Below are 57,671 nucleotides of genomic sequence, written 5' to 3' on the forward strand. Positions count from 1 at the left end.
CTTGCGGCCTCCGGTTTTCTTGCCGCGTGCAGCCGGTGCGGCTTTGCTGCTCTCAGCAGCCTCTGCGGCGGTGTCTGTCTCGGTCGAAGCAGCCCGTGCAGCATCGGCGCCGTCAGCGCCGTCAGCGTGGTCCGCCTTGACGTCGGCTCCCGCGGCGGCAGCCTTGGCGGACCCCTGGAACTTGTCGGAGCCGGTGCCTGTGCGCGCAGATGAAACGTCCGCAGGCGTGTTGGTGCCGGTATCTTCGGCTGCCTCGCTGCGGCGGCGGAAAGGCCGGGCCAGAATACTGATTTCACGCGTCTCGGAGGAAACACCGTTGGGCAGGCGAACCGAATCGGGGCGGTCCGCTGAATCCATTCCTGCAACATCCGGTGCCAGCGTCAGACGGCCGGTGCGGGGACCGCTGGAGGCGGCGTCCTCCGTTTCGGTGCGGCCCTCCCGGGGATGTGCCGCAGGGATGCTGCCCTTTGCCAGCAGCGCCGCCAGCGCGTCGTCGCCGTCTTCGTCGGCACCGAGACGCTGCCCGCGGCGGGAGCGCAGGACCTCCAGCAGGTTTGCGGTCTCCTCATCTCCGGCTCCATCGACACCGTCAGCCTCGGGCACCGGGACGGCCTCAAAATCGAAGACGCGGTCCGCGACGGCTGTCAGTCGGCGCGACGGTACGGGGGAGTCCAGCGGCTCCAGCTCACTGAGCAGCTGCGCCCAGCGGTTGGCATTGGACACGCTCTTGCGCAGCGGGCTGAAAGTCCAGCGCGCCGGCGGTTCTTCGCCCACGGAAACCCGGGACTTTTCATCGAGATCAAAACGGGCAACGACATCCCACGTGGAATCCGGGCGACGCCAGGCATCCCATTCGACGCTGTCGGGGTCCACACCAAAGGCCTTGAGCCGGTGATTGACCATGTCGCCGAGATTGACCGGACTGTCGCCGAACGTACTGCGGTACCCGTCGTGCGTAGCCGAGAGAGGGGCAGCCACTTCCACGGCCTGTGCCTGGCGGGCAACGTAGTCGCGTTCCGCGCGGACCGGGCCCTCATAGCGGCGGATGTGGGCGAGGTCCAGACCGGAAACCTCAGCGACGTCTTCGGCGCTGGCGCCGGAACGGATTCGTGCCTGAATGTCACGCGGAGTCATGGCTGGGCCTTCAGGCCGCTCGGCGGGAGCTGTGGAGCGGTGCACCGAGCGGGAAACCGCCACCCGCAGCGCTTCATCCATGCGAAGCCGGAATGTTTCCCCACCCTTGCCGCTGAGCAGCAGATGCTCGCCACCCTCATGGACACCCACGAGACGCAGATCCTGCATGAACCAATCCTCCACCCGATAGCAATTCCTTCTGGAAACAATGCCACCCGCAGCGCCGAAAGCCTACTGTTTGCAGGGGCGTGGCGCGGATCGCCGCCTCCTGCTGCCGCTTTTTTTGAGCATCCGGAGGCGCCGGGACGGCCCGATGGTGGTTTTTCGCTTTCGACTAGACAAAAATCTCCGGTTTACGGGCACAAAACGCAACCCCGTTGCGTTGATACCTCAGAACCTGCAAGCGGCCGGTTCCGAACCGGCAGGACGGGCTCAACACAATCTTCTCCAACAACTCGACCGGATGGTGAGAGTACATATTATGGCGACAGACTATGATGCGCCGCGCAAGACAGAAGAGGACGTCAGCGAGGAATCAATTGAAGAGCTGAAGACGCGCCGCACTGCGACCACGCAGTCCGCGGTGGTGGATGAAGACGAGGCGGAAGCGGCGGACAGCTTCGAGCTGCCGGGCGCGGACCTCTCCGGGGAAGAGCTCCTGGTGCGTGTACTGCCTCCGCAGGCGGACGAATTCACCTGCGCGTCCTGTTTCCTGGTGCGGCACAGGTCGCAGATAGCCCTGGAAAAGGACGGTTTGGCCTACTGCACGGACTGTGAGGGCTGAGCGGTCTCTGAGTGGTTAGCTGTTTAGTGCGCGGACCAGATCCTCGGGATGGCGGGTGGACGTGAGCCAGTACGGCGTGCGGTCTGCGGGGTCGGTGATCTCGATCTTGACCACCGGCGAAATCCAGCCGCGAATGCACATGTACGAGGTGGCGTTCAGGCCCCGGCCGCGCTGATACGTGGCATCATCTCCACGGAAGCCCTCCACCGATCCGATATGGACCCGCTCAATTTCCGCCTTGCCTACCTGCAGGGTGTCCGGCGTGACCCGGATGGTCGGGGTGCTGAGAAGCAGCAAAACCGTCAGAATCACGGCGACCACAACGGCGGCAATTATCCCGGTTTCCATGCTGATGGGTACGAACACGAGGATGCTTGAGGCTGACACGCCCAGGACCATCACCCAGATCCAGAATGAGGGAAGAAGCCGCTCCGAGTAGAGAACGGTGCTGGCGGGAGTCTGGGCAGAGGGGGATGACATACCTCCAGCTTGGCATCTTTGTTCCGTCATTTCATCTTGGTGCCCGGCGGGGGGAATTGCCGTTCCGCCACGTTCGGAGAAGCGTCAGGAAAACACGCTAAAGTGAGGTGCGGTATTCCCCGGGAGCCTCCCGGGCAGAACTGTAAGACGCAGCCACGCGGACCTGATCGGGACGCGGGCCACACATCAATGAAGTCGGAGACACACCGGTGCTTGAAGCAGGCCCCACAATGACCGTGCAGCTGAAGATGCTCGACGACGGACTGGAACCGCCGTCGTACGCCCATCCGGGCGACGCAGGCGCGGACCTTCGCACCCGGATCGACTTTGTCCTGGAGCCGGGGGAGCGGAGGCTTGTTCCCACCGGCGTGGCTTTGGCCCTTCCTTTCGGCTATGCAGCGTTCATTCATCCCCGTTCGGGGCTGGCCACCAAACACGGCCTCACCGTTGTGAATGCTCCCGGCACTGTCGACGCCGGCTACCGGGGCGAGATCAGTGTCACGCTCCTCAACACCGACACCACCACCCCAATTACCCTGAAGCGCGGTGACAGGATCGCCCAGATGGTGATTCAGCGGGTGGAGACTGCGTCTTTTGAACTGGTCGATGAACTGTCCGAATCCGTTCGCGGCACCGGCGGATTCGGTTCCACCGGCGGCTTTGCTGCACTGCCTGCCTAGAGCGGCTGTCCCGGGGGCCGGCAGCGTGAGGCCTCCTACAAGAGAGAGGAACCCGGTCATGGCATTTGGGCGACTGAAGAAGAACAAGCAGGATCAAGCCAAGCAGGATCAGGAAGAACAAGGGCAGGACGGCGCCGACGAAGTTGTCGACGCTGCAGCCGGCTCCGAAACGGGCGCGGCCACGGGCCCGTGGGACGTCAGCGACAAGCCGTCCGAGGACGGCTATGTGGATCTGGGTGCGCTGCGCATTGCGGCAGCCCAGGGCCTCCAGCTGCGCCTGGAAGTTGAAGAGAAGACCCAGCGGGTGGTTGCGGTGACCCTCGACCTGAACGGCTCAAGCCTGCAGCTGCAGGCTTTTGCGGCACCCCGCTCAGAGACTCTCTGGGATGACATCCGCGGACAGATCGGCAAATCCGTAGGTTCGCAGGGCGGCACCGTGGATGAGCTCGACGGCGTTTTCGGCACCGAACTCCTGGCGAAGGTTCCGGCCCAGGCCCAGGACGGGTCCAAGGGGTACCGCGTGGCCCGGTTCGTCGGTGTGGATGGCCCGCGCTGGTTCCTGCGCGGCGTCTTCGGCGGCCCTGCCGCTCTTGATCCGCAGGAGGCCGGTCCGCTGGAAGACGTCTTCCGCAACGTCGTCGTGGTCCGCGGTGAACAGCCGCTTCCGCCGCGGGACCTGCTGCAGCTGCGTTTGCCGCGTGATGCTTCGCCCCTGCCCCGGCCTGCCGCGCCGGTCAAACCGGGTCCGCCGGAGCGCGGCCCTGAAATCACGACCATCGGCTGAGCTGATGCCCACCGAGCAATCCGCGCTCCCCGGCAAGCAGGGCCCGGTTCCCGTCAGTTCCCTGCCCGAACGGGGCCGGGTCTACAGCGGCGGGTACGTGGAGTCCATCACCGTGGTTCCGGCGACGGAGCCTCCGCGCTTCACCGCCATGGTGGAGGACCGCGAAGCCGCGTACCGCGATCCGGCGTCCCGCAAGCCGCGTGCCCGGGTCCGTCTCATCTGGATTGGACAACGCCGTGTGCCCGGAGTGGAAGCCGGCACCCAGCTGGCGTTTGAGGGCATGGTCAGTACCGTGGGAAGCTATCCCACCATCTACAACCCCCGTTATGAAATCATCGGACGTCCGGAGAACGAAACATGACTGAGCGACCCGGCAGCGACCTGCCCGAATACCGTCGGACGGCTGAGCCTTCCGGCGGGAACCCTCAGGCCGAGGAGCAACAGGCGACACTCGGCGACGTCGCCGGTGCCTACGCGGCCAAGGCGGGAGTGGAACGCGGAGACGACGGGCAGATCGATGTGCTCAAGTCAGTCGGCGGGGTGCGCGGGCTCGCGGAGGCCATTGTTCCCGGCCTGCTCTTTACCTTGCTTTTCACGCTGACGTCGGAGCTGTACTTGTCGCTCGGCGCAGCAGTGGCTTCGGCGGCGGCCTTCTCAGCGGCCAATCTGGTGCAGAAACGTCCCCTGATGCAGTCCCTGACAGGGGTAATCGGCGTCATCATCTGCGCCGTCTTCGCCCTGCGCAGCGGCAGCGGGACAGAGTTCTTCCTGCCGGGCTTTTTCGTCAATGCCGCGTACATCCTGGCGTTTGCCGTTTCGATTGCCGTCCGCTGGCCGGTGGCCGGACTCCTGTTCGGATTCATCCGCGGTGAGAACCTGGAATGGCGGGCAAGCCGGAAGCGGATCCGCGCCTATGCACTGGCCACCTGGATCATCATCGCGGTGTTCGCCCTGCGCCTCGGCGTTCAGCTTCCGCTGTATCTGGCGGACAACGTGGGGGCGCTGGGCACCATGCGCCTGGCCATGGGCGTTCCCCTGTATGCCCTGGGGCTGTGGCTGGCCTGGATGGTGTCCCGGCCGTTGACCCAGCAGGAGTCCGGGAAGCACCCGGGCTAGGACGTTTCAGGCTCGGAACCGGGCCGGGACCGCTCAGGCAGCAGGACGGCCCGCAGCTGGTCTTCGGCTGCGATGGTGCAGATAAAGAACAGTTCGTCGCCGGGCTCAATGACGTCATCCCTGCTGGGGGTGATGGGGGCGTCGTCGCGGAGGATAGCCGTCACCGTGGTGTCCAGGGGCCAGTCAATGGACCCGAGGGTCTTGCCGGTCAACGGCGAATCGGACGGAACCGTGAACTCCACCATCGAGGCCACTCCGGTTTGCAGCGTAAGCAGCCGTACCAGGTCGCCGACCTCCACGGCTTCCTCCACGAGGGCAGTCATCAGGCGCGGTGTATTCACTGCCACGTCGACACCCCAGGAATCATCGAACATCCAGTCGTTCTTGGGATTGTTCACCCGGCCCACGGTGCGTGCCACACCGAACTCGCTCTTGGCCAGCAGTGAGACCACCAAATTGACCTTGTCGTCCCCGGTGGCGGAGACCATAACGTCGGCCTCCTCCAGCCGGGCATCCTTCAGCGTGGTCAGCTCGCACGCGTCGCCAATCAGCCAATGCGCGCCCAACAGTCCGCTGCGTCCCACCACCTCGGGCTTTTCATCAATGAGAAGTACCTCGTGGTGGTGGGAAAGAAGCTCCTTGGCGATGGAGGACCCCACACTCCCGGCGCCTGCAATCACAACTTTCACTGCTTCTCCCTGACCGGCGCAACCGAAAGGATGCGGCTGATTTCGCTGGTGCGCTCCACGTTCATCATGGCGTGCAGGACATCGCCCTGCTGGTAACTGGTGTCCGGGCGGGGGAGTATTCCCTCGCCGAACCGGGTGACGTAGGCGATACGGACCTCGGCTGCCTGTTCAATGCCGCTGAGCGTTGTGCCCAGCCAGCCCTCGTGCAGGGACAGTTCGCCCAGGATCAGCCGGCCGGATGACTCGCGGAAGTCTCCGTTAATGCTCTGCTCCGGCAGGATGCGCCGCAGCACCTGGTCGGCGCTCCAGCGCACTGCCGCGACTGTGGGGATGCCGAGCCGCTGGTAGATTTCCGCGCGTCCGGGGTCGTAGATCCGTGCCACCACATGCGGGACGTGGAACGTCTCGCGCGCCACCCGGGTAGCCAGAATGTTGGAATTGTCACCCGAAGAAACGGCTGCGAAGGCGTAAGCCTCCTCGATTCCGGCCTCTCTGAGGGTCACCCGGTCAAAGCCGACGCCGGTGACTTTCCGGCCCGTGAAGGTGTGCCGCAAACGCCTGAACGCCCGCTCATCCTGGTCAATGACGGCCACGGTATGCCCGGCATTGTCCAGTGTGTGGGCCAGCGACACGCCCACTCGCCCGCATCCCATGATGACGTAATGGGCCACCTGCCACCTCGGTTCCTGATGATCGACTGCGAAAAAACCCAACCGCCAGCATAGACCTGTGAAGGCGGGCGTGCGGTCCGGCCTGCGGGCCCGGCGAATATGCACCGGGGCGCAGGCATGATGTGATGGTCTTTTAGGCTCCATCAGGAAGTATCCGGCACTATGACGACCGACACCACTGCATCCGAGATCGAACTCACTATTGGCGCCCCCGCCCACGGCGGCCACTTTGTGGCACGGCACGAGGGGCGCGTGGTCTTTGTCCGGCATGCCCTGCCCGGCGAGCGGGTCCGCGCCCGCCTGACGGAAGCGGGCGACGGCGCCAAATTCTGGCGTGCGGACGTCGTGGAAGTGCTCGAAAGCGTTCCGGGCCGGGTGGAGCACTTCTGGCCTGAAGCCGATGCGCTGCGCGCTGCTTCCCGCGGGCGGCTGCCCGTGGGAGGTGCCGAGTTTGGGCACATTGAGCTGCCCTTGCAGCGCGAGCTTAAGGCACAGATCTTCGCGGAGCAGCTGAGCCGGCTGGCCAAGGAAGACCGGACGGTGACGGTTGAGCCTGCCGTTGAAGAGCGGGAGGACGGCCTGCACTGGCGGACGCGCGCCAGCTTTTCGGTAGCCCCCGGCGGCCGGCTGGCCATGCACGCGCACCGTTCCGAGGAGCTGATTCCTGTCCAGCGGATGCCGCTGGCCGTGGACGCCGTGAACGATCTGCAGCTGTGGGACGTGGACTTCAGCGGCGTCTCCCGGGTAGAGGTGGCCGTTCCGTCAACCGGCGCACCCCTGGTGCTGCTAATCCCCGCTGCAGGCGCGCACCCCAAGGCACTGGGCCGCATCGCCTCCGCCCTTCCCGAAGGAACCTCCATTGCGTCCTGGGACCCCGAAACCTCAACCCTGAACCGGCTCCGCGGCCGCACCTGGGTGCAGGAGAGCGTGCTGGGGCATGACTACCGGGTGACCGGTGCGGGTTTCTGGCAGATCCACCGCAGCGCGCCCCTGACTCTGGCGCAGGCTGTCCTGGACGGGCTCCAGATCCAGCCGGGTGAGCAGGTTGCCGACCTGTACGCCGGCGCCGGTCTGTTCACGGCCCCGCTGGCCGACGCCGCGGGCGAATCGGGACGCGTTCTGTCCGTTGAGGGTTCTCCCGGAGCCAGCCGCGACGCCCGCAAGAACCTGTTTGCCTCGCCCCAGGTGGAAATCCTGCAGGGACGCGTGGACAAGTCGCTGGCCGCCTACGAGGGCCGCCTCGACGTCGTGCTCCTGGACCCGCCGCGTGTCGGGGCAGGCAAGGACGTGGTGCGCCGGATTGACGCCGCCGCCCCGCGCACGGTGGGCTACGTTTCCTGTGACCCGGCGTCGTTTGCCCGCGATCTTGGCTACTTCAAGGATTTGGGCTGGCAGCTCGATTCGCTGCGGGTCTTCGACCTCTACCCGCACACCCACCATATGGAGTCCTTTGCAGTCCTAACCCGCCCGTAACCGTTTGTAACGGGGCCTTGACGGTCCGTGTCGCAGGGCGCACGGCTATCCTCCCCGTCACATGGGGGTGTAACGGATAGTATAGGGAGCAGTTGTGCAGATCCGCGCCGTGTTGGGGAGCCTTTGCCTGCTTAGGCGGGCAGAGTTTTCGTTCGGCAGTGGGGCAAAATCCGGCAGGGAAAATAGTCCACCATTTTCCCTGCCTTCCCCTGTGGTTTGCCGGTTAGGGAGTCCTAACTGGCATGCCGCGGACCGCTGGACAAAGATAAAACGGTGGCGAGAGGAGTCCTATTATGACTAATGTGGACAGCTTCGGATCCAAAGGCGTACTAAACGTCGGTGGAAACGAATATGAAATTTTCCGGTTGAATTCCGTCGAAGGTGCAAAGAGCCTTCCGTTCAGCCTCAAGGTCCTGCTGGAAAACCTGCTGCGCACCGAAGATGGTGCCAACATCACCGCAGATCACGTACGTGCACTCGCACAGTGGGATGCAAATGCAGAACCCAGCACTGAAATTCAGTTCACCCCTGCCCGGGTCATCATGCAGGACTTCACCGGCGTCCCCTGCATTGTGGACCTGGCGACCATGCGTGAAGCCGTTGCAGAGCTTGGCGGAGACCCCAAGCGGGTCAACCCGCTGGCGCCGGCCGAAATGGTCATTGACCACTCGGTCCAGATCGACGCCTTCGGCAACTCCGGCGCCCTTGAGCGCAACATGGAAATCGAATACCAGCGCAACGGCGAGCGTTACCAGTTCCTTCGCTGGGGCCAGACTGCCTTCGATGACTTCAAGGTTGTTCCCCCGGGAATGGGCATTGTCCACCAGGTCAACATCGAGTACCTGGCCCGCACCGTCATGACCCGTGAAGTTGACGGCGTCCTGCGTGCCTACCCGGACACCTGCGTCGGCACCGACTCCCACACCACCATGGTCAACGGCCTGGGCGTGCTCGGCTGGGGCGTTGGCGGCATCGAGGCCGAGGCAGCCATGCTCGGCCAGCCCGTCTCCATGCTGATCCCGCGCGTGGTCGGCTTCAAGCTCACCGGTGAAATCCCCGCCGGCGCCACCGCCACCGACGTTGTTCTGACGATCACCGAAATGCTGCGCAAGCACGGTGTTGTCGGCAAGTTCGTAGAGTTCTACGGCGAAGGTGTCGGCGCTGTGCCGCTGGCCAACCGCGCCACCATCGGCAACATGAGCCCGGAATTCGGTTCCACGGCCGCCATGTTCCCGATCGACGACGTAACCCTGGACTACCTGCGCCTCACCGGCCGTTCCGCGGAAAGCGTGGACCTCGTTGAGGCCTACGCCAAGGAGCAGGGCCTGTGGCACGACCCGTCCGTTGAGATCCAGTACTCCGAGTACCTGGAACTGGACCTCTCCACGGTTGTTTCCTCCATCGCCGGACCGAAGCGCCCGCAGGACCGCGTTGAGCTGACCAATGCCAAGGAACAGTTCCGCAAGGACCTGAAGAACTACGTCCACGAGACTGTTGAAGCCGAGAGCGGCACTGTCGACGAGACGCTGGAAGAGACCTTCCCGGCCTCGGACGCGCCGTCGTTCAACGCCAACGCCACTCAGGTGGAAGACCGCGAGCACGACCTGGTGGAGAAGGCTGACGCTCCGGCTGAACGCTCCACCAACTCGGTGCCAGTCACCATGGCAGACGGCCGCAGCTTCGAGCTGGACCACGGCGCTGTGTCGATCGCCTCGATCACCTCCTGCACCAACACGTCCAACCCGTCGGTGATGATGGCAGCAGCAGTGCTGGCCCGCAACGCCGTCGAAAAGGGCCTCGTCACGCAGCCGTGGGTCAAGACCTCGATCGCTCCGGGTTCCAAGGTAGTCACCGACTACTACGAGAAGTCCGGCCTGATCCCGTACCTGGAGAAGCTTGGCTTCTTCGTGGTCGGTTACGGTTGCGCCACCTGCATCGGCAACTCCGGTCCGCTGGAAGAAGAAATCTCCACGGCCATCCAGGAAGCCGACCTGGCGGTCACCGCAGTCCTCTCCGGTAACCGCAACTTCGAAGGCCGGATCAACCCGGACGTGAAGATGAACTACCTGGCCTCCCCGCCGCTGGTTGTCGCTTACGCCCTGGCCGGCACCATGGACTTCGACTTCGAGAATGACCCGCTGGGCCAGGACGAAGCCGGCAACGACATTTTCCTGAAGGACATCTGGCCGAACCCGGTCGAGGTTCAGGAAATCATCGACGCCTCCATCAACAAGGAGATGTTCAGCAACAGCTACGACACCATCTTCGAAGGCGACGACCGCTGGAAGTCCCTGCCCACCCCCGAAGGTGCAACCTTCGAGTGGGATACGGAGTCCACGTACGTCCGGAAGCCCCCGTACTTCGAGGGCATGAAGGCCCAGCCGGAGCCCGTCACCGACATCGAGGGCGCCCGCGTCCTGCTGAAGCTTGGCGATTCGGTCACCACCGACCACATCTCCCCGGCCGGTTCCTTCAAGTCCGACACCCCGGCAGGCCGCTACCTGCTGGAGCACGGCGTCGAGCGCAAGGACTTCAACTCCTACGGCTCCCGCCGAGGCAACCACGAGGTGATGATCCGCGGTACGTTCGCGAACATCCGCATCAAGAACCAGCTGCTCGACGGCGTTGAAGGCGGTTTCACCCGCGACTTCAGCCAGGCAGATGCACCGCAGGCCGCCGTCTACGATGCTTCGGTCAACTACCAGGCCGCCGGCATTCCGCTGGTTGTCCTGGCAGGCAAGGAATACGGTTCCGGTTCCTCGCGTGACTGGGCTGCCAAGGGTACCGCCCTGCTGGGCGTCAAGGCCGTCATCGCCGAGAGCTACGAGCGCATCCACCGCTCCAACCTCATTGGCATGGGTGTCCTTCCGCTGCAGTACCCGGCCGGCGTCAACGCCGAGTCCCTGGGCCTGACCGGAACGGAAACCTTTGCGGTTTCCGGCGTGACCGAACTCAACAACGGCACCACGCCCAAGACCGTTACGGTCACGGCTACGCCGGAGAACGGTGAAGCCATCACCTTCGACGCGGTCCTTCGCATCGATACCCCGGGTGAAGCGGATTACTACCGCAACGGCGGCATCCTGCAGTACGTCCTGCGCCAGATCACCGCTAAGTAGCAAGGCGCTCCTCACCGCAACTGAAGCGGTTTTGAGGATTTGGGAGCCCCGCCGGCCGAGTTTTTGAACTCGGCCGGCGGGGCTCTTTGCCTGTTGTGGAACAGGAGCGGCTCCTTCAAGCGTTAGAGTTAAACGTTGTGACGGTGTGCAGTGCCGTTGCCTAAAAGCAAGGGAGACGCCCGTTGGGACTTCTGGAAACCATCCGTGATCCGCGGGACCTCAGCAAGCTCACCACGGAGCAGCTGGAGCGTTTGTCTGCGGAAATCCGGTCCTTCCTGATCAGTAATGTTGCCCAAACCGGCGGCCATCTTGGCCCTAACCTGGGCGTTGTGGAGCTGACCGTGGGAATCCACCGGGTCTTTGACTCGCCCCGGGACAGCATCGTTTTTGACACCGGCCACCAGTCCTACGTGCACAAGATCCTCACCGGGCGCCAGGATTTCTCGACCCTTCGACAGCAGGGCGGGATGTCCGGCTACCCTTCAAGGGCCGAGTCTGTGCATGACATTGTGGAATCCTCCCATGCTTCCTCGTCACTGTCCTGGGCGGACGGCATCTCCCGCGCCCGGCAGCTCACCGGCGAAGGCGACCGCTACACCGTGGTGATGGTGGGCGACGGCGCCCTGACCGGCGGCATGGCCTGGGAAGCCCTGAACAATATCGCGGCGGACCAGCGCCGCCGGGTCGTGATCGTGGTCAACGACAACGGACGCTCCTACGCACCCACCATTGGCGGCCTGGCCGACTACCTCGCGTCCCTGCGCCCCACACTGGACGCCGTGCGCACCCACCGCGCGTACGAGAACACGCTCGGATGGTGGAAGCAGCGGCTCCAGCACGGCGGCCCGGTTGGCAGGTTCACGTATCACAGCCTGCATGCAGCCAAGCGCGGCATTAAGGACTGGTGGGCGCCGCAGGGTTTGTTTGAAGACCTGGGCATGAAGTACATCGGTCCGATTGACGGACACGACATGGCGGCCGTGGAACGTGCCCTCATCAAAGCCCGCAACTACAACGGTCCCGTGATTGTGCACGCGATGACGGAAAAGGGCCGCGGTTATGCTCCCGCCCGTGCCAACGTGGCAGACCAGTTCCACGCCGTGGGCATCATCGATCCGGAAACCGGTAAGCCGGTTGAGCCGGGCAGCAAGCAGTCCTGGACATCTGTCTTCGCGACGGAGATCGCCGACATTGCCGATGAGCGCGAAGACATTGTGGGCATCACCGGTGCCATGCTGATTCCGGTTGGCCTGCACCGGTTCGCTGAGAAGCATCCCGAGCGGGTGTTCGACGTCGGCATCGCCGAGCAGCACGCCCTCACCTCTGCGGCGGGCATGGCTTTCGGCGGGCTGCACCCCGTCGTCGCGCTTTACGCAACCTTCCTGAACCGGGCCTTCGACCAGCTGCTCATGGATGTGGCCCTGCATAAGGCCGGCGTAACCATTGTGCTGGACCGCGCCGGAGTCACCGGCCCCGACGGCGCCAGCCATCACGGCATGTGGGACATGTCGATGCTGCAGATCGTGCCGGGCCTGCACCTGGCGGCCCCGCGTGATGCCACCCGGCTGAAGGAAGAACTGCGCGAGGCTGTCGCCATCAATGATGCCCCCAGCGTGGTCCGGTTCTCCAAGGGAACGGTTGGCCCCGACGTGGATGCGCTGGAACGCACCACCGACGGCGTGGACGTGCTGGCCCGCCGTCCCACGGGTGAAAAGTCCAATGACGTCCTGATTGTCAGCGTCGGCGCCATGGCCGAAATGGCCCTGCAGGTGGCCGGCCGCCTCGGTGACCAGGGCATCAGCTCCACTGTGGTGGATCCGCGCTGGGTCCTGCCCGTGCCGCGGTCGATTATCCGCATGGCGGCCGAACACCGGATCGTTATTGTGATCGAGGACGGCGTGCGCGCCGGCGGTGTCGGGTCGCGGATCCGGCAGGAAATGCGGGCCGCCGGTGTGGACACCGCGCTGAACGAGGTTGGTCTTCCAGTGGAATTCCTGGACCACGGCACCCGCGGGGAGGTCTTGGAGCGCGTCGGGCTGACTGCCCGGCAGGTGGCCAACGACGTCGTCGCGCAGGTTCTGGGGACCAAGGTCCCGTTCGCCCGCCCGCTTCCCGGGCAGGAAATGCCCACCGGCCAGATTCCGAAAATCCAGTAGGCGCCGCGGATAACCGCTAGTGGCAGCTGCAACCGCAAGGGGTGGACCATGACACAGCAACAACCGGACATAGCTGTCACCGGTGCCACCGGTGCTCTGGGCGGCGCGGTCGCGCGGCTGCTGGCAGAGGCCGGCGTTCCCCAGCGGCTGCTGGCCCGCCACACTGCCCGGCTGCCGGAGCTGCCCGGAACGCCGTCGTACGCGATTACCTACTCGGACCGGGGGCACTCCACCCGTGCCCTGGAAGGCGTGCAGACGCTCTTCATGGTGTCGGCGGCGGAGAGCCGGTACCGGCGCCAGGACCACCGCACCTTCGTGGACGCCGCCGTCGACGCCGGGGTGCGCCATATCGTTTACACCTCCTTCATGGGGGCAGCACCGGATGCAGTGTTCACGCTCGCCCGTGACCACGCGGACACAGAGGAATACATCAGGGCCAGCGGCGTGCAGTACACCTTCCTGCGGAATTGCCTCTATCAGGACGTGCTGCCGTCGCTCGTTGGCCGCGACGCTGTGCTGAGGGGCCCGGCGGGGACCGGCCGGCTGGCAGCCGTGGCGCGGGCTGATGTGGCCCGGACGGCGGCCCGTATTCTCACAGAACCGCTGCCGCACGCCGGTGCGGCCTATACGCTCACCGGGCCGCAGGCCCTCACCTTCGAAGAGATCGCTGAAATCCTGACGCGGGTGACGGGCTCACATGTGAGCTACCACAATGAGACAGTGGAAGAGGCCCTGGAATCACGGCAGGTCAGCGGCGTAGAGCAGTGGCAGATCGAGGCGTGGGTGAGCACGTACACGGCCATTGCGGAGGGTGAGATGGGTGAGGTCAGCGCAGACGTACAGCAGTTGACCGGTACCGCTCCGATGGGGCTCGAAGAATACCTGATGCAGCGCTGAGCGCTCCAGCGCGGCTACTGGCCATGACTATTTGGGGCGCAGCGGGTATCGGATTCCGCTGTTCTTCTCTAGTGTCAAACCATGGCTGAGCAGAACCTTGACCACGTCCTTCTGTTTCTCGACGAGTGCACCCTGGCCGGGCTTGATGAGAGTGAATCGGTGCTGGCCGCGGACCTGTACGGCATGTACATGATTTGGTGCGAGAACGGCGGCCGGGAACCTGCCCCGGTTCACCATTTCTACGGAGCCGTCCGCGAGGCGGGTCTTGCGGAAGTGACCCGTCACTCCGAACGCGCCTATGAGGGCGTGCTGCCGACGGGGCCGATCCCCGTCCAATACATCATGGAGACGGACAAGGCCCCCGGTCCCAACACCAATCCGTTTCCCTTTAGCGGTTAAGCTTTACGGCGCTGCGGGGCATGCCGGGGCGCTGAGGTTCGGTAGCGTGGGCTCCATGACTTCTTACAACAGACTCGGAAATTCCGGCCTCACCGTCTCCACTGTGGGACTGGGCTGCAACAACCTCGGACGACCCGGAACACCCACCGAAGTTCAGGAGGGAACCGACGCCGTCGTTAACGCGGCCATTGACGCGGGAATCACCCTCTTCGACGTCGCCGACAGTTACGGCGCTGTTCCGGGGCTCAGCGAGGAAATGCTCGGCAAGGCGCTGGGGAACCGGCGCGGGGACGTAGTGCTGGCCACCAAGTTCGGCATGGACATGAAGGGCGTAAACGGCCGGGACTTTGATGCCCGCGGTTCGCGCCGGTACATCGTTAAGGCTGCGGAAGCTTCGCTGCGCCGTCTGGGCACGGACTGGATTGACCTCTACCAGTTCCATACACCGGATCCGCTCACGCCGATCGAGGAGACCCTCGCGGCTTTGGATGACCTGGTCACCAGCGGCAAGGTGCGCTACATCGGCCACTCCAACCGTGCCGGCTGGGAGATTGCCGAAGCTGAGTTCACTGCACGGATGGGCGGCTACACCCCGTTCATCTCGGCGCAGAACCACTACAACCTGCTGGACCGGCGCGCAGAGCTTGAGGTTGTTCCCGCAGCGGAAGCCTACGGGTTGGGCATTCTGCCCTACTTCCCGCTCGCCAACGGATTGCTGACGGGCAAGTACAGCAGCGGCAAGGCCCCCGAGGGCAGCCGGCTGACGCACTCCCGGCAGAACCTGCTGGACAATGCTGATTTCGACCAGCTGGCTGAATTCGGCACATTCGCCAAGGACCGCGGGCTCACCGAAGTTGAGGTGGCCTTCTCCTGGCTGGCCGCACAGCCTGCTGTCTCTTCAGTCATCGCCGGTGCCACCTCGGTTGAGCAGGTGCAGCAGAACGCCGAGGCCGTTTCCTGGGAGCCGTCGGAGAAGGATCTGGAGGAACTGGACCGGATCTTCCCGCGGATGCCGAAGGTTGCCCTGTTCTAGTTCTCGCATCCCGTCGCCTTGGGTGCGCCGGAGGATCCGGAACGGCGGCAACGAAAATCCCTGCTCGCAGAGCTCGCCGGGATTATTAAAGCCGCCTAACCCGGGCCCTCCGGCGTCATGCACAGCCCTGCTCACCCCGGGTGTCAAACACCAGGGGGCAGCAGTTGGCGGCGATACAGGTTGGCCGGGCTAGTAATCCGCGAACATCTGCCGGTCGCGTCCACACGGACTTTCAATTGTCGTCCGGGCGGGGTCAATCAAGGCCTGTTCAGGTGCCGCAAGTTCGTGCGTCGTGTGGGCTGGTTTCGTTCACGGCCCTTGCTGGCCCGGAGTCGAATGACCCGGATCGACGGTATGCCCGGGTTCTCGGGGAACGAAGATCCGAACTTTGGCGCCGTCGTCCTGTACCAGCGCACCAGAGGGCTGCCCACGTACCGCACCTATGAGTACAAAGTCCCCAGCCGAACCGGCGAAATTCAGGGTGAGCACGACATACGCGGTTAGCCGGAAATCAGCGGGAAGCAGAAACCATGCTGCGAGCAGGACAGCTCCCCACACGATGCACGGCGCCAAGGCTGCGATCACGAAACTTCGGTGGCTGAGGTACGCCCGGCTTCCTGCGGTGAGGAAGGGGAAAGCCATCCCGTAAGAGGGCCGAATACCGGTCAGAACATGTACTGCAACGCCGTGGGTCGCTTCGTGAACTGCCATATAAACGAGGACGGAAATCGCGGTCACTGCGATGGTGCCCCAAAGACTCCAGCCAGAGGTGAGAGGCAGAGCGAACACCAGAGCTGCGGTGCCGGCAGCAAGGACAATGAGAAGGAAGAGAGACTGGGTGGCGAGCTGGAACTTCCGCTCGCTTTTGATATCGATGGTCTGGTGGAGGAGATAACCAGTCGGGAGTGCTGAAATCCCGCGTGCCTTGGCCTGACCTGTCATGCCTTTCCTCCGAGTCCGCCTTCTCCGTGCTTGCAGCCGTCCCAGCGAGTGCAGCACACTGCAGCGCCCGCGGCAAGAGAGACTGGGGCGGGGTCCAAACGTGCACCGGAGGTGCCGTGGCATGGATTGACAGTCGTCCGTCGACGCATAATCCTGCTAAACGGCCGGTGATTGTCCCGGCATGACGCGATCAGCAAAGACCGTGAGGCGAAGGAGGGCAGCGTGGGAACAATCTCCCTGGACCTGTTTATGAGCATCGACGGTGTGTATCAGGGCCCTGGCAGCGCTGACGAGGACCCGTCTGATGGCTTCACCCTCGGAGGCTGGCAGGCAGCCTATTCGGACGCCGAGTCGGGTCGTGCGATTATGGCCGGCATAAACCGGATGGACGCGCTGCTGCTTGGGAGAAGAACCTACGACATCTTCGCCGGCTACTGGCCGCAGCGCGGAACTTCGAACCCCATTGCCGAGAAGTTCAACTCCATGGACAAGTACGTCGTGTCCCGGACAATGGACGACGCCGGCTGGCAGGGGACGGCGGTCCTCCCGGAAGTTGAACAGGCAGCCGGTCTCAAGGGTAAGTATGAGGACATCCACGTTGTGGGCAGCGGTGCCCTCGCCGGGTCGCTGCTGGACTCCGGCATCCTCGATCGACTCAACCTCTTCATTTATCCCTTGACGTTGGGTACCGGCAAACGGATCTTCACGGCAGGAAGAAGTGTGCCGGCGGCTTTCACGTTGGCCGGGACACCGCAGGCCTTTCCTTCCGGGGTGCTCCGCGTGGTCTACGATCGCTCAGGTGCCCCAGTGACGGGGATTACTGCGGGGGAGTAGGTCGCTTTGCTGCTTCGGCCGCGGAACCGGGAAGCCGCGGTTTGGAGCAGGTCCAGAAAAACGCTGAAGCCGCCTCCTGGGAGCCGTCGGAGAAGGACCCGGAGGAGCTGGACCGGATCTTCCCGCGGATGCCGAAGGTGGCTTTGTTCTAAGCCTTTTGGCCGAGCGGCACCTTGGGTGCGCAGGAGGTCCCGGAACGGCGGCAACGAAAATCCCTCGCTCGCAGAGCTCGCCGGGATTATTAAAGCCGCCCTAACCCGGGCCCTCCGGCGATGGTGTACCCGACAGCATCCGGGATCAGGGATCGAAGCAACCGCAAACGTCGAGACCTCCCGCTGACGGTGTCGGTCAGGAAGTCTCCGAAATGATGACTCCATGGATTTTTACTATCCTTAATAAGGAGCCATCTCGTCGCGTGGCCGAGACTGCGGCCAGGGAATAGGGTGAGCGGCGCGGGGCTGCCCTTCCATCCCCAATCCGGAGAGAGGAACCCCTGGTGCAGATTACCACCGCGAAGCTGGCGGGTATCGCCGCCGCTGTAGCCCTTGTCGCCGGGGCGGCCGGAGGAGTAGCCGGTGCCAGCCTTGCCGGTGACAGCACTCCCGACGTCATCGAGACGCCGCAGCCGACCGTGTCCGCGATGGCCCCGACGCTGCCCGCCGAAGTGCAGGATGCCCCTGAGGTGCCCGCTGAAGTCGTCCAGCAAATTGAAGCAAACGTAACCGTCAATGACGTGGATATTACCGACGCCCGCGTCTACACGGTCGCGGACATTGACGTAGTGGTAGCAGTGGTTAGCAGCGTTGATGTGGACGTTAACGCCGTCGGCATCTGGACTATGGAAAACAACGTCATTGTCGGCGCGGCGAATGCCCCTGCCGCCGAAACCACAGACTTTGAGCAGGTCGACCCGCCCTCGGAAGTGGCGGAAGTGGCCGCTGAAGCAGAAGTCCCTGTGGGCGCTGTGCCCGCGGCAGGCGGCGATCGCGTCCCCGCCGCCCAAGCGGTCCCACCGGAAGTGGTGGAGGGGATTATCCGCCTGAATTGGGAAGGTGACGACCCATCACTGTACTTCGAGGACCCCGTAACCGCCGGGATGGTGGTCGCTGAAGGGCGTTACTACGTGGCTCTTTCATTTCGGGTGCAGGACTACGAAAGCAACGAGCATAGTCACGGCGTGGGCGTATGGGTAGGCGATGCTCTGGACCGCAAGTCCCTGGTGCCGGCCAACAATGCCACGCGCCGCTTCACTCCTACTGTTCCGCAGGCTACCGACGCAGATCCGGATGCCGTTTCAGCCGCGATGCGCACCGTAGGGTGGGGGTGGGACAGAGGGCGCAATTAGTGCGGCCAATGGCGAGACCACAGAAGCATGGTTCTTATGCAATCCGCCCTGGCAGACCGTCGACGCGAACATCCGTGCTGAAGTCCAGCTCGACGCAGCTTTCCATGCCTACTCAAGTAACACGGCGTGATCCGGCCCTTCGTCGCGCATCGAACGGAGACGGTGCATTGCGCGCCTCTACGGACAGCAGCGCATCCTCGCTGCGGTTGAGAACAAAGCTGACCCAAATGCCCGGCTACATCGTGGACCGTCGCCCAGGATCATGCACAGGTCGATGTCCTCGGGACCGGCCTCCGCACCTTCGTCCAGCGTCCGGCCAATCTCATCTGCCAGCGCGCGTGTGCGGCAGCGTTTAGCGAGGGGGGGCGGGAGGGGGCAGGATCTGCACGCAACACCTCTCGGTCCGCTGGCAGCAATTACGGGGTCTCCTCCGTGCCGCGGATGAAGGACGCGGCCCCTGGACCGGCCAATTCGTGGGGGAGCACGGGACGTCCGGACACTGCAAGCAGCAACACGATGGCCGGACCACGCACCTCCGGGCCGGACCCATGACTAAACCCTTCATCCGTTGCCACCAGCCGCCAGCCTTTGGCACGTTCCTTGCCGCCTCCGGTTTTGACGCTTGTTTTCAGTTGGTACTTCAGCGCAGTGACAACATGGGCAGGGGGATACGTTCGGTGAATCCCCACGGGGCGCCGGATATCCTCGCCGTGGATAAACGCTTCAACCAGTCGAGTGGCGAGGGGAACCGGCGGTCCGGTTTTTCTGGCTTGGACTGACTTCAACCTGTCCAATGTGCGGACGGGGTCTTCCGCACATTCCCGGGCGACACCCAGGGCGTTGGCGCGGTCAAAATCGAAGCGGGCAGCGATGAGGCTGCCGACAAAGCCTAATCGGTTGGTTTTCGCCGTATCGACAAGATGAGCAAGCACGTCGTGCACACTCCAGTCCGGGCAGAGGGACGGAGTCTGCCACAGTGAGGGCTGCAACTGCTCCAGATCAGAAATCAAAGCGCGGCGTTCCTCGTGCACCACAGGCCAGATGCGGGAACCAGCCCCTGATGATGTCCTGAAGGGAAGAGCTTTCACCATGGTCAGGACTCTAACCTGAACCCACGCCGTTTGGCGGACCAGTCTTCAAACCGGATTGTGCCGGACGGTGCTCAGCTGTGCTCACCGCTGGTGTCGAAGCCCAGGGGCAGCAGCTCGCGGGCAGCGATGCACACCGGTCCCGCCGCCGTTGGCATAATCACCTCGATGCCCGGATAGTAGTCGGCGAGGATCTGCCGGTCCCGGCCGCACGGACTTTTGACTCCCCGTCCGTGATTACCCACCGCAACAATGTGGGTCAGGTCGGTGGCGCCGGCGGCCCTTGCCGCCCCGAGTGCAACGAGTTCGGCGCACGGACCACCGGTGAAATGGTAGAGGTTGACTCCAGCGAACATGCGGCCGTCGGCGGACCGGACTGCTGCGCCCATGGTGTGAATGCCGTCTTCGCCTGGGCCTGCGTCGGTAGCTTCATCAATAGTCGTGCGGGCCAGCTCAGTAAGTGCCTGTTCGATGACCGGAAGGGTGCCGGGTCTTTGGTTTGGGTTTTCATTCACGGGCCCATGCTAGCCGCTGGCTGCAGCAGCAGCGCGCCAGTAAACACGGCCAGCGTGTACGCTCAACTGATGTCTCTTGGCCGCGGATTCAGGGTTCTTTGGAGCGCCAACGCTGCATCGAACCTTGCAGACGGGCTGGCGTTTGTTTCCATGCCGCTGCTGGCGGCATCCCTGACGGATGACCCGCGGTGGGTGGCCGGTCTCGCAACGGTTTACGCCCTGGTGCGCCTGCTCGTGGCGCTGCCCATTGGTGTCTGGGTTGACCGAACGGATCGGCCCACGCTTCTCGCGTTCGCCAATATTCTGCGTGGCTGCACTGTCCTGGCGTTCGCACTGTGCCTCCAGTTCGGAGCAGGCAGCCTGCTTCTGCTGTACATAGTGTTTGCGCTCATCGGAACTCTGGAAAGCGCCGCCGACAACGCCTCAATGTCACTCGTTCCCGCCCTCGTTCGTGACCGAGACCTGGACCGGGCAAACGGCCGCATCTCAGCAACCCAGATTATTGCCGACGAATTCGCCGGCCCGCCGCTCGGGGGACTTCTCTTCGCTCTCGCGGCGGCGGTTCCGATCTTCGCCATGGGCGGGCTCTGGACAGCAGCCGGTTTCCTGGCCCTGGCGCTGCCCAAGCGGCTCACGGGTGCAGCCATCGCAGGGGTCACCGAGCCGAAGTCCGGACGCGCAACGCTGTGGGCAGAGGCAGCAGCCGGTGCCCGCTGGTTGGGCGGAAACCGGGTGGTCGGCGCCTTGGCGCTCATCGGTGCACTGGCCAGCGTGGGCTATATGCTGCCCTTCTCGATTCTGGTGCTCTTCGCGCAGCAGCAACTCGACGTCGATTCCGCCGGGTATGGCGTCATCCTCGCGGCCTCCGCCTTCGGCGGGTTGGCCGGATCCTTTGCAGCACCCCGGATCCGTTCAAAGATCGGATACCGGTGGACTATCGCCGCCAGTCTCCTAACGGGTGCTGTCTCCCTTCTCGCCCTGTCGGCCACCAACAACGGCGTGGTGGCGGCACTCCTGCTGGCGGCCTACATCCTACATCCTTCATGCCGTCATCTGGGGAATCTGCGCAACATCGCTTCGCCAGCGCCTGGTGCCGGATGAACTTCGGGGCCGGGTCAATGCGGCTTCACGCGTGTTGGCGCTCCTCGGCCTCGCTCTCGGATCCGCGCTTGGCGGCGTGCTCGCCGTCGTGCACATCGCCCTGCCGGTGTTGGCCGGCGGTCTGGTGTTCCTGGTGTGCGCCGTCGCCGCCGTCTTCCTGTTCCGGCCAACGGACCCGCGCAACCGCAAACCGACCCGTGCCAGAGCAGTAACGCGTTGACCCAGGCTCCCGTCTCGCTGTGGGCTGACGGTGCGATGACATACGTTGGGCGTCCTCCCGTCGGGACCGGGTCCCCCCACGGGCAGATGAAGACTTGTTAATCTGCGTTTCATAGTGGCCTCATAAACGGTTGGCACTATGAAGGCATGCAAACCACGCGACGAGTATGCCTGTTGGGAGCGATGCTGCTGGTGCCCGTGCTCCTGGCGGTGGCCGGAGGCTTGCTTTCAGCGCCTGCCGGGCCGCCGAAGGTGGACACGAGCCCGGTCCAGTTGGGCCCGGGACCCGACGGCACTCCGGCTCTCGGCCTGGAGCCCCGGGAAAGTCCGGCGCCCAGCCACCCGTCCGCCAACCCGGATCCGCCTACACCGGCGGTTGAGACCCCGCCGGCAGTCCCCGTCCCGGCCCCTGCGCCTCCCGCAGCTCCCATCCCGGTGCTTCCCCCGGTGGTCATTGATGACGACGACGATGATGACGGAGCGCCGGATGACGACGCCGTCGACGGAGAGCCGGACGACGAATGACCATGATCAAAGCGGATCAGGTCCGCGCTTCCATTCCGGCTCCTCCTGAACGGCGTCCCCTGGGCAGCTGTGCTGAGCCGAGGGCCGGCTCCAGGGTTCCCGCCCGCTGGCGGATCGCCGGCTGGATTCTCCTGATCACGGCCCTGACCCTGCTGGCGGTCCTGCTGACCATGAAATCGTTGCTCCTGAACGGCACCCGTGCGCAGGTTCACCAGGACATCACCCAGGAGTTGCAGGAATTCCGTGCCTTCGCCGCCGAAGGCGTCGACCCCACCACCGCCGCTCCATTCACCTCCATCGAAAAAATGCTGGAAGTCTTCCTCAGCCGACAGGCGGCAGCCCGGGGTGAAGTCATCGTGGGGAGCATCGGACAACGAGTTCTGTATACGCCGGTTGGGGCGCTTAGCTCGCCCACCGGCGGCCACAACCTCCCCGAAGATGAAAAGCTGATGGACGGCATCCGCTCCGGCAATGCTGCTTCGGGCATAGCCCAAACCAGTGCGGGGGAGATGCAGTGGGCCCGGCTCCCGGTCGTCTCCGGGAGCGAGACCGGCCACCTGATCGTCGGCGTCTACATGGCACCGCGGGAGGAAGAGGTCGCCGACACCGTCCTGACCATCTTCTTCGTTTCACTGGGCGGGTTGGTGGTGACCGCGGCCATGGCGTGGCTCGTCGCCGGACAGATCCTCTCGCCCGTCCGTGAAGTACGCCGGGTCGCTGAGGACATTTCGGAAACCGACCTCACGGCGAGAGTGCCGGTGCGCGGAAACGACGACATTTCCGCCCTGGCGGTGACCTTCAATACCATGCTGGACCGGCTGGAATCGGCCTACCTGACGCAGCGTGCGTTCGTGGATGACGCCTCGCATGAGCTCCGCACTCCCATCACCGTGATCCGTGGCCATTTGGAACTGATGGAGGACAACGAAGCGGACCGAGGCCGGACCCTGGCCCTGGTTGACAGTGAGCTGGCGAGGATGGGCCGGATCGTTTCGGACCTTTTGCTGCTGGCCAAGGTGGACCGCCCCGGTTTTGCCCAGCCGCGGGCAACTGACACTGCGGCACTGCTGCTGGATATTGAAGCCAAGGCTCAAATTCTGGGTGCAAGGGGCTGGCCGATCCTGGAGATTGCCGAGGGGCGGATCACTGTGGATGCGCAGCGCATCACCCAGGCGGTGCTGCAGCTTGCCACCAATGCCTGCCAGTATTCACCTGAGGGAAGCACCGTCAGCCTGGGTTCGCGGTTCGAGGGAGAAGGGTCCGGACGGCGGTTCACCATATGGGTATCGGACCAGGGACTCGGGGTGGACGAGCAGGAAGCATCCCGAATTTTTGGCAGGTTCCACCGCGGTCAGGCAGCGAACGGAACGGCGGGGGCACGGCCGGGGGCCGGTCTTGGCCTGGCCATCGTGCGCGGCATCGCTGAAGCCCACAACGGCACGGTCTGGGTCCGCAGCAGACCCGGGTACGGCGCAACCTTCGGCATGACAGTTCCCTCCCCGGAACCTCCCTGTGACCTGATCGAATCCAGTGCAGACAGCGCACAGCGTCACGACGGCGCTGCCGAGGGCCCGACCAACCACGCAAAGGACGAGAACCGATGAGCAGGGTTTTGATCGCTGAGGACGACCGGCGGATAGCAGATTTCATTGAAAAGGGTTTGCGGGCGGCAAACTACACCTGCATCACCGTGGACGATGGTGCCAGCGCGCTCCTGCTGGCACGGTCGGGCGGGTTCGGCATGATCATCCTGGACATCGGTCTCCCCACACTGAGCGGATTCGAAGTGCTGGAACGGCTCCGCAGCGAGGGGTCCAAAACTCCGGTCATCGTCCTGACGGCGAGCGATTCGGTGGCTGACACGGTGTACGGGCTGGAGAGCGGCGCCAACGATTACATGACCAAACCGTTCCAGTTCGCGGAGCTGCTGGCCCGGGTCCGTCTGCGCCTTCATGACGACACAGATGCCGCGCCGGTATCAACACTCACCCACGGGGACATGGTGCTCGACATGCGGAGCAGGCGGGTGCGCGTCGGGGAGTGCACCGCAGACCTGACGGCCCGCGAGTTCTCCCTGCTGGATGTCTTCCTGCGCCATCCCGGACAGGTCCTGAGTCGGGAACAGCTGATCTCGCACGCATGGGATATGGACTTCGATCCGGCGTCAAACGTGGTGGATGTCTACGTGCGCGCATTGCGGGCCAAGATCGGGACAGGCAGGCTGGAAACTGTCCGCGGCGCGGGATACCGGCTGACATGAGCGAAATCTACTACAGCACCGCAGACCATGACGCGGACCGTCGTCCGGCGGCCGCCGCCACCGGCAGGCGTTTCCCTGGCACTCTTAGGCTTGCCGGCACCGTTGTCCTCGTACTCGCACTCGGCTTGATGGCTGCCCTGGTGGTCAACGCAGTCAACGGCTGGGGGCTGGGCGGACCGGCGGCCGTCACGCTGTGCATCTTCATCGCGGCGGTATGGTTCTGGATTTTCTCGCCGGTGGAGGATACCTATGTGGCTCTGGGTGCCGCCGTCGCGCTGGTGATCAGCGGGGTGCTGCCTTCGGAGAGCCTTTTTGCCGCGCTGGGGGAGGACACGGTCTGGCTGCTCATGGCAGCCTTCGTTATCGCCAGCGCTGTGGCATCCACGGGCCTGGCCGGCAGGGGCGCGGCGTTCATAATTTCCGGCGCCCGATCAGTGCGCCAACTGGCCCATTTGTCCTGCCTGGGCCTGATCGTGACGGCCTTTGCCATTCCTGCCACATCGGGGCGGGCGGCCCTGGTCCTTCCGATCTTCCTCACGCTGCGGCGCGTGCTGCAGGACCGGCCGACCGTGGTGAAGATGCTGGCGGTGCTGTTTCCTACGGTCATCCTGCTGTCCGCCGTCAGCTCGTTCCTGGGCGCGGGCGCGCACCTGATCACCAGCCAGATTCTGCAAGCAGCCGGCTATCCCGGTTTTGGCTTCGCCTCCTGGCTGCTGCTTGGGCTGCCTCTGGCCTTGGCCGCATCGTTCCTTGCCACGGAACTGGTCCTCAGGCTCTTCACGGACCGGAGTGACCGTGCAGAACCGCTGCGCATCAATACCGCCCGGTTGCAGGAGGACAACCCGCAGCGCATCAGCGGACCTCTGGCACTTGCCGAGCAGCGTTGCCTGCTGCTGCTCTGCACCGTCGTTGCACTGTGGTGCACCGAATCGATTCACGGACTGGACCCGGCCCTGGTGGCGCTCATCGGGGCGCTGGTGGTCTGCCTGCCGGCCTACGGGGCAACCGATCTCGGAACGGCGCTCAAGACAGTGCCCTGGTCGATGCTGATCTTCATGGCGGCCACCCTGGCCCTGGGATCCAGCCTGGTGTCGACGGGCGCGGCAGACTGGCTGGCGTCCTTGATCCTCGGGCCGGTTTCCTTCTTCGGTGCGGCCAAACCTTATGTCTTCGTCGTGGTCGTTGTCGTGGCTTCAACAGCTGCCCATCTGGTCATTCAGTCTCGCTCGGCGCGCTCCGCCGTCCTCATCCCGGTCATTGTGGCGTCTGCTGGTGCGATGGGGGTGGAACCCATGGCGGCAGCCTTCGCGTCCACCGCGGCTGCAGGTTTCTGCCACACCTTGACCAGCTCGGCCAAACCCGTCGCGATCTTCGCCGAGACCGGCGGGCACGTGAACTACGTCCCTGCCGATCTGCTCCGGCTTTCCGTCTGGTTGGCACCGCTCAGTGCCGGGCTTGTGCTGCTGTTCAGCCTTGCGGTATGGCCCCTGCTGGGCCTGCCGATCATCTCCTTACCGTAACCCCAAGAAAAGGTGTCCTCATGGTCATGACCATTCCGCAGCGAATTCTGGTTGCTCCCTCAGGTTTCAAGGAAAGCCTCGACGCTGTGGAGGTCGCTGCTGCCATCTCGGCCGGCATCAGGCGTGCCATCCCGGGTGTCAGTATCACCTCGCTCCCCATGGCCGACGGCGGTGAAGGGACGGCGGCGGCGCTCGCCTGTGCGACGGCGGGCCGGATCGTCCATACGGCGGTCACGGGTCCAGTCGGGCAGCCGGTGGATTCCCACTTTGCCGTCCTTGGCGGGCCCGGGTTGCCCACCGCCGTCGTCGAGATGGCCGCGGCGGCAGGGCTGGCACTGGTGCCTTCGTCACTGCGCGATCCGGGCCGGACCACCACCAGGGGAGTCGGGGAACTCATTCTGGCTGCCCTGGACCTGGGCATGAAGAGGATTGTGGTGGGCTGCGGTGATTCCGGCACCTCCGACGGCGGGGCCGGGGCCCTCCGGGCGCTGGGGGCAAGGATTCTCGACTCGTCGGGGTCTGAGGTCCCCGAAGGTGGGGCAGCGCTGACGCATGCTGTGAGTGTCGATTTCTCCGGCCTGGATCCCCGGCTCACCGGGTGCAGTCTGGAACTGGCCCTGAATCCCTACAATGTGCTGTGCGGTCCGCAGGGGGTGGCGAGAGTGTTCGGCCCGCAGAAGGGGGCAACACCGCAGCAGGTTGAGGAGCTGTCCCACGGTTTGGAGCACTGGGCCCGGCTGTTGGCCGGCGCCTCCGGGATGACCGAAGATTCGCTGCGTTACGGTGCGGGAACAGGCGCCTCCGGCGGGCTGGGAGCCGGACTTGCGGCGATCGGAGGAAAGCTGGTGCCCCGGTTTGAGCTTCTGCTCGATTCCGGTCTGGCGGGCATCGACCTGGATGCGGCAATCGCTACGGCTGATCTGGTGGTCACGGCCGAGGGTGCCATTGATTTCCAAACGCCCCGCGGCAAGGTTCCGGCGGAAGTGGCCCGCCGTGCCCAGCGGGCCGGTGTGCCGGTGCTGGCGTTTGCGGGGTCGATCGGCAAGGATGCGGCCGTTGTCCATGCCGCCGGAATCGACGCCATTGCGGGAATCATTCCCATTCCCATGGGACTGGACCAGGCGGTGGCGGAGGGGGCCGTCCTGCTCCAGGAAGCTGCGGAACGCACGTTCCGGGTGTTGCTGCTGGGTTCGGCCATTTCATCCCGGGTGGCCGCCGCAGCGGCATAGGATGCATGCGCCGAGCACCTCACGTGGATTTTCCGTAGCGGAAAGCCTTCCCTTTCCGTTGCGGAAAGTCTAGGCTCGCAGCATGACAAACAATCAGGGCGCGCGGCCGGACTCCGCGGAAGCCAGACGGGCACTGGAAACCGTCTACGAATCGAAGCATGCCCTCGCCGCGTACGTTCGGTCGCCGCCCTGGCTGTATCCCCTGCAGGGACTGGGGATGGGACTGTTCGTTATCGGGCTCGTCTTCTCCAAGGAGGACGGGTGGGGGTCGAGCCTTCTGGCGGTGGCGGCCGTGTTCTTCTGCCTCCTGCCGATGCTTCAGGCCCGCGGGCGTGTGGTGGTGGATGTCTACACCCATAGAGGAAGCCGCAGGCTTGCCCTCGTCTACGTCACGGCGTTTGCCCTGACAGCTGTCGTTGCCCTGGTGCTGTATTCGATCTACTCGTGGACCTGGATAGCTTACGCTGCCGCCGCCATGGCGCTGGTCCTGACCCTCATCATGGGACCGGCTATGGAAGCACGCCTTGAGCGGTCGCTGCGGAACAGCCACCCATGAGCGACGGCTTCAGCGAAATCATCCACGTTCCGACCCGGCTGAGGATCTGCTCGATTCTTGCCGAGGTGGGTGAAGCTGAGTTCGGGGTGCTTCGAGACGCGCTGTCCCTGAGCGACTCAGTGTTGAGCAAACACGTTAAAGTCCTTGAGCATGCCGGCTTCACCAAGGTGCGCAAGGGCTCCGTCAATGGACGCACCCGAACCTGGGTGTCCTTGACCAAGCCGGGCCAAAGCGCCTTCAAGGCCCATGTCCTTGAACTCCGCAAGCTCGCCGCTGCCGGGGACCGGCTCGATCCATAACCCTTGCAGCAAAAGCGCCCGGGGCGGTCAGGAGGGTTTGTTGTCTTTTCCGTCCAGCCACAGGGCGTCGGATTCATCCCGGTGGGAGCCTTCCGTTCCCACGTGCTTGGCATCAATGTCGGGACCCTTTTTGATAATGTGCACCACAGCCATGCCATGACCTCGGCCGAGACCGTAGTCCGTTTTGAGCCATTCGAGGATCTCGCCGGCTTTCACTTCCGGGGCGTCAAGACCTTTGTCTTTTGCGAGCTGAAGAAGCTGGCGGGGCGTAAGGCCGGTTTTGTCTTCAACGGCGTCGAGGTAGGCCTGGAATGACATGGCGTGTCCTTCGTTCCGGTTGTCGCGGCAGGAAACGTTCAGGAGGGTCACATGCTGACGCTAGTGACGCATACAGAGGGGGTCAAGGCCGTTTGGAGTGTGGCGATGACGCGCGCTGGTGACTAGCCGCGGTGTTAGCACCAAGCGCCGGACGGACTGGGTTAGGCGGCTTTAATAATCCCTGCGAGCTCTGCGAGCTGGGGATTTTCGTTGCCGCCGTTCCGGTCCGCCCGGCGCGCACCAAGGCCCGATATCAGCGAGACAGGAGCGGACGCCCAACGTTGCCCTGTTCTAGTTCCGCATACCCGTCACCGGTGACTGTGGCGGAAGGACAGCGGGCAACGCCGAGCATCGATAGGATCCGGTGATCGGAATAACGACGACACTCTGGCGAGCGAGCACCAGACCGGGAGAGGATGCACCTAGGTTCCCGGACAAGGCGGACAAGGCTGCACTCAGGGATGCTTGGTGGGAGAAAGTATGAAGAAGCAGTTCTGCCTGGTCGCTGCGTCATGCCTAGCTGTCACGGGATGCGTGATATTTCCGGGGTCGGCCCCGAAGGCAGAAGTCCCGCAGGTACGGCCCGTGGACGGAGGAATCGACTACTACGAGCAATTCGGTAACTCGCTGCCCTCCTCGCCGGCTTACTTTCCGGTGGGAGTTTGGATGGAAAGCGTGATCGAGCCGGGCGATGTTGTTGTTGATCAGAACATTGGGCTGAACACCTACGCAGGGTTGACCTCAAATTCCGATATCAAACAAGTGATAGACGAAGGATCCTACGCCATCACAGGGTGGCCCGCTCCGGAAGCCGCAGGGTACATGCTTGCCGACGAGGTGGACATGTGGGCGGGACCAGGTTCTGCATCGTGGAGCGGACACTACCCAGGCGAGGGCGACGTCTGCGACCCTCCGGCCGCGCAGTGCGGGTTCACGGTCCAGAAGGAGCTACTCGACGCGGCGCCTCCCGGAGCCTTGCTGTACACGAACTACGGCAAAGGAGTTACCTTCTGGGAGTCGGACGCTGAGGCACGCCGATTCGTCAATGACTTTCAAGACGTGGTGTCTGCGGATAACTACTGGTTCACAGATCCCTTCATCTGTGGCCCGAGCGAGGGCGGTGCCGCTCTCAATGGTGGTGCCGAGCTTCCAGCTCAGGACTGTCGTCTAGCCAAGAACTACGGCTGGACAGTCGAACGGGTAAGAGCCCTGGTAGATCCTCGTGGTAGCAAGCCCGTCTGGGCGCTGATCGAAGTGGGCCACCCCTTCCAGGAAAGTCGTGGCGGCTTCATCGAGGGGCCCCAGATCAGGGCCGCGGTCTGGAGCAGCCTGATCCATGGGGCGCGTGGGATCGTGTATTTCAACCATAGTTTTGGTGGCGACTGTGTGTCGCAGCACGTCCTCCGAGAGAGCTGCGGGGATATGGTCCGCCCCTGGGTGGAGGCTGTGAATCGGCAGATTAAGGACCTGGCTCCGGTACTCAACGCTCCTTTCGTTGATGACTTCGTTTCAAGTAGTCAAGGCGTGGACGTGGCGGCGAAACTGCACGACGGCGGCCTGTATCTTATGGCGGGGTCGACGATCAGTGGCCCGCAGAGGGTTGAGATGAAATTGGCGTGCGGTGAGGCTCAGACTGCGGTCGTCATTGGAGAGGGCCGAAGCGTTCCCATCTCCAACAACACCTTTCATGATGATTTCGCGGACGCCAATGCCGTGCATCTCTACCAACTAGTCGGAGGGGATGCCTGCGGCCTTACTGGGGGGTCTTGACGAAGGATAAAGGGTCCTAGCCAGAGATCACCATGGAAGCTACATTTAGTCCCGTACCAGGGGTGTGACACAATCGGGCCGATTCTGGGGGTCTGTCTCTGTTCCGAGGGGCACAGAAATGCAAAAAGTGATATTGGGCGGCGTTCGAGTCGACTTGTTGGACATCGACGATGTTGTTCGACAGATCGCCTCCACAGCGGAGGGCGACGCCGTGGTGTCGAACACCGGTCCGTTGGCCGTCATCTCGGCGAACTTGGATCACATCGCGCACTTCGGCACCGACGGGCGCTGGTTTGACACTCTCGGCGACCGCCTCTGCACTGATGACTCCGGCAACGCACAGTGGCTGACATTATTGGACGGAGCCCCGCTGGTCGCCGAAGCAAACCGGCTGACTGGCCGTTCGTGGCCTCGGCTCGCGGGCAGCGATTTGATCGGGCCGCTCCTCGATGAGGCTGAAGCTCGAGGGACGGTCGTTGGGTTCCTGGGCGGGACACGTCTGATTCAGCGGCTCCTCTCCAGAAATCTCACACGAACCAGGCCTGCTTTGATTGTCGGAGGGCTGTGGTCGCCTGATCGTTCAGCTCTTACCGATCCCGAGGTGTGCCGTGATCTCGCGGAATCTATCAAAGCTGCGCAGGTGCAACTATTGGTTGTCGGTTTGGGTAAACCCCGGCAGGAATTATGGATCGCCGAGTACGGCCCGCTAACAGGTGCGAATGTTCTCCTCGCTTTCGGGGCAGTTGTGGACTTTCTCGCAGGAAGTATCGGACGTGCCCCTCACTGGGCTAGTGCCAGAGGTTTGGAGTGGGTCTGGCGGCTGGCACTGGAACCGCGCCGATTGGCCCGGAGGTACTTGATTGACGATCCTCCCAGCTACTTCCATATGCGCCGGAATAGCTCGCTTTCCTCCGCCGCGGATGGATCGATTCAACGCGAAGGTCATCGTGAAACCGTTCATTTCAGTGACGAGGGGACTCCGGATGGTTCGTTCGTTGCTATAGGAGATCCGGCAGACGTTGTGGTCTGCATTGTGACGTACAACAGCAGTGCGTTGTTGGACCCTCTTGTCGCCGGTCTGCGAGGTGAAGCCCGGAACCTTCGGCTCCGCGTCGTGGTCGCGGAGAACGATTCGTCGGATGGAACACTTGAAGCGCTTTCGAAGTACCCCGATATTATAGTTGTTCCGACAGGCGGAAATCTGGGCTATGCAGCGGGCATCAACGCTGCCCGGCGCTTTGCCGACCGTGACGAAGCGATTCTCGTGCTAAATCCAGACGTGAGAGTTGAACCCGGCGCAATCAGAAGCATGTACCGACGATTGGTTCGAAGCGGTGCGGGCATCGTCGTTCCTCAACTACTGGAAAGTGACGGATCCGTTTATCCGTCGCTCCGTCGCGAGCCGACCATTCTCAATGCTCTCGGAGATGCGATTCTTGGTCGCCGCTTACCGAATCGACCGTGGTGGTTATCCGGCACGGATTATGACCCTGAAAGCTATCGGCATCCGCACCGTTTCCAGTGGGCCACCGGGGCTGCGCTGCTTGTCCGCGCCGATCTCGCCGAACAGCTCGGTGACTGGGATGAGCAGTTCTTCCTCTACTCGGAAGAAGTTGATTATTTCCGGAGAGCACGGGCAGCAGGTGCTGGCCTCTGGTTCGAGCCAACAGCCAGGGTGACGCATTGGCGCGGCGGCTCCGGGGTCTCACCCGAGTTGAATGCACTCATGGCGGTCAACCGCATCCGGTACGCCCGGAAGTATCACTCGAAACCCTATGCGTCCGGCTACCACGCGGTGGTGGTGCTCTCTGAAGCTCTGCGTTGGGCGAAATCCGACCGCCGGGGCGTTCTGCGGACCGTCCTCGATGACTGTACCTGGGATGCGCTTCCCGGACCGACAGCTTCTGCCAATGCCGCACAGGTCCTCGAGCGCTTTCCCCGTGGCGCGGTCATCATCCCCGCTCATAATGAAGCGGCCGTCATCGGGCGGACGCTGGCACCTTTGGCGTCCCTGGCAGCTTCCGGGCGCATCGAACTCATCGTTGCCTGTAATGGATGCACGGATTCGACGGCTGATACCGCGGCAGACTTTGACGGCATCACGGTTATCGAGGTGGAGGAGGCTTCCAAGACCGCAGCTTTGAACACCGCGGATGCCCACGCATCCTTATGGCCGAGGGTGTATCTCGATGCGGACATCACAATCTCCCCTGCAGCACTGGGTATGATGCTCGACAGACTCGAACGCGGAGACGTACTAGCAGCCCGGCCTGCGTTCCGTTACAACTCCTCGGGCGCCTCATTCATGGTCCGGTCCTACTATCGTGCACGCCGCAGGCTGCCGTCGACGAAACAAGCCCTGTGGGGCGCCGGCGTTTACGGGCTGACCGAAGCTGGCCATGCCCGTTTTGGTCAATTCCCGTCAGTCACCGCTGATGACCTTCTCGTCGAAAGGGCCCTCGCCGGAGTACAGAAGGTGATTGTTAATACCCCCCCGGTGAGCGTGCAGACTCCACGAACTCCGGAATCGCTAATGAGTATCTTGACCAGGAACTACCGGGGAAACGCCGAACTGGATAGTAACGGTCCTGGTGAGGTGGTGAGAAAGGCTCACACCCGTCAGACTCTGCGTGAGCTATTAGCTTCCATTCGCGGGCCAGCCACCGCTTTTGATGCCATTGTGTATGCCTACTTCACACTCCGCGCGCGCAGCAAAGCATCACAGCGCCCTGTGCGGGGGGAGGCGGAGGCATGGGAACGGGACGAGAGCAGCAGGCACCAGTAGCAGAGGGCGCGCCTCAGCCGTCTGAAGATTCCTACCGGCCGGTTCCGCTCCTTGTACGGGTTCTAGCGTTCAGCACGTTTTTCTTTCCTTCGAGTATGGTGCTGGCGCCTCTCGGCGCGGTCGGCACCGTACCCATGATCCTCGCCGCCCTCCTGCTGTTGGTATGGTTTGCGTCGGCGCTTTTCGGGCTGCACGATCCAATTGGAGTGCGTCACCCTGCCCAGATCGGCCCAATCGTCTTTCTCCTTGCAACTTGTCTTTCCTATGTTGCGTTGTATTCGGGGTGGACGGGTCCGAGCACTGTGGCCGCGCGTGCGTCAGCTGATCGGTGGCTGATCCTCATACTGGTGAGTACAGCTATCGCCCTCGTCGTTGCCGAGACGGTCAGAACCATCGGGCACGCACTGGTTCTGGTACGTGCCCTGCTGGGGGGCGCCTACATCTGCAGCGCGGTCGCCCTCGTGCAGTTCCAATTCGGGACCAATCCGGTGGAGTGGCTGCAGCAGGTGATGCCTGGCTTCACGTACAACGGCGGCGACACGACATTCCAGCAGCGCGGCGCCCTTGTGAGGGTGGCGGGAACCACTTTCTCGCCGATCGAGTTGGCCGTGGTGTGTTCCATGCTCCTGCCGTTGTCCATCTGGCGCGGCGTCGTCGACCCGAGAGGACAGAAGTGGTTGCACTGGTTGGGGACAGCACTTCTGGTGTTCGCCCTGGCGCTGACGGTGTCACGGTCGGGCATTCTCGGGTTCGTGGTTGCGATGGTGGTTTTCCTGCCCTTCCTCCCTGGGGCTGCCCGGCAATGGGCTCTGGTCGCGGTTCCTGCTGGACTGGCAATTCTATTTCTGAGCGTTCCTGGGCTCATGGGCACCTTTGCTGGGGCACTAGCCGCTGGTGGGGAGGACCCATCCATCAGCACCCGAACCAACAACTGGCCGCGGGTGGTGGGCTTCTTTGAGGATCGCCCGTGGTTGGGGAAGGGTCCTGGGAACTACCTACCGGAAAATGCTCTGCACATCCTCGACAATCAGTACTTGAATACCCTTGTGACGATGGGAGTCGTCGGTCTGCTGGGACTGTGCTGCTATTTTCTCTTTAGCTGCATTTCCGCCGTGATGGCGGCCCAGTTAGCACGAAGTTCTTCACTGAGATCCTTGGCTGGTGCAGTGGCAGCCGGCGCTGCGGTAGCAACCGTCTGTTCCTTCACCTTCGACTCCATGTCCTTTCCTGTTTTCGCCTTGACCTTCCCTATGTTCGTGGGACTGTCTGGCGCGGTTTGGCTCATGGTCGCTGAGCAAAAAATATCCGAGACCGGAGGGCACTGATGGATTTATTGGCGGTAGCCAGGGTACTTTGGCGTTTCAAGCTGTTGGTTCTTCCGGTGATGCTGCTGACTTTCAGCGCCGCAGTCTTTGTCTACCAGTTCGGCCCGCGCTCCTTCGAGTCCACGCTGAGCTATGCCATCGTGAATCCAGCCGCGCCTGTGAGTTCCGAAATCGTAGACGCTCCGGCCGCTCAGGGCTTGAACAACGATAATCCCTACCTGCGGTCGTCAGATCCGAACCTGGTGACAAGCGTCCTGATTACCCGGATGCGGGCTGCTCCCGTCGCTCAAGCGTTGGAGGCTTCGGGGTTGAGCACCGAGTACACGGTGGCCCCGGGTATTGGTAATTTCATCGTGGATATCACTGGAGAGGGGGCCAGCGCTGAGGAGTCCGTGAGAACCACCACTACGTTGGGGAGACTGCTCGAGGATGAACTCTACGCAATGCAAACAATCAACGGAGCGGATAGTCGTTTCTTGTATACGGCACTGGCCGTGGCGCCTCCCGAGCAGGCTACTGAACGCTTCTCCAGTAGGTTGCGGGCTGTAATTGTGGTTCTACTCGGGGGTTCGGTGCTTCTACTTAGTGCTGTGTCACTTGGACGCGGATTGGAGATCGGGGGCCAACGACGCAAAGCTACTCATGGAGCCAGGCGGGCACAGTCCGGGGAGGTCAGTCGGCGGAAGTCCCGTAGTACAAAGGACCAAAGGACGCCGGCGGTGTCGGCGCAACTGATGGAATCTAGGAGTAATTACTGAATTCTGTTAGTGCCTGTCTGCGGTCCTTCAATGAGGTGCCGGACTTAGCCGATATCATGACCGCAACATCTGCTGCTCGGACGCTGGATAACAGTTGGCCCAGTGTGAACCTGTCCAACGGCACTTCGTCGTAGTGGTTCACACATAGCATGTCGGATGTTGTCTCCCGTCCTGCAAGTCCTAGTACCTCCTCCACGTAGACCCCGTACAGGACCATCTCCGAAAAATGCAACTCACCACCCACCGCGGTTGCCCACGGGCGACCCGTCGCGGCTTCTACGCGTTCCAGCATCGCTCGCACAACACTTGGTTGCCATGCGCAGGGCGAGCAGATGTAATCAGGCAAAGGCCCAGGTTCAGCAGGCGGTAATCCAAGGAGGCGTCTGGCCACTTGATGCCACAGGCGGTGGCGGGGCAACGACTCGTCGACCCCGTCTTCTTTCCGGTACAGCACAACTTCGCCTGAGGGGGCGTAGGTGCGTGTGTCGACTGGGCGGATGAAAACGATGTCTGAATCGACGAGCAGCACGATATCAACATCAAGGGAGGCCGCCGCTGAGAGCTTGACGATCTGTTGTGCAATCCAACCTCTGATCGGCGGGTACGGCTTCCGCACATTGAGCCAGATGTTCACCGGGGGGATCGATAGCATGAGCCGCGGCAGGAAGGATCCGGCTGCATGAAGTGGGGTGCGTTCGCCGGCGAGGGTATCGAAGAGGCCCAGATCATGCCGAGGAACGATGATGTGGTGGGTGACGTCGGCCTCCATGAACCTGAGGACAGACCGGTTCAGGTCCTCACATATCTCGCGATCCGGAGCGTAGCTTGGTGTTACCACCGCAAGGGTTATCGTCCCCTGTCGGTCCGGAAGGTTCGCTGCGTTCATGCTTTGATGCATCTTGTTCCTCTCTCAATTCAGGATGGCCAGTAGCTCGTCCGCCCTGTGTTCCCATGTGTGGTTGGAGGCGAACTTCCGGCGGCGCGCGTTAAGGGCCTCGTCATCTTTTTCCTCGAGCGCAGCCGTGACGAGATGTGCGAAGAGCGTGGGGTCGCTGCTGACGCGAATGAGATCCGATGCAAGCCATCGAACGGATGGTAGGTCCGTGGATACGACAGCGACACCGGCGGCAAGGTACTCGAGTGTTTTGAGAGGGAAACTGGCACGGTTAAAAGCCGTATCAGCATAGGGAGTGAGTCCAACACCAAGCCGTGCGAGTTCCGCAGGCACCTTCGAAGCCGGGATTGCGTCGAACCAGCTGACGTTGGGTGACCTGAGAAAGGCAGTCATTCTCGATTGGTAGCCGCGGGTCGCCTCGACCCGCGGTCCTATCACCCGGATATCCACTCCGGTCGAACGTACGGCCTCGAGCACGTTCAAATCGAGCCTTTCATTGAGCTGTCCGACGACGCCAACGACCGGTTCATGGCGGATCTCCGGTCGTGCTGGGGAGAGCGGTGCGGGACACCCGTTGGGTAGGACGCGCGGGGAAGGAGTCGTCAACTTCAGCTCGCTGCTGAGTCCGTCGAGTTGCATAGAGAGAAAAGGCGAGACGGTCATGACGACATCGGCGGCCTTGAGGTTGCTGACCAGCACAGTGTGGACCGCGGCTTTAGAGAACCCAAGCTGCTCCGAGCCTCCTAGCCAGTCATCAGTGACATAAAGGATTTTGGTACCGGCGAGGTCCTTCGGAAATGACGCCAATGGAAAGGACACAAGGACACCAATCGCCTCCACCTTGATTTCGCTCACCGCATCCAGCACCGCTCGCTCAAGGATCGCTGCTGTGAGAACCCGAATCCCAGGTCTGGTTACGCCCGGTGGGGCAATCACACGCACTCGTGTGACGCCGGCCGCTACCTCTGTTATTCGCGGTGTTTGGGTGCGACGTCCTGGTCGCCAGGGAATAGGAGGATCGATCCATAACACCCGACATCGTTTCGCCACGGCTGTCACGAGGCGCCTGTCCGTACCGGGCACTGCCTCGTCCCATCGCGTTCCGGCTATCCACACAAGTACCTCGGAACCCTTCATGCTGACCCTTGCCCAGCCCGTACGGCGAATGTCTGCTCGGCCAAGGGGCGGGAATTGAAGTCATCCTCTGCCGCGTGACCCAGAAGCCGTTGCGCACGACGTGCGACATGGTGGCGAACGAAACGGCTGGCCGCTGCAAGATCTTCAAAAGAAGACCCCATGGGAGGCGAGTCGAGGTACTCCTGGTAGAACGCTGCTTGTACTTGCGCCGCATGCTTCAGGGAAAAGCGGTCCTGCACGGTACGTAGACCGAAGGTTCCCAGACGGGTCCGCAGATCAGTATCGTCGAGGAGCGATGTGAGGATGGCTGCGAGGGCACGCTGGGAGTTGCTGCCGTCACCTCTGCCGTACCAGCCCTGCCACAGGAACTCTGGAAGACTGCTCGAATCGAGGAGCTTCCAGTACCCCTGTTCGCCCTGCACGATCAAAGGCTTTCCGAAGGCCATTGCCCGCAGTGCCGATCCGCCCATACCGAGAGCTACATCAGCAATTGAGTAGGCGGGTCGCGGATCCTCAAGCGCACCTGTAAGAACCACGGAGTTGCAGCCGGTCACACGATTGATCCGTTTCGCGTGCTGGGCCACCTCCTGCACAGCCGGTCCATCACCGACAATCACGAGTTGGATCGGCCGTTGACCTGCAAGGATCGCGATGGCGTCCATCGCCGTCAGAATTCCTTCGAGCTTGAGCTGGTGGGCCAACCGGGATACCAACACAATCGTCGACGATTTCGTATCAATCGCCCACCTGTCACGGAACTGTCGGGAACCAAAATCAACTCCTGGGCGATTGGATTCCAGGTCGACCGGCGGCTCAATCAGCCCTACATGCGATCTGCCGAAAGTTCGTTCAGTGGCCGCAATTTGTTCGGTACCCACCAGTAGGGGCATATGTCTGGGGATGAAGGGAGCTACAGCCATCGAAAGCACTGTTGCAATTGCCCGGGTTTGCGGTCTCAGACGGGACGCCGCCATACATTCGAGCGCTGGAGGCCATTCATACCCGTGGACTACATTGATCTGCCGTCGGTCGATAAGCTCCAGCAGAGCGCGAATAATTCGTGGTGAAGGTCTGCGGCCAGGAGCCGGAGCGACGACTACCTCCAAACCGAGTTCGTCAGCCCGGCGGAACAGGGGCCCGTGCTGGGCGAAGAGCACTGTTTCGTGGCCCAGTTCCTGAACGGCCGCAGCGAGCTCTAGGGCATTGAGCTGGCTGCCACCCAAGGACATGCTGTGCGGGTACACAAGGACTTTCATCGGCGCTAGTTTTCCTCACTTGTTTTGTATTGCACTTCGGAACGCCCCAGTTCTCGCAGCATCTGCAAGCCCTTTCGCTGCTGAAGGAGCAGCCCGGCGGAGACGATGACAACCATCAGACCGCCGGCACACAGGGCCGCCAGGGGCTGTATGCGGGTAGCCACCAGCGCTGTGGTCGCCGCCCACACTCCAATGCCCACCAGCAGGGGCAGCCATGTTCGTGAAAATATGAGCCGAAGTGCGACACCTGTCCGCTTCAATCGCCACAGATACAGGGGCAACAGCACCCCTCCGGAGACCGCCGCCTGAGCTGCTGCCAAACCTGCCAGACCTGCTGAAGAAGCACCGGTTATGAGAGCGGGCACCAGAAAAATCAGGGAGGAGAATTGGATCCAGAAAACCGTGCCGGACATTCCCAGGATCACCAGATAGTCGTACACAAGCTCGTAAAAAACACGGCACGCGGCAGCGATAACGAGCCATGACAGCGCGGCTGCGGCCGGCACCCAAATGTCTCCGTAGATCAACTGGACCAGGGGGACCGCTGCAGCGGCTAGGAACACGACGAAAGGAACCGTGAGAGAGGTGAGAATACCCACAACCCAGGTAAGGGCCAAGCGCAACTGCTCTGGGTCGTGCTGCAGCTTGGCAAACATTGCTGGTGCAACCCGCCGCAAGGGTTGAGAGAAGAGGCTCATAGGCCAACTGGAGAGGTTGAATGCCAATACATAAAAGGCAAGAACGCTGGCGCCTAGAAGCGATCCTGCGGTTAGTTGATCGGCATATCCAACAAAGAAGACCACCACGCTCGTTGCGGCGAGAGGAACCCCGAATCGCAACAACGGAACGAGTTTGGTCCTATCCAACCCCAATCGGTACGGCACCGGAGAGGCCACGATGAACATCACCGCTGCAATCAACGAGCCAGCCAGCCTACCGATGGCCAGGGCCATAGCGCCCGCTCCGAGCAACGCCAACGCCACCGAAATTCCCGCTCCCACCCAAACATTGGTTTGATCGATGATCATGCGGGTACGTTCTTGAAAGGTACGTTGCAGCAGCGCAGCGGGCGCCGCGACTGCACCATTGATGAGCACGCTCAGGATGAGTAGTTGTACTACCGGTGTTGCCTCCGGATCGCCCATCGCTTTGGAGAAGGCAGGCGCAAGAAAAAACGCTGAAGCACAGAAGAGGGTGCTACTAATTACAGAGATCGTCGTAACAGTGGGTGCTATCAATGCCGGGTCGCCCTGCCAGCGGACGATCGCGAGGCTGACACCAAGTTCGTTGAAGCTCAGGACGGCCAGGAGTGCCACCAGTGCCACGGCGAACGTCCCGAACGCGTCCGGTCCCAGCACCCGTGCAAGGAGGATGCCGATACCGAACGTGCCGCATCGTGAAACCAGGGTATTGAGCAGGCTCCACCCCATGGCCGTGGAGGCACCGCCGACAACAGTGCCCCTGCGGGGGATGACACGGGGCTTCACTGCCGTCTCATCTAGTCGTGGCCAGAGCGGATACAAGCGCGTTCACTACGTAGTCCTGTTGCTCCCTGGTGATGTGGGGGTGCAGGGGCAGTGACAGCATCTGCTCCGCAGCCCTTTCCGTTTGCGGGAAGGAACCTCGAGCAAGGTTCATCCCGGTGTAGGCGCCGGTGAGATGCACAGGTATCGGATAATGAATGCCCGCGTGAACTCCTACCGCGTGGAGGTGCTTCAACACGCGGTCTCTGTTCGGGATACGGATGACATAGAGGTGCCAGACGTGAAAATTCCCTTCGTCCGCGGCGGGGAGGACGACGTCGGGCACGCCTGCCAGTGCCTGGGTGTAATAGGCCGCCGCATCTCTTCGTAGGGCGTTCCACCGGGCAAGCCGCCCCAGTTTTGCGTTGAGCACCACGGCTTGGATCGTGTCGAGGCGGGAGTTCATGCCAATGACGTCATGCTGATACTTTTGCCGGCTCCCATGGTTTGCCATCAGCCGCACCGTTTCCGCTACCGGCGCGTTGTTTGTGGTCACCGCGCCCGCATCCCCAGCTGCGCCGAGGTTCTTTCCCGGGTAGAAGCTGGTTCCCGACACTACGCCGACGGCACCCGCGCCTTGGCCATGGCGGAGTGCTCCTTGCGCCTGCGCCGCGTCCTCGACCAGCGCCGCGTCCCACCGCGCGGCAATAGGTGCCAATAATTCCATGGGAGCCATCTGCCCGAAGAGATGGACTGGGACGATCGCTTGAGTACGGGGTCCTGCTGCTGCCGCCACGTGTTCAGGGTCGACCAGCAAGTGCACGGGATCAACGTCAACCAGAACGGGAACTGCACCGATTCTAGATACTGCTTCAGCCGTGGCGATGAAGGTGTTGGCGGGAAGTATCACCTCACCTCCCGCGGTAACACCGGACGCTCGTAAGGCGAGTTCAAGCGCGTCGGTGCCGTTCGCTGCACCTATGCAGTAGGCGCTTCCCACCATCCGTGCGTAAGCCATCTCGAACTCGGCAACCGCCCGGCCTCCGATGAATGTAGCTTCGGCGAAGACCTCCTTGAGCCCGAGTTGCACTTCCGCGTCCACTTCCGCATGCTGTGCAGCCAAGTCAACGAACGGAATCGGTGTCCCGAAAATCTTCATAGCGGGATCCCCGCCCGGCTCCAGCGTTCCTTATGCACGGCGTTGCGAGCCTGCATCGTGCGCTGAAATCGGATGACCTCCACCGCGCTGCGTGTCAGCGACGGTAGCGCGGCACCGCGTGTCAGGTGCTGCTGGGACGTCTCGCCGTAGATTGACGCCAACAGGTAACCAGCACGGTCGAGGCTGTACCGGTCCTGCACCAGACGCCGACTGAAGGTACCCAAGTCCCGGCGCCGCCCCGGGGAGGCCAGCACATCGAGTAATGCCTCCTTCAGGTCCCGAGCGCCCCTGCCGCCGTCTCCAAACCAGCCCGAGTGGATGAACTGCGGTGCACAATCGGGCGTCAGCAGCTTCCAGTAACCGGCGGCACCCTGAATGATTAAGGGCTTGCCGAAGGCCAGTCCCTTGATGGCTGAGCTACCCATACCGATGACGATGTCGCCTGCCTCGTACACCTGGGAAGGATCCTTCTGAAAACCCAGCACCTGGATTACCATCCGGTGATGGCGGGCATTGACACGATTAGCGCGGCCTACTACCTGCTCATAACCTTCCCCGTCTCCCGCGATGAGCAACCGCAGGGAATGGTGCTGCGCTAACTGGTCTGTCATGGCGATGACTGCGAGTATCCCCTGAAGTTTTTCCAGCTCCGTGGTGAGCATGGACACAAGAGAAATGACGATCTCATCTGATTGCGCGCTCCATCGTCGGCGGGCAGCTGCTACGTCGGTGCTGCGGTTGTATTCCATATTCACTGGAGGCTCGAGCAAGTGAACGCTGCGCCGCCGCTTCTTCTCTCCCTCCGCCAGCGCCGCGGTGCCGACGGTGATGGGGAGATGCGTCGGCAGAAACTCTGGAACCTGCATTGCCATGACCGACATCAGTACCGGAGTATTCCTCCACAGGGCAGCACCGAAGGCTGCCTCCATGGAGGGCGCCCACTCGTAAGCGTGTACTAGATCGATGCTGTGCCGCTTGACGAGGTTGCCCATCCGGGCGATCGTATTGGGCCTGAGGCCTTCACCACGGAAAGTGGGGATCCAGGTGAGACCGGCTGCTTCGACGCGCTCGGCCAACACGCCGTCCGGTGCGTACACCAGGACGTCATGACCGTGCTGTCCTACCGCCGATGCCAGGTCGACGGCGTTGAGGTGGCTGCCTCCCATTGCTAGGTGCTGGGGGCAGACGAGGATTCTCATGATTGCTCTCCCGCCGGTTGCAGCCTTGAGTTTGGTGAAACCACACCCAGTGGCCGTGCTGGGACTCCTACCCAGGTTTGGCCTGCGGGTAGATCCGAGAGAAGTGCCGCTCCCATGCCTAGAAACGCATCCGGCCCGACTCGGACACCCTGTCGGACAGCGGAATTCATTCCGAGGTATGCACCGGAACCAATGCTGACATTGCCGCCGAGGCTGGTTCCAGCAGCCAGCGTCGCAAAATCCTCGATGACGTCGTCGTGAGTGAAGGTCACGTTCGGCATAGCGACCACATGGCGTCCTACCGTCACAGAGCAGGTCAGGACGACGCCGGCTAGGAGGATACTTCCCGGTCCGATGGCACAATCCGGGTTGACCCGGATGGATGGGTCTATAACGGTTGCGAAACGTGTCTCCTCGATGCCTTGGTCTAGGAGCTTGGACACCGCCTGCCTCCGCGCCTGTCCGGAGCCGATGCAGACCAGGAGCTGAGCTTCGGGGTAGCTGTGAGCATCTGCGAGGCTGCCAAGGACCGGCGTTTCCCCGATAAGGGTGTGCCGTAACTGGTCCGCGTCATCAAGGATGCCCATGACGCGGTGGGAGCCGGTCACTTCCACAAGGGCGAGTACTTCCCGAGCTAGTCCGCTCGCCCCCAGTAGCAACAGTGGAGTCATGACGGAAGCCGGACGGCGGAGTGGATGCAGTCAATTACCCGTGCTTGTTCCGATTCGGTCATCATGTGGAACAACGGGAGGATGAGCGTGTTGTCGGTTAGACGGTCGGTGACGGGCAGACTGGCCTTGCTATCGCGGAACGCTGGTTGGCGGTGCGCGGCCATGATGCCACGCCGGGCGGAAATGCCTACCCTGGCCAGGCGTTCCAGGAGTTCATCCCTGTTGAGCGGGAACCGGGGAAGAAGTTCGACCCAAAAGGACTGGTAGTTGCCCAATCCCCACTCGGGGTCCCGCACCGTGCGTAAACCCTCCAAGTCATCGAGCGCCTTAGTATAGGTAGCGGCAAGTTCCCGACGACGACGCAGGATGTCCGGAAGGCGGCTTAGCTGCACCAAACCGATCGCTGCCTGCACATCCGTCATCCTGTAGTTGTAGCCGATCTCGCTGTAATACTCCGCCGGCGCGAGTGTGCTGGCATGACGCTCTGCCGCTGAGATGGACATCGCGTGTTCACGTAACCGAGCTGCGCGGGTCGCCCACTCACGGCGCGAGGATGTGAGCATGCCACCTTCGCCTGTTGTGAGGATTTTGCGTGGATGAAATGACCACACGGTCAGTTCCGCTCCGGCACCTACAGGCCGCCCGCGGTATGTAGATCCGACTCCACATGCAGCATCTTCGATGACGGTGATGCCCCGCGGGTCGCATAGGGCGCGAATCGGATCGAGATCTACCGGGACGCCTCCCTGATCGACAACGATCACCGCGCGGGTCTTGTCGGTGAGGACTGCCGCGATGGAGGCGGCCGTGACGTTGCCGGTTTCCTGCTCGACGTCAGCAAAGACTGTTCGCGCTCCCACATAAACGGGGGCGTTCGCCGTTGCGATGAAGGAAAGTGACGGTACGACAACGTCATCGCCCTGACCGATCCCGGCCGTGGCCAAGGCTAGGTGCAGTGCTGTGGTGCAACTGGTTGTGGCAACGGCAGCGTCAGCCTGCATCGTCTCCATGAACGAGTTCTCGAATGCTGCAACCTTTGGTCCCTGTGCCAACCATCCGGACTGCAGGACCTCGGTAACGGCATCGACCTCCGCTTGCCCTAACCACGGCGTCATAACATTGATCCGGTTCATGGAGCGTTCACCAGGTTCCTGCCGGCGGCGATTTCCTCCCGCAGAGGACGCCACCAATCGACCAAAGCAGTCAGGCCCTCCGTCAGACCGACCTGAGCCGCGAAACCGAGATCCTGACGGGCCGCCGTGGTATCGGCGAGGCGACGCGTCACCCCATTAACAGCACGATCCGCCCCGTGCTCCACCGATAGGCTCGATCCCATAACCGAAAGCAGGCACTTGGCCAACTCCAACAGACTGGTCTCGTTGCCGCTGGCGATGTTGTAAACGCCGTCCGGGCGATCGTTGGCAGCAGCGAGGAGGTTTGCGCGGGCAATATCGGTGGTGAAAACAAAGTCCATGGTCTGGCTTCCGCTCCCAAAAATGAGGGGTGGAAGTCCGTCGTCAATCCGTTCCATCCACCGCACAAGGACTTCGGTGTACGCTCCATGAACATCCATCCGGGGCCCGTACACATTGAAGTACCGCAGGATGCTGTAATCGAGTCCGTACATAGCGCGGAAGCTTCGCAGCATTCCTTCATTAAAGGACTTTGCTGCTCCATAGAAGGTGTCATTGTTATGGTGATGATGACGCTCCCCGGTGGGAAACTCGTCGGCAAGACCGTATACGGAGGCGCTCGAGGCGGCTACCACCTTTTCGACGCCATGTGCAGCAGCGGCTTCGAGTACATTGAACGTTCCGTTGACAAGGACCTCATTGGCGAGGCGCGGGTCTTCGGCGCACTGGGTGATTCTGATCGCTGCCTGATGGAAGACCACATTCTTTCCCTCGGTCAGCGTATTGACCAGATCCTTGTCGCGGATGTCGCCTTCCACTAGGCGTGCACGATCCGAGGCAAGCGCTGCCGCGAGATTGCTCCGGCGTCCACGCACCAAATTGTCCAGGATATCCACCCGCTCGGCCCCAGCCGCCAGTAACTGGTCCACGATCGTTGAGCCGATCGTCCCGGCACCACCGGTTACCAGCGCCCGAGCATCCTCGATACGCGTCATAGCCGTCCCTTCAACAAGTGACTTGATGATTCCGGCCGCTCCATCCGGCCGAAGTTCCGAAGGCTGCGGCTAGCTGCTTCCAGCACTGAGAGGACCCGCAATCCCGCGCTGCCGTCCGTCAACGCCCTCCGTCGACCTCGTATTGCTGCGGCAAACTCTGTAACCATGTCAGCAAGCGCCTCCCGTTCAGGAAGCGCGGGAGACCAGGTATCGCCCAACCGGTACGACACTTGTGCTGCTGTACGCTGCGCGTCACCCGCCACGACAGCCCCCTCGTTCAGCCGGACTCCACGATCGTAAATACTCAACCGCTGCTGCGGGTTCAAGTCGTCCCATACCAGCGTCTTTTCCGACCCTCCAACCACCACCTGCCTGGTTTTCGTCGGACTGAGCCAATTCACTTGAACATGAGCCATCACCCCATTGGGTAGCGGCATCATCAAGTGGCCGATGCAGGATTTGCCGGTTCCCAGCGGGTCAGCACCATGGGCAGACACCCTGACGGGATGGAGGCCGTCAGGCAGGATGAAGTCCAGAATTGATAGATCATGGGGAGCAAGATCCCAGAAGACATCGACGTCCGGCTGGACCAGACCCAGATTTATTCGGGTGCAATCGATGAAAAGAAGGTCGCCGAGGTGACCACCAATCACTAATTCGCGGATTTTGGCAACGGCGGGCGTGTAGCAGTAGGTGTGATCGGTCATTAGTACCAGCGAAGACAACGCGGCTTCATCCACCATCTGGCTCGCTTTGTCGAGGCTGTCCGCAAGTGGCTTCTCGACAAGGACGTGTTTGCCCATGCGGAGGGCCTCCATCGCGATCCCATGATGGGTTTGTGCTGGAGTGGCGACGGCTATTGCTTCAATGTCACTCGCGAGTAGTGCGGGCAAGGACGTGATCGCCGCAACATTTCCCAGCGGTTCCGCGACGCGTTGCGCTCGTGCTAAATCCAGGTCACAGATAGCCGTCAATTGAAAGTCCGAACATGACTTGAAATTGCGGGCGAGGTTAGGGCCCCAATAACCTGCACCTACCACAGCGACCCTGATGGGCGCCGGGGCCGCGCTCATCAGATGGGCCCTGACGCCAACGGAGCAACAGAGAGCCCCCCGGTCCGCCGGTATGGTCGGTCCTGATCCAGCACCGGCCCTGGTTTGCACATGCGCATGCCGACTCCTACCGTAGTGGCTCATCCAGTGCTTGCGGGGTCAGCCTAGAAACACGGGTGTCCGAAGGCACAAGTAGCGGGTACGGGCGAATCAGCTGATTTACCTGCTGCAGGGCCTCTACTGAACGGGGCGGCCCCGTCGTGAACGTGGCGCGGATCTCCCATAGGGCGTAGTGTTCCGGGTCATCGACAATCCTCACAACGACATTGCGCATGAAGCGTCCGAGGACATCGAAGCTACAGCGTCAATCGGTGAGGAATTGGATCTGGTGAAACACATCTCGGACACCGCTGACGTCTCACCCAGTGCTCGCATCGGAGCCGGATCCAGGATCTGGCATCTCGCCCAGGTGCGGGAGAACGTCTCGATGGGTAGGAACTGCATTATCGGGCGGGGCGCATATGTAGGTCCGGGTGTCCGGATCGGCGATAACTCGAAAATCCAGAATTATGCCCTCGTATACGAGCCCGCGGTGCTGGGGGAGGGCGTCTTCATTGGCCCAGGTGTGATCCTGACAAACGATACGTATCCCCGCTCGATCACGCCCGGCGGCCGCCTGAAGAGCGCTGAGGATTGGGTACAAGTCGGCGTCGTCATCGGAAAAGGGGCGGCTCTCGGAGCGCGTTCAGTGTGCATCGCGCCGGTCACCATCGGCGAGTGGTCGAGCATCGCCGCCGGGGCGGTGGTAACGAAGGACGTTCCCCCCTACGCGCTCATGGTTGGCGTCCCTGCTCGGCAAGTCGGATGGGTTGGTAGGGCTGGAGTTCCGCTCAACGCAACAAGCGCGGTGGATTGGGTATGCCCTCAGACCGGAGAGCGTTATGAGCAAACAGGCGCGGCATTAGCTCTGCTTGGGAATGAGGACTGAAGGGTCGAACGCGCTGATCACGGATTTACCGAAAGAGTTGGTGTCGTAGGAGGCGGCTCTGTGCGTCCGTGGGCGTCATCTAACACAGGAGTTCTGCCAGGACCGCAACCTGCCGTATCACGAACGGGGAAAGCTTGTAGTTGCTGTTACGGCGGAGGAACTGCCTGCGCTTGCAGACATCGAACTCCGGTCGCGCCAAAATCAGGCGCCTGGTCTGCGCCGGCTACGTAGGAAGCCCTGGACGCAGGAAGGCTCCCGCCAAGGTGGCGGGAGCCTTCCTGCGGCCGCAGCTGCAAGGAGCCGCGAAGCGCTACAAAGGACTGCGCGGGGTTAGGAGGCGGCCGAAACCGTTTCCTTCGCGGCGTGGAACGTGCGACCCAGCACCCGCTCGGACGCGCCGACACGGTCCAGGTACGGTGTGATGCCGCCCAGGTGCATCGGCCAGCCGGCACCCAGGATCATGCACAGGTCGATGTCCTCGGGACCGGACACCACGCCTTCGTCCAGCATGCGGCCAATCTCATCCGCCAGGGCATCCTGCGTGCGCCGCAGGACTTCCTCGGAGGTGGACGGCGTGTTGCCGAAGTCCAGCATCGCCAGCGTTTCGGTCGGGATGTATGGCTTCCCGTCCTCGTCCTTCTGCCAGAGCGACTTGATGCCGGCGTCGATGATCTTCTGGGAGTTCTTCGACAGCCAGAACCGCTCGCCGAACGCTGCGTGCAGGGATTCCTGCACGTGCTGTCCCACCGGCAGGCCCACCAAAGCCAGCAGGGTGAACGGCGACATCGGCAGGCCCATAGGGCGCAGCGCATTGTCGGCGGTCGCGGCGTCGGTGCCTTCGTCGAAGACGGCGGTGATCTCGCCGAACATGCGGCCCAGGATCCGGTTGACCACAAACGCGGCGTCATCCTTGACCAGCACGGCGGTCTTCTTCAGCGCCTTGGCCAGGACGAACGCGGTAGCCAGCACGGCGTCGTCGGTCTTGGGGGCACGCACAATTTCCAGCAGCGGCATGACGGCCACCGGGTTGAAGAAGTGGAAGCCCACCACGCGCTCGGGGTGCTGCAGGTCAGCGGCCATCTCCGTCACGGACAGTGACGAAGTGTTGGTGGCCAGGATGCACTCGGGGGAGACCACGGCCTCCACCTCGGCGAACACCTGCTTCTTGACCGAGAGTTCCTCGAACACGGCCTCGATCACGAAGTCGGCATCCGAGAAGGCTTCCTTGGACACCGAGCCCGAGACCAGTGCCTTGGTGCGGTTGGCGGCATCGGGGGAGATGCGCTTCTTGGCGAGCAGCTTGTCCACCTCGGCGTGCACGTAGCCCACGCCCTTGTCCACGCGCGCCTGGTCGATGTCCGTCATGACAACGGGCACCTTCAGCTGGCGGGCGAACAGCAGCGCGAGCTGGCTGGCCATCAGGCCGGCACCCACCACGCCTACCTTGGACACCGGGCGGGCCAGCTTCTTGTCCGGTGCGCCGGCGGGACGCTTGCCGCGCTTCTGGACCAGGTCCAGGAACGCGTAGACGGTGGAGTGGAACTGCGGGGTCTGCATCAGTTCAGCCAGGGCTTCGCACTCGGCGTCGCGGGACTGCTCGGCGGTCCAGTTCTTGCCGGCCTCCAGCAGGTCCAGCACCTTGGCGGGTGCGGGAGCGGCGTTGGAGGTGCGGGCTTCCACCACGGCACGGCCGTGCGCGACGGCGGCGTCCCAGGCTTCGGGGGTGGCGGAGGGATCCGCGGCGTTCGGCCGGGAGACGGCAACTTCACCGGTAATGACGCGGGCGGCCCAGACGAGGGACTGCTCCACGAAGTCTGCCGGTTCAAACATCGCATCGGCGATGCCCAGCTTGAACGCTGCCGGACCGGAGAGGGTCCGGTTGTTGCTCAGCGGGTTTTCGATCATGACCTTGACGGCGTTCTCGGGTCCGATCAGGCGCGGCAGGATGTAGACGCCGCCCCAGCCCGGTACCAGACCGATGAAGGCCTCAGGCAGGGCGAGTGCCCCGGCACCGGTGGAGACGGTGCGGTACTGGGACTGCAGGGCAATTTCCAGCCCGCCGCCCAGCGCCACGCCGTTGATGAACGCGAAGCTGGGCACGCCCAGGGTGTGCAGCTTGCCGTAGACCTCGTGGCCCAGGCGGGCCATGGCCAGTCCGTCCTCGTAGGAGGCCAGCTTCTGCGTGGCGGACAGATCGGCGCCGGCCACCAGGTAGTGCGGCTTGCCGGTGACGCCGACGCCGACAATTTCGCCCGCCTCGGCGCGTGCCTTCAGGGAATCCAGCACCTCGCCCAGTTCCAGCAGGGTGTTGGGGCCCAGCGTAGTGGGGCGGGTGTGGTCGACGTCGTTGTCCAGGGTGATCAGCGCAAAGGTGCCGGCGCCGCCGGGCAGCGCGATGTCTGAAACGTAGGAGTGGGTGACAACCTCGGTGGGGAAGAGGCCCGCGAGGCGCTGGTAATCAGGAGCAGACATTACTTCGTGGCCTCCGTGGACTCGGTGTCGGTGTTGTAGTCGGGGTGGTTCGGGTTTTCCCAGATGATGGTGGCGCCCATGCCCAGGCCGATGCACATGGTGGTCATGCCGTAGCGCACGGTGGGATCTTCTTCGAACTGGCGGGCGAGCTGGTTCATCAGACGTACGCCGGAGGAGGCCAGCGGGTGCCCGACGGCGATGGCGCCGCCGTAGCGGTTGACCCGGGGGTCGTCGTCGGTGATGCCGTAGAAGTCCAGGAAGGAGAGCACCTGGACGGCGAAGGCCTCGTTGATCTCGAACAGTCCGATGTCCTCGATGGACAGGCCGGTCTGCTTCAGCACCTTCTCGGTGGCCGGCACGGGGCCGTAACCCATGACCTCCGGTTCGACGCCGGCAAAGGCGTAGCCGACCAGGCGCATCTTGACAGGCAGGCCCAGTTCCTCGGCGGCATCGGCGGAAGCGAGCAGCGCGGTGGTGGCGCCGTCGTTCAGGCCCGAGGCGTTGCCGGCGGTGACGCGGCCGTGGGCGCGGAAGGGCGTGCGCAACTCGGCGAGGTCCTCGACCGTGGTGCCGGGACGGGGTCCTTCATCCACGGAGTTCAGCGTCCAGCCCGTGCCGGCCTTCTTGGAGGCAACCGGGACCAGATCCGGCTGGATCAGGTTGTTGGCGTATGCCTTGGCGAGCTTCTCCTGGCTGGCGGCGGCGTACGCGTCGGTGCGTTCCTTGGTGATGTCCGGGAAGCGGTCGTGCAGGTTCTCGGCGGTGTTGCCCATGTTCAGGGCGGCCGGGTCCACGATCCGTTCGGTGACGAAGCGGGGGTTGGGATCGGCGTCCTTGCCCATCGGGTGGTTGCCCATGTGCTCCACGCCGCCGGCAATGACGACGTCGTACGCGCCGAAGCCGATGCCTGAAGCCGTGGTGGTCACAGCCGTCATGGCACCGGCACACATGCGGTCAATGGCGAACCCGGGGACGGACTGCGGCAGCCCCGCCAGCAGCGCGGCGGTGCGGCCGATGGTCAGGCCCTGGTCACCGGTCTGCGTGGTGGCGGCGATAGCCACCTCATCAATGCGTTCCGGAGGAAGCGAGGGGTTGCGCCGCATCAGTTCGCGGATGCACTTGACCACCAGGTCGTCAGCGCGCATTCCCGCGTACATGCCTTTTTCGCCGGCTTTTCCGAACGGGGTGCGTACTCCGTCAACGAAAACTACGTCCCTGATCTGCCGTGCTCGGCTTTGTGGGCTCACGTGCAACTCCTCTTTGAGATATGAAACGGAACACTGTCCGGTGACCGATGTTACTCGTCGGTAACATAGGCTGCAAGCGCCGTGCCCCCGACACTACCGACATACCGCCGGCAGGCGTAACGGATGTCATTGCCGCACCGAAATGTCCTCATCTGTAAGCGAACGGTTGCCGGCTCAGCATTCGTCCAGACTTTTCACGTATTATCGTCTGACTATGGATGACCCTCCCTCACATAAACCCTTGCCCCTCCACGCTCTGACCGGATTTCCGGCCACATCCAGAGAGGGGCGCCCCAATGTATGAACTGATCATGCTCGCGGTCGGCCTCGTTCTTACGGTCGGCACCGGGTTGTTCGTTGCCTCGGAATTTTCGCTGGTCAATCTTGACCGCAATGACCTGGAGGCACGGCAGGCACAGGGCGAAAAACGCCTCGGCCCCACCATCAACGCCCTCAAGATCACGTCGACGCACCTCTCGAGTGCGCAGCTGGGCATCACGCTCACCACGCTGTTGACGGGCTACACCTTTGAACCGGCCATCAGCTCACTGCTGCGCGAGCCGATGCTGGCCGTCGGAATTCCGGAAGCAGTCGTCGGCGGAGCAGGTGCCGTTATCGGCATCTTCCTGGCCACGGTGTTCTCGATGATCATCGGCGAACTCGTTCCCAAGAACTTCGCCCTGGCCCTTCCGCTGGCGACCGCCAAGGTGGTTATTCCGTTCCAGACCCTGTTCACCACGGTGTTCAAGCCCGTCATTCTGCTGTTCAACAACACCGCCAACGCGATCATCCGGTCCTTCGGCATCGAACCCAAGGAAGAGCTATCCGGTGCCCGCAGCGCCGAAGAACTGAGCTCCCTGGTCCGCCGCTCCGCGCTGGAAGGCGTCCTGGACCTGGACCATGCACAGCTGCTCAGCCGCACCCTGCGGTTCTCGGACCACACGGCGGCCGACGTCATGACTCCCCGCGTCCGGATGCGCTCGGTTGCAGCAACCGACACAGCCGAACAGGTCATCGAGGCTGCCGTTTCCACCGGTTACTCCCGGTTCCCGGTGATCGGCCGCGACTCCGATGACATCCTGGGCGTGCTGCACGTCAAGCAGGCCTTCGCCGTCGCGCTTCCCGAACGCAGCGGCATCACCGCCGGAGACCTCATGGTTGAAGCCCTCCGGGTGCCCGAATCCATGGGCGTGGACTCCCTCCTCGGGCTGCTGCGCCAGCAGGGCCTGCAGGTGGCGGTGGTCTCCGACGAGCACGGCGGGACCGCCGGCATCGTGACCCTGGAAGACCTCGTCGAGGAAATCGTCGGCGAACTGGAAGACGAGCATGACCGCGCCCGCGTCGGCGTCGTCCGCTCCGGCCGCTCGCTCACCTTCGACGCGTCGCTGCGCCCGGACGAGCTGCGGGACCGCACCGGCGTCGTCGTGCCCGATGGCGAGGAATACGACACGCTCGCCGGCTTTGTCACCGACCGTCTGGACCGGATTCCGGAACTCGGCGACGAGGTAGCCCTCAAGAACGGTGTCCTCCGCGTGGAACGCGTGGTGGGAACCCATGTGGAGCGCCTGCGCTTCACCCCGACGGAGGGATCGCTGCCGAGCACCCACGACCAGATCATTGATGAGCTTACGAAGGACCTGGCATGAGCGAATATCTTCCCGGAATCATCTGGCTGTTTGTTCTTCTGGTCGTCAACGCCTTCTTTGTCGGAGCGGAGTTTGCGGTCATCTCCGCCCGGCGCTCCCAAATCGAACCCAAGGCGGAAGCCGGGTCGAAGGCCGCCAAGACTACTCTCTGGGCGATGGAACATGCCACGCTGATGCTCGCCACGAGCCAGCTCGGCATTACCGTCTGTTCGCTGGTGATCCTGAACGTCTCGGAACCAGCGATTCACCACCTGCTGGAAATCCCGCTGGGCCTGACCTCGCTGTCCGGTGAGGCCATCGGCATTATTGCGTTTGTGGTGGCCCTGCTGCTGGTGACGTTCCTGCACGTGGTCATTGGCGAGATGGTCCCCAAGAACATCTCCTTCTCCGTGCCCACCCGCGCCGCACTCATTCTGGCTCCTCCGCTGGTGATGGTGGCCCGGATCTTCAAGCCGGTGATCTGGTCGCTGAACGGGATTGCGAACGGAATTCTGCGCCTGTTCAAGGTGGAGCCCAAGGACGAGGCCACCAGCGCCTACACCATGGACGAGGTGGCCAACATCGTGGAGCAGTCCACCCGCGAAGGAATGCTGGACGATGCCAGCGGCACTCTCAGTGCCGCCTTCGAATTCACCAACAAGACCGTTGCCGATGTTGAGGTGCCCATCGACCGGATGGTACTCCTGCCGGAAACCGCCACGCCCGCCGACATCCAGGAGGCGGTGAGCCGCCACGGCTACTCCCGCTACATCCTCACGGACGACGACGGTGACCCCAGCGGCTACCTGCACCTCAAGGACGTCATGGACCTGACCAAACCGGAGAAGTTCGCCGCTCCGGTGCCCGCCAAGCGCATCCGCCGGCTGGCGTCGGCCTTTGTCGGCAGTGAGCTTGAAGACGCCCTGGCCACCATGCGCCGCAGCGGCGCCCACGTGGCACGGGTTTTCGACGCCGAAGGCAACACCACCGGCGTGTTGTTCCTGGAGGACATCATCGAAGAACTGGTGGGTGAAGTGCAGGACGCCACCACCGTGTAGCGTCCGGCATCCCAGCCAACAGGTTCCTGACACCGACACCGACATGGATCCGATGCCGCCGGCCGCCCTCCCGGGCAGCCGGCGGCATCGGTGTTTAACGCACCGCAGCCGCAAGCGAACGCACCTGTGGGAAGTCCCGGTCCGGTGCGGAGCAGCTACCACGGGCATCCCCGGGGCATAAAATCTGAGGATGCCGGAAACCGCAGATGTGATGGGATCCATCCTGGACGTGTTGAGTTGGGCGGGTCTCGCCGCAGGCCTTCCGCTGGTGCTTATTGGCCGGATCATCGGCAGGCGCAGATGCGTATGGATCAGCACCACGGCCGAAGTCTTTGAAGCCGGAGGATTCACGGGCCTTCGGTGGTCCGATCGCGAAGGAAGCCCCCGCCAGTCCCTGCACACCGCCGAACAGACCCGCGGGCTGGAGCCGGGAACGGAAGTTGCCCTGCACTATGACGCCTGCCACCCAGGCAAATGGGGCCTCGAAGAGCCCCGAAAGGAAAACCCTGTGCTCATTCTGGGGTGGACGCTGAGTGCGGTCGGCATAGCCAGCACGCTGGGAGGCTTCATCCTGATGCTCTTGTGATGCGGCCTTTCAAGGGCTGACCGCTCCTGCGCCTTCTGCTGCTGGAGCTTATCCCGGCGTCTTGCACAGGCATCTGTTAGGCTCCCGAGTCATGCGCCCACGCACCGACATGGGCCGGTGGACGGCAATATGAACAGAGGCGGTGATCTGCAGTGAGTGAGCACCTGAACAAGGAGAACCCGCGTGCCGCGGACAAGAACGACTCGCCTGCGATCTGGTTCTTCGTGGCAGCGGTTTTCGTTATCACGCTTCCGCAGATGGGCAACGGCGGGTGGCTTGCGCTGGATTCCTGGATTTCCATGGCCGCGGGTGTCCTGCTTACGTCACTGGGATTCTGGTCTATGGCGCGTGGGCGGCGGGGCTGATACGAATCAGGCGCGGTGAGGACTACTACGCCCTGCCGGAGCTCGCCCGGCGTTACGACGCCGATACGCAGGGCCGCGCCGACCTGCCGTTTTATCTCGCCCTGGTCCGGGAGCTGACCCCTGCCTCGGTCGCCGATGTCGGCGCCGGCACCGGACTGTTCTGCAGCTTGCTGGCCGGATCCGGGATGACGCTGACGATCACGGGCGTGGAGCCGCAGCAAACCATGCTCGACATTGCCCGCCGGCAACCGCTCGCCGACCGGGTCCAATGGGTCCAAGGCACGGCTGCGGACCTGCCCACAGCATTTTTCGACCTCGTCTTCATGACCGGACATGTGGCCCAGTATTTCCTCGACGACGCCGCGTGGGCGGAGGTCCTGCGGCAGATTGTTCGGTCCCTGGTGCCCGGCGGACGGGTGGCCTTCGAGATTCGCAACGCCGCCGTCGAGGCATGGCGCCAATGGAATGACGACAAACCCCGTCCCATGGCTGGCGGGTCAGTCCGTCAAAACACCACCGTGACCGGTGACCTTGTTACCCACATGGACGAATGGACCATCGGCGACCGGACCTACACCACGCGCGAAACCCTCCGGTTCCCGGACGATGCCGCAATTCTCCGGGGACTCGATGCCGCCGGGCTGAAGATAGAACGTTTCTGGGGCAACTGGGACGGTTCTGCGGCCACTGAGGATAGCCCCGAACGGATCATCATGGCGCGGACTGTCTGATCGGGATTCCGCGGCCGTTTCGGGAAATCGCTGCCACGGCGGACCGGCAGTAATTTCCCAAAATAGCTGCGGAATCCCGAAGCGGAGGGATTTCCGCCTCCAGCCGGGTGCTTCCAGCCGGGTGTCGTCGCTGACGCCGGGCGCCCGCCGGAATCCCGTTTCGGCCGAAGACCCCAGGCTCATTAGAATGGATCGGTTCCCGCCCCGCCCAACGTTCAGAAATGTGGAGTCTGCCTTGTCCCGAGGAAAACATCATCCGCCGCGGCCCAAACCGGCCAACAGCGAAGGGATGCTGATTGCCAATGACCTGAAAAAGGACCGCGGCTGGACGGACACGCAGATCAAGACCTTCCTGCCGGAGCCGGACCAGACCGCGCGCAATCCGTTTTCCCGCAAGGCGGCACCCATGAAGCTCTACGCGCTGGAACGCGTCGAGGCCATCGAAGCCACGCCCGAATATCAAAAAGCCCGGGAAGCATCACGGACCCGGCAGATTGCCGCCCGCACCCGAGCGCTGGCGAAAAAGAAGGAAGCCGTTGCGGCGGCGCAGGCGCTGGAACTGACCATTGTTCCGGAGCCTTGGCAGGAGATGCAGGACAAAGCCATTGCCCACTTCAACAGCAGGCTCCGGCGCAGCCAGTCCCCGGCCAGCCGCAACACCTCCAAGGCGAGGCTGGACCGGCTGACCGTAAACTATCTGCGGCACAAGCAGACCTCCTATGAGGAGGAGCTCAAGGAATTCAAGGGTGTCGTGGGTGTGGGCGAGGCTTACCTCGTCGTCCGCAACCGGATCCTGGACCTGATCGCGGACACCTACCCTCAGCTGCGCGACGAGTGCGAGCGGCAGAAGTTCGAAGCTCCTGAGCTGCCCGACGGCGTGTATCTGCCGGACAGCCTGCAACTCTCGGAGCGCGTGCCACTGTTGGACGCGGTCACGCGCTAAGCGGAAAGCAGGCTTACCATTTAGTCCCGAGCCGCCCTCCTCGGTAACCTGAGAAGGATGAGTATTGCTGAGTCCTCCCCAAAAACCGCCCCGGCCGCGAGCACAGACGTGAGCACCAACGGCATGGTCCGTGTGCGCGGAGCGCAGGAGAATAACCTGCGCAATGTCGACGTCGAGATTCCGCGCGACGCGATCGTTGCCTTCACGGGAATATCCGGATCCGGCAAGTCGTCACTGGCCTTCGGTACCATCTACGCCGAGGCCCAGCGCCGCTACTTTGAGTCCGTGGCCCCGTACGCACGCCGGCTGCTGTCCCAGGGGCACACGCCCAAAGTGGAGGAGATCACCGGGCTGCCTCCCGCCGTCGCCCTTCAGCAGCGCCGCGGGACGCCCAGTTCACGTTCCACCGTGGGGACGCTGACCACGCTTTCCAACTCGATGCGCATGCTCTTCTCCCGCGGGGGCACGTACCCGGCGGATGCTGAACCGGGGAGCCTGGACTCGGACGCATTCTCACCCAACACGGCCGCCGGCGCCTGCCGGGAGTGCTCGGGCCTGGGGATCGCCCACACCGTCACCGAGGACTCCCTGGTGCCGAACCCGAACCTGAGTATCCGCGACGGCGCCATTGCCGCCTGGCCCGGCGCCTGGCAGGGCAAGAACCTGCGCGACATCCTCATCCAGCTGGGCTACGACGTCGACGTGCCGTGGAAGAAGCTGCCCAAGAAGGACCGTGACTGGATCCTGTTCACTGAGGAACAGCCAGTCGTGATGATTACCCCGCAGCGTGACCGGGTCGCCAAGCCGTACAAGGGCCGGTTCTGGAGCGCCAAGTCCTATGTTCTTCACACCCTGGCTGATTCCGGCAGCGAGCAGATGCGCAAGCGCGTGCTCGAATTTATGGTGTCCGGGCCGTGTCCGGTCTGCGGCGGAGCGGGCCTGCGTCCCGAAGCGCTCGCCGTTACGTTTGCCGGCCGGAACATCGCCGAGTTGAACGGCGCCACCCTGGGTGAGTTGGCGGAGATCATCCGGCCGACGGCGGAGCTGAAGGCTGCTGGAACGGCGTCGCGGTCGGCGGCTTCCAACGAGGACACCGAAGTTGCCGTCACCATCACCCGCGATCTGCTGTCCCGGCTCAAGATCCTCATCGACCTGGGACTGGGCTACCTGAGCCTGTCCCGGTCCACACCCACCCTGTCGCCGGGTGAGATGCAGCGTCTGCGCATCGCCACCCAGCTGCGCTCGGGCCTGTTCGGCGTCATTTACGTGCTGGACGAACCGTCCGCAGGCCTGCATCCCGCCGACGCCGAACCGCTGCTGGCCGTCCTGCAGGAGCTGAAGGAAGCCGGGAACTCCGTCTTCGTCGTCGAGCACAACATGGATGTGGTCCGCAGCGCCGAATGGATTGTGGATGTAGGACCCCAAGCCGGCGACGGCGGCGGCACTGTCCTCTACAGCGGTCCCGTGGCGGGGCTGAAGGACGTGGCAGAAAGCGCCACCCGCCCGTTCCTGTTCCGGGAAGCCGAGGAACCCGCATCGGCCGACCGGACTCCCGAGCGGTGGCTGAACCTCAAGGGCATCACCCGGCACAACCTGCGTGAACTCGATGCCGAGATTCCGCTGGGCGTACTCACCGCCGTCACCGGTGTCTCCGGTTCAGGCAAATCCACCCTGGTGAGCCAGGTGCTGGCCGAAACCGTGGGCGTGCACGTCAACGGCTCCGCCGTCGCGGCCGCCGACCAGGCGGATGACCCGGAAGCGGAACTGGAGGACGACGTCGATCCCGGCGCCACAGTGCGCGACATTGCCGGGCTGGAGCACCTGGACCGCCTGGTCAAGGTGGACCAGCGTCCCATCGGCCGCACGCCGCGCTCCAACCTGGCGACCTACAC

53 protein-coding genes (2 of these 53 cut by a window edge) are annotated in these 57,671 nt (G+C 63.1%); 33 read left to right on the plus strand and 20 right to left on the minus strand.

All coding sequences use genetic code 11. The features are described 5' to 3' along the window. Nucleotides 1-1,302, minus strand: the 5' portion of a protein-coding gene (gene sepH / locus KG104_RS07280) for a septation protein SepH (protein WP_207346586.1). 177 nt of this gene lie to the left of the window's left edge; 1,302 of the gene's 1,479 nt are visible here — the first part of the coding sequence; it begins with the start codon at nucleotides 1,300-1,302; its stop codon lies off the left edge, out of view. Between the two features lie 313 nt (nucleotides 1,303-1,615). Between sepH and KG104_RS07285 the strand changes: the two genes are divergently transcribed. Further along, entirely contained in the window at nucleotides 1,616-1,918 is a 303-nt protein-coding gene (locus KG104_RS07285) for a DUF4193 domain-containing protein (RefSeq protein ID WP_104054621.1), read from the plus strand. 15 nt (nucleotides 1,919-1,933) lie between these two features. Here the strand turns inward: KG104_RS07285 and KG104_RS07290 are convergent, their stop codons facing one another. Then, nucleotides 1,934-2,398, minus strand: a complete 465-nt coding sequence (locus KG104_RS07290; RefSeq protein WP_104054620.1) for a DUF3093 domain-containing protein — start codon at nucleotides 2,396-2,398, stop codon at nucleotides 1,934-1,936. A 230-nt stretch (nucleotides 2,399-2,628) separates the two neighbouring features. On the opposite strand from KG104_RS07290, the gene dut reads away from it, so the two are divergent. From dut to KG104_RS07310, 4 genes are read left to right on the plus strand one after another with little or no spacing between them, the layout of a single operon-like run. After that, nucleotides 2,629-3,078: a dUTP diphosphatase gene (gene dut, locus KG104_RS07295; protein WP_104054619.1), complete on the plus strand. Its 450-nt coding sequence runs from the start codon at nucleotides 2,629-2,631 to the stop codon at nucleotides 3,076-3,078. Between the two features lie 58 nt (nucleotides 3,079-3,136). Further along, a complete protein-coding gene (locus KG104_RS07300) occupies nucleotides 3,137-3,862 on the plus strand; it encodes a DUF3710 domain-containing protein (protein ID WP_104054618.1) in 726 nt (241 codons plus the stop codon). A gap of 4 nt (nucleotides 3,863-3,866) precedes the next feature. After that, nucleotides 3,867-4,223, plus strand: a complete 357-nt coding sequence (locus KG104_RS07305; protein ID WP_104103068.1) for a hypothetical protein — start codon at nucleotides 3,867-3,869, stop codon at nucleotides 4,221-4,223. Beyond that, nucleotides 4,220-4,978 (plus strand): DUF3159 domain-containing protein, encoded by a 759-nt coding sequence (locus tag KG104_RS07310; RefSeq protein ID WP_207346587.1) that lies wholly within the window; start codon nucleotides 4,220-4,222, stop codon nucleotides 4,976-4,978. Before KG104_RS07305 ends, KG104_RS07310 begins: the two co-directional genes overlap by 4 nt. Here the strand turns inward: KG104_RS07310 and KG104_RS07315 are convergent. Then, nucleotides 4,975-5,667: a potassium channel family protein gene (locus KG104_RS07315; protein ID WP_104054615.1), complete on the minus strand. Its 693-nt coding sequence runs from the start codon at nucleotides 5,665-5,667 to the stop codon at nucleotides 4,975-4,977. The genes KG104_RS07310 and KG104_RS07315 overlap by 4 nt on opposite strands. After that, on the minus strand, nucleotides 5,664-6,338 hold the full coding sequence (locus KG104_RS07320) for a potassium channel family protein (RefSeq protein WP_104054614.1): 675 nt from the start codon (nucleotides 6,336-6,338) through the stop codon (nucleotides 5,664-5,666). The genes KG104_RS07315 and KG104_RS07320 overlap by 4 nt, the downstream gene beginning before the upstream one ends. 162 nt (nucleotides 6,339-6,500) lie before the next feature. On the opposite strand from KG104_RS07320, the gene KG104_RS07325 reads away from it, so the two are divergent. From KG104_RS07325 to KG104_RS07350, 6 genes are all read left to right on the plus strand, one after another. Then, complete coding sequence (locus tag KG104_RS07325; RefSeq protein WP_104160813.1) at nucleotides 6,501-7,811, plus strand: class I SAM-dependent RNA methyltransferase; 1,311 nt, start codon at nucleotides 6,501-6,503, stop codon at nucleotides 7,809-7,811. Between the two features lie 293 nt (nucleotides 7,812-8,104). Continuing rightward, entirely contained in the window at nucleotides 8,105-10,930 is a 2,826-nt protein-coding gene (locus KG104_RS07330; protein WP_104160814.1) for an aconitate hydratase, read from the plus strand. A gap of 182 nt (nucleotides 10,931-11,112) precedes the next feature. Further along, entirely contained in the window at nucleotides 11,113-13,086 is a 1,974-nt protein-coding gene (gene dxs / locus KG104_RS07335; RefSeq protein WP_104160815.1) for a 1-deoxy-D-xylulose-5-phosphate synthase, read from the plus strand. Between the two features lie 48 nt (nucleotides 13,087-13,134). Further along, a complete protein-coding gene (locus KG104_RS07340) occupies nucleotides 13,135-13,983 on the plus strand; it encodes an SDR family oxidoreductase (protein ID WP_104160816.1) in 849 nt (282 codons plus the stop codon). Between the two features lie 81 nt (nucleotides 13,984-14,064). After that, on the plus strand, nucleotides 14,065-14,382 hold the full coding sequence (locus KG104_RS07345) for a hypothetical protein (RefSeq protein ID WP_207346588.1): 318 nt from the start codon (nucleotides 14,065-14,067) through the stop codon (nucleotides 14,380-14,382). A 55-nt stretch (nucleotides 14,383-14,437) separates the two neighbouring features. After that, the gene (locus KG104_RS07350) at nucleotides 14,438-15,415 is read left to right on the plus strand and encodes an aldo/keto reductase (protein ID WP_207346589.1); all 978 of its coding nucleotides are present in this window, start codon (nucleotides 14,438-14,440) and stop codon (nucleotides 15,413-15,415) included. Nucleotides 15,416-15,724: 309 nt separating this feature from the next. Here KG104_RS07350 and KG104_RS07355 read toward each other — a convergent pair whose 3' ends face one another. Beyond that, a complete protein-coding gene (locus KG104_RS07355) occupies nucleotides 15,725-16,357 on the minus strand; it encodes a DUF3267 domain-containing protein (RefSeq protein ID WP_207346590.1) in 633 nt (210 codons plus the stop codon). A 222-nt stretch (nucleotides 16,358-16,579) separates the two neighbouring features. Here KG104_RS07355 and KG104_RS07360 point away from each other — a divergent pair, with 222 nt between their 5' ends. Continuing rightward, complete coding sequence (locus KG104_RS07360; RefSeq protein ID WP_207346591.1) at nucleotides 16,580-17,191, plus strand: dihydrofolate reductase family protein; 612 nt, start codon at nucleotides 16,580-16,582, stop codon at nucleotides 17,189-17,191. A 496-nt stretch (nucleotides 17,192-17,687) separates the two neighbouring features. Then, complete coding sequence (locus tag KG104_RS07365; RefSeq protein WP_207346592.1) at nucleotides 17,688-18,536, plus strand: hypothetical protein; 849 nt, start codon at nucleotides 17,688-17,690, stop codon at nucleotides 18,534-18,536. A 416-nt stretch (nucleotides 18,537-18,952) separates the two neighbouring features. On the opposite strand, the gene KG104_RS07370 is transcribed toward KG104_RS07365, so the two are convergent. Both KG104_RS07370 and KG104_RS07375 read right to left on the minus strand, forming a co-directional pair. Beyond that, nucleotides 18,953-19,627, minus strand: a complete 675-nt coding sequence (locus tag KG104_RS07370; RefSeq protein ID WP_207346593.1) for a maleylpyruvate isomerase family mycothiol-dependent enzyme — start codon at nucleotides 19,625-19,627, stop codon at nucleotides 18,953-18,955. A gap of 71 nt (nucleotides 19,628-19,698) precedes the next feature. Further along, nucleotides 19,699-20,139 carry a cytidine deaminase family protein gene (locus tag KG104_RS07375; protein WP_207346594.1) on the minus strand — a complete coding sequence of 147 codons (441 nt, stop codon included), beginning with the start codon at nucleotides 20,137-20,139 and terminating at the stop codon, nucleotides 19,699-19,701. Nucleotides 20,140-20,208: 69 nt separating this feature from the next. Between KG104_RS07375 and KG104_RS07380 the strand changes: the two genes are divergently transcribed. The 9 genes from KG104_RS07380 to KG104_RS07415 all read left to right on the plus strand — a co-directional run bounded on the left by KG104_RS07380 (nucleotide 20,209) and on the right by KG104_RS07415 (nucleotide 27,848). Then, entirely contained in the window at nucleotides 20,209-21,240 is a 1,032-nt protein-coding gene (locus tag KG104_RS07380; protein WP_237686797.1) for an MFS transporter, read from the plus strand. Further along, complete coding sequence (locus KG104_RS18060; RefSeq protein ID WP_237686798.1) at nucleotides 21,230-21,460, plus strand: hypothetical protein; 231 nt, start codon at nucleotides 21,230-21,232, stop codon at nucleotides 21,458-21,460. Before KG104_RS07380 ends, KG104_RS18060 begins: the two co-directional genes overlap by 11 nt. Before the next feature lie 146 nt (nucleotides 21,461-21,606). Beyond that, a complete protein-coding gene (locus KG104_RS07385; protein WP_207346595.1) occupies nucleotides 21,607-21,984 on the plus strand; it encodes a hypothetical protein in 378 nt (125 codons plus the stop codon). Then, nucleotides 21,981-23,588, plus strand: coding sequence for a sensor histidine kinase (locus tag KG104_RS07390; RefSeq protein WP_207346596.1), 1,608 nt, complete (start codon nucleotides 21,981-21,983; stop codon nucleotides 23,586-23,588). The genes KG104_RS07385 and KG104_RS07390 overlap by 4 nt, the downstream gene beginning before the upstream one ends. Then, nucleotides 23,585-24,244, plus strand: coding sequence for a response regulator transcription factor (locus KG104_RS07395; protein ID WP_207346597.1), 660 nt, complete (start codon nucleotides 23,585-23,587; stop codon nucleotides 24,242-24,244). The genes KG104_RS07390 and KG104_RS07395 overlap by 4 nt, the downstream gene beginning before the upstream one ends. Then, a complete protein-coding gene (locus KG104_RS07400) occupies nucleotides 24,241-25,764 on the plus strand; it encodes an SLC13 family permease (RefSeq protein ID WP_237686799.1) in 1,524 nt (507 codons plus the stop codon). Before KG104_RS07395 ends, KG104_RS07400 begins: the two co-directional genes overlap by 4 nt. A 20-nt stretch (nucleotides 25,765-25,784) precedes the next feature. Then, on the plus strand, nucleotides 25,785-26,993 hold the full coding sequence (locus KG104_RS07405) for a glycerate kinase family protein (protein WP_207346598.1): 1,209 nt from the start codon (nucleotides 25,785-25,787) through the stop codon (nucleotides 26,991-26,993). 82 nt (nucleotides 26,994-27,075) lie between these two features. After that, entirely contained in the window at nucleotides 27,076-27,549 is a 474-nt protein-coding gene (locus KG104_RS07410) for a hypothetical protein (protein WP_207346599.1), read from the plus strand. Then, on the plus strand, nucleotides 27,546-27,848 hold the full coding sequence (locus KG104_RS07415; protein ID WP_207346600.1) for a transcriptional regulator: 303 nt from the start codon (nucleotides 27,546-27,548) through the stop codon (nucleotides 27,846-27,848). Before KG104_RS07410 ends, KG104_RS07415 begins: the two co-directional genes overlap by 4 nt. Before the next feature lie 27 nt (nucleotides 27,849-27,875). Here KG104_RS07415 and KG104_RS07420 read toward each other — a convergent pair whose 3' ends face one another. Then, nucleotides 27,876-28,166 (minus strand): DUF4287 domain-containing protein, encoded by a 291-nt coding sequence (locus KG104_RS07420; protein WP_104160824.1) that lies wholly within the window; start codon nucleotides 28,164-28,166, stop codon nucleotides 27,876-27,878. Nucleotides 28,167-28,646: 480 nt separating this feature from the next. Between KG104_RS07420 and KG104_RS07425 the strand changes: the two genes are divergently transcribed. From KG104_RS07425 to KG104_RS07435, 3 genes are all read left to right on the plus strand, one after another. Continuing rightward, nucleotides 28,647-29,936 (plus strand): hypothetical protein, encoded by a 1,290-nt coding sequence (locus KG104_RS07425; protein WP_207346601.1) that lies wholly within the window; start codon nucleotides 28,647-28,649, stop codon nucleotides 29,934-29,936. A gap of 157 nt (nucleotides 29,937-30,093) precedes the next feature. Further along, entirely contained in the window at nucleotides 30,094-32,721 is a 2,628-nt protein-coding gene (locus tag KG104_RS07430; RefSeq protein ID WP_216202361.1) for a WecB/TagA/CpsF family glycosyltransferase, read from the plus strand. Between the two features lie 95 nt (nucleotides 32,722-32,816). Beyond that, the gene (locus KG104_RS07435) at nucleotides 32,817-34,046 is read left to right on the plus strand and encodes an O-antigen ligase family protein (RefSeq protein WP_237685133.1); all 1,230 of its coding nucleotides are present in this window, start codon (nucleotides 32,817-32,819) and stop codon (nucleotides 34,044-34,046) included. Nucleotides 34,047-34,787: 741 nt separating this feature from the next. Here the strand turns inward: KG104_RS07435 and KG104_RS07440 are convergent. The 10 genes from KG104_RS07440 to KG104_RS07485 all read right to left on the minus strand — a co-directional run bounded on the left by KG104_RS07440 (nucleotide 34,788) and on the right by KG104_RS07485 (nucleotide 45,785). Beyond that, nucleotides 34,788-35,690, minus strand: coding sequence for a DUF6492 family protein (locus KG104_RS07440; protein WP_237686800.1), 903 nt, complete (start codon nucleotides 35,688-35,690; stop codon nucleotides 34,788-34,790). Between the two features lie 24 nt (nucleotides 35,691-35,714). After that, complete coding sequence (locus KG104_RS07445; protein WP_207346603.1) at nucleotides 35,715-36,554, minus strand: glycosyltransferase family protein; 840 nt, start codon at nucleotides 36,552-36,554, stop codon at nucleotides 35,715-35,717. A 278-nt stretch (nucleotides 36,555-36,832) separates the two neighbouring features. After that, the gene (locus tag KG104_RS07450; RefSeq protein ID WP_207346604.1) at nucleotides 36,833-38,092 is read right to left on the minus strand and encodes a glycosyltransferase family 4 protein; all 1,260 of its coding nucleotides are present in this window, start codon (nucleotides 38,090-38,092) and stop codon (nucleotides 36,833-36,835) included. A gap of 5 nt (nucleotides 38,093-38,097) precedes the next feature. Beyond that, entirely contained in the window at nucleotides 38,098-39,579 is a 1,482-nt protein-coding gene (locus tag KG104_RS07455; RefSeq protein ID WP_237688689.1) for an oligosaccharide flippase family protein, read from the minus strand. Nucleotides 39,580-39,586: 7 nt separating this feature from the next. Then, complete coding sequence (locus KG104_RS07460; protein ID WP_207346605.1) at nucleotides 39,587-40,714, minus strand: DegT/DnrJ/EryC1/StrS family aminotransferase; 1,128 nt, start codon at nucleotides 40,712-40,714, stop codon at nucleotides 39,587-39,589. Beyond that, a complete protein-coding gene (locus KG104_RS07465; protein WP_207346606.1) occupies nucleotides 40,711-41,913 on the minus strand; it encodes a glycosyltransferase in 1,203 nt (400 codons plus the stop codon). The genes KG104_RS07460 and KG104_RS07465 overlap by 4 nt, the downstream gene beginning before the upstream one ends. Beyond that, nucleotides 41,910-42,584: a NeuD/PglB/VioB family sugar acetyltransferase gene (locus KG104_RS07470; protein WP_207346607.1), complete on the minus strand. Its 675-nt coding sequence runs from the start codon at nucleotides 42,582-42,584 to the stop codon at nucleotides 41,910-41,912. Before KG104_RS07470 ends, KG104_RS07465 begins: the two co-directional genes overlap by 4 nt. Then, on the minus strand, nucleotides 42,581-43,717 hold the full coding sequence (locus KG104_RS07475; protein WP_104054589.1) for a DegT/DnrJ/EryC1/StrS family aminotransferase: 1,137 nt from the start codon (nucleotides 43,715-43,717) through the stop codon (nucleotides 42,581-42,583). Before KG104_RS07475 ends, KG104_RS07470 begins: the two co-directional genes overlap by 4 nt. Next, nucleotides 43,714-44,712, minus strand: a complete 999-nt coding sequence (locus tag KG104_RS07480) for an NAD-dependent epimerase/dehydratase family protein (protein ID WP_207346608.1) — start codon at nucleotides 44,710-44,712, stop codon at nucleotides 43,714-43,716. The genes KG104_RS07475 and KG104_RS07480 overlap by 4 nt, the downstream gene beginning before the upstream one ends. Next, the gene (locus KG104_RS07485; protein WP_207346609.1) at nucleotides 44,709-45,785 is read right to left on the minus strand and encodes a Gfo/Idh/MocA family protein; all 1,077 of its coding nucleotides are present in this window, start codon (nucleotides 45,783-45,785) and stop codon (nucleotides 44,709-44,711) included. Before KG104_RS07485 ends, KG104_RS07480 begins: the two co-directional genes overlap by 4 nt. A 367-nt stretch (nucleotides 45,786-46,152) precedes the next feature. On the opposite strand from KG104_RS07485, the gene KG104_RS07490 reads away from it, so the two are divergent. After that, nucleotides 46,153-46,752 carry an acyltransferase gene (locus KG104_RS07490; protein WP_104054871.1) on the plus strand — a complete coding sequence of 200 codons (600 nt, stop codon included), beginning with the start codon at nucleotides 46,153-46,155 and terminating at the stop codon, nucleotides 46,750-46,752. A gap of 330 nt (nucleotides 46,753-47,082) precedes the next feature. Here KG104_RS07490 and KG104_RS07495 read toward each other — a convergent pair whose 3' ends face one another. Continuing rightward, nucleotides 47,083-49,224, minus strand: coding sequence for a 3-hydroxyacyl-CoA dehydrogenase NAD-binding domain-containing protein (locus tag KG104_RS07495; protein ID WP_207346610.1), 2,142 nt, complete (start codon nucleotides 49,222-49,224; stop codon nucleotides 47,083-47,085). Further along, nucleotides 49,224-50,471, minus strand: a complete 1,248-nt coding sequence (locus KG104_RS07500; protein WP_207346611.1) for a thiolase family protein — start codon at nucleotides 50,469-50,471, stop codon at nucleotides 49,224-49,226. Before KG104_RS07500 ends, KG104_RS07495 begins: the two co-directional genes overlap by 1 nt. Nucleotides 50,472-50,767: 296 nt before the next feature. Between KG104_RS07500 and KG104_RS07505 the strand changes: the two genes are divergently transcribed. From KG104_RS07505 to uvrA, 7 genes are all read left to right on the plus strand, one after another. Further along, nucleotides 50,768-52,117: a hemolysin family protein gene (locus tag KG104_RS07505; protein ID WP_207346612.1), complete on the plus strand. Its 1,350-nt coding sequence runs from the start codon at nucleotides 50,768-50,770 to the stop codon at nucleotides 52,115-52,117. Beyond that, nucleotides 52,114-53,154: a hemolysin family protein gene (locus KG104_RS07510; RefSeq protein WP_207346613.1), complete on the plus strand. Its 1,041-nt coding sequence runs from the start codon at nucleotides 52,114-52,116 to the stop codon at nucleotides 53,152-53,154. The genes KG104_RS07505 and KG104_RS07510 overlap by 4 nt, the downstream gene beginning before the upstream one ends. Nucleotides 53,155-53,344: 190 nt before the next feature. Then, on the plus strand, nucleotides 53,345-53,740 hold the full coding sequence (locus tag KG104_RS07515; RefSeq protein WP_104054582.1) for a hypothetical protein: 396 nt from the start codon (nucleotides 53,345-53,347) through the stop codon (nucleotides 53,738-53,740). Between the two features lie 152 nt (nucleotides 53,741-53,892). Next, complete coding sequence (locus KG104_RS07520; protein WP_207346614.1) at nucleotides 53,893-54,105, plus strand: hypothetical protein; 213 nt, start codon at nucleotides 53,893-53,895, stop codon at nucleotides 54,103-54,105. Next, nucleotides 54,012-54,836 (plus strand): class I SAM-dependent methyltransferase, encoded by an 825-nt coding sequence (locus tag KG104_RS07525; RefSeq protein ID WP_207346615.1) that lies wholly within the window; start codon nucleotides 54,012-54,014, stop codon nucleotides 54,834-54,836. Before KG104_RS07520 ends, KG104_RS07525 begins: the two co-directional genes overlap by 94 nt. Nucleotides 54,837-55,071: 235 nt before the next feature. Next, nucleotides 55,072-55,779, plus strand: coding sequence for a hypothetical protein (locus tag KG104_RS07530; RefSeq protein ID WP_207346616.1), 708 nt, complete (start codon nucleotides 55,072-55,074; stop codon nucleotides 55,777-55,779). A gap of 123 nt (nucleotides 55,780-55,902) precedes the next feature. Further along, on the plus strand, nucleotides 55,903-57,671 hold the 5' portion of the coding sequence (uvrA, locus tag KG104_RS07535) for an excinuclease ABC subunit UvrA (protein WP_372434099.1). Its footprint extends 721 nt past the window's final position; 1,769 of the gene's 2,490 nt are visible here — the first part of the coding sequence; it begins with the start codon at nucleotides 55,903-55,905; its stop codon lies beyond the right edge, outside the window.

It is taken from the genome of Arthrobacter sunyaminii (genome assembly GCF_018866305.1).
In the GTDB taxonomy this organism is placed as follows: Bacteria; Actinomycetota; Actinomycetes; order Actinomycetales; family Micrococcaceae; genus Arthrobacter_B; species Arthrobacter_B sunyaminii.

Coding starts and splice junctions, on each gene's coding strand:
- KG104_RS07410 (WP_207346599.1), top strand. CDS start 27,076: ATGACAAACAATCAGGGCGCGCGGCCGGACTCCGCGGAAGCCAGACGG.
- KG104_RS07385 (WP_207346595.1), top strand. CDS start 21,607: ATGCAAACCACGCGACGAGTATGCCTGTTGGGAGCGATGCTGCTGGTG.
- KG104_RS07515 (WP_104054582.1), top strand. CDS start 53,345: ATGCCGGAAACCGCAGATGTGATGGGATCCATCCTGGACGTGTTGAGT.
- KG104_RS07465 (WP_207346606.1), bottom strand. CDS start 41,913: ATGAGAATCCTCGTCTGCCCCCAGCACCTAGCAATGGGAGGCAGCCAC.
- KG104_RS07450 (WP_207346604.1), bottom strand. CDS start 38,092: ATGAAAGTCCTTGTGTACCCGCACAGCATGTCCTTGGGTGGCAGCCAG.
- KG104_RS07330 (WP_104160814.1), top strand. CDS start 8,105: ATGACTAATGTGGACAGCTTCGGATCCAAAGGCGTACTAAACGTCGGT.
- KG104_RS07440 (WP_237686800.1), bottom strand. CDS start 35,690: ATGAACGCAGCGAACCTTCCGGACCGACAGGGGACGATAACCCTTGCG.
- KG104_RS07470 (WP_207346607.1), bottom strand. CDS start 42,584: ATGACTCCACTGTTGCTACTGGGGGCGAGCGGACTAGCTCGGGAAGTA.
- KG104_RS07415 (WP_207346600.1), top strand. CDS start 27,546: ATGAGCGACGGCTTCAGCGAAATCATCCACGTTCCGACCCGGCTGAGG.
- KG104_RS07400 (WP_237686799.1), top strand. CDS start 24,241: ATGAGCGAAATCTACTACAGCACCGCAGACCATGACGCGGACCGTCGT.
- KG104_RS07485 (WP_207346609.1), bottom strand. CDS start 45,785: ATGAGCGCGGCCCCGGCGCCCATCAGGGTCGCTGTGGTAGGTGCAGGT.
- KG104_RS07355 (WP_207346590.1), bottom strand. CDS start 16,357: ATGACAGGTCAGGCCAAGGCACGCGGGATTTCAGCACTCCCGACTGGT.
- KG104_RS07475 (WP_104054589.1), bottom strand. CDS start 43,717: ATGAACCGGATCAATGTTATGACGCCGTGGTTAGGGCAAGCGGAGGTC.
- KG104_RS07305 (WP_104103068.1), top strand. CDS start 3,867: ATGCCCACCGAGCAATCCGCGCTCCCCGGCAAGCAGGGCCCGGTTCCC.
- KG104_RS07405 (WP_207346598.1), top strand. CDS start 25,785: ATGGTCATGACCATTCCGCAGCGAATTCTGGTTGCTCCCTCAGGTTTC.
- KG104_RS07300 (WP_104054618.1), top strand. CDS start 3,137: ATGGCATTTGGGCGACTGAAGAAGAACAAGCAGGATCAAGCCAAGCAG.
- KG104_RS07340 (WP_104160816.1), top strand. CDS start 13,135: ATGACACAGCAACAACCGGACATAGCTGTCACCGGTGCCACCGGTGCT.
- KG104_RS07395 (WP_207346597.1), top strand. CDS start 23,585: ATGAGCAGGGTTTTGATCGCTGAGGACGACCGGCGGATAGCAGATTTC.
- KG104_RS07495 (WP_207346610.1), bottom strand. CDS start 49,224: ATGTCTGCTCCTGATTACCAGCGCCTCGCGGGCCTCTTCCCCACCGAG.
- KG104_RS07285 (WP_104054621.1), top strand. CDS start 1,616: ATGGCGACAGACTATGATGCGCCGCGCAAGACAGAAGAGGACGTCAGC.
- KG104_RS07425 (WP_207346601.1), top strand. CDS start 28,647: ATGAAGAAGCAGTTCTGCCTGGTCGCTGCGTCATGCCTAGCTGTCACG.
- KG104_RS07460 (WP_207346605.1), bottom strand. CDS start 40,714: ATGAAGATTTTCGGGACACCGATTCCGTTCGTTGACTTGGCTGCACAG.
- KG104_RS07325 (WP_104160813.1), top strand. CDS start 6,501: ATGACGACCGACACCACTGCATCCGAGATCGAACTCACTATTGGCGCC.
- dut (WP_104054619.1), top strand. CDS start 2,629: ATGACCGTGCAGCTGAAGATGCTCGACGACGGACTGGAACCGCCGTCG.
- KG104_RS07505 (WP_207346612.1), top strand. CDS start 50,768: ATGTATGAACTGATCATGCTCGCGGTCGGCCTCGTTCTTACGGTCGGC.
- KG104_RS07390 (WP_207346596.1), top strand. CDS start 21,981: ATGACCATGATCAAAGCGGATCAGGTCCGCGCTTCCATTCCGGCTCCT.
- KG104_RS07480 (WP_207346608.1), bottom strand. CDS start 44,712: ATGACGCGTATCGAGGATGCTCGGGCGCTGGTAACCGGTGGTGCCGGG.
- KG104_RS07310 (WP_207346587.1), top strand. CDS start 4,220: ATGACTGAGCGACCCGGCAGCGACCTGCCCGAATACCGTCGGACGGCT.
- KG104_RS07510 (WP_207346613.1), top strand. CDS start 52,114: ATGAGCGAATATCTTCCCGGAATCATCTGGCTGTTTGTTCTTCTGGTC.
- KG104_RS07350 (WP_207346589.1), top strand. CDS start 14,438: ATGACTTCTTACAACAGACTCGGAAATTCCGGCCTCACCGTCTCCACT.
- KG104_RS07420 (WP_104160824.1), bottom strand. CDS start 28,166: ATGTCATTCCAGGCCTACCTCGACGCCGTTGAAGACAAAACCGGCCTT.
- KG104_RS07345 (WP_207346588.1), top strand. CDS start 14,065: ATGGCTGAGCAGAACCTTGACCACGTCCTTCTGTTTCTCGACGAGTGC.
- KG104_RS07370 (WP_207346593.1), bottom strand. CDS start 19,627: ATGGTGAAAGCTCTTCCCTTCAGGACATCATCAGGGGCTGGTTCCCGC.
- KG104_RS07290 (WP_104054620.1), bottom strand. CDS start 2,398: ATGTCATCCCCCTCTGCCCAGACTCCCGCCAGCACCGTTCTCTACTCG.
- KG104_RS07380 (WP_237686797.1), top strand. CDS start 20,209: ATGTCTCTTGGCCGCGGATTCAGGGTTCTTTGGAGCGCCAACGCTGCA.
- KG104_RS07435 (WP_237685133.1), top strand. CDS start 32,817: ATGGTGCTGGCGCCTCTCGGCGCGGTCGGCACCGTACCCATGATCCTC.